This is a genomic window from Pedobacter suwonensis, assembly GCF_900111825.1.
In the GTDB taxonomy this organism is placed as follows: domain Bacteria; phylum Bacteroidota; class Bacteroidia; order Sphingobacteriales; family Sphingobacteriaceae; genus Pedobacter; species Pedobacter suwonensis.
Genome location: NZ_FOJM01000016.1, coordinates 115343 through 173013 on the forward strand (window position 1 = coordinate 115343; position 57671 = coordinate 173013).

At 39.8% G+C, this 57671-nt stretch carries 45 protein-coding genes (2 of these 45 running past the window's edge); 22 read left to right on the forward strand and 23 right to left on the reverse strand.

Going from position 1 to position 57671, the window contains the following annotated elements; translation table 11 throughout:
* The 5 genes from BM107_RS19455 to BM107_RS19475 form a co-directional block, all read left to right on the forward strand.
* On the forward strand, positions 1–2135 hold the 3' portion of the coding sequence (locus BM107_RS19455) for a helix-turn-helix domain-containing protein (protein ID WP_090986422.1). 136 nt of this gene lie to the left of the window's left edge; the window shows 2135 of its 2271 coding nt (coding positions 137–2271); its start codon lies off the left edge, out of view; its stop codon occupies positions 2133–2135.
* Between the two features lie 63 nt (positions 2136–2198).
* Positions 2199–2576, forward strand: coding sequence for a GxxExxY protein (locus BM107_RS19460; protein WP_090986424.1), 378 nt, complete (start codon positions 2199–2201; stop codon positions 2574–2576).
* A gap of 46 nt (positions 2577–2622) precedes the next feature.
* Positions 2623–3231, forward strand: a complete 609-nt coding sequence (locus BM107_RS19465) for a SprT-like domain-containing protein (RefSeq protein ID WP_090986426.1) — start codon at positions 2623–2625, stop codon at positions 3229–3231.
* A 45-nt stretch (positions 3232–3276) separates the two neighbouring features.
* Positions 3277–3513, forward strand: coding sequence for a DUF433 domain-containing protein (locus tag BM107_RS19470; RefSeq protein ID WP_090986428.1), 237 nt, complete (start codon positions 3277–3279; stop codon positions 3511–3513).
* Complete coding sequence (locus BM107_RS19475) at positions 3514–3861, forward strand: DUF5615 family PIN-like protein (RefSeq protein ID WP_090986430.1); 348 nt, start codon at positions 3514–3516, stop codon at positions 3859–3861. It begins immediately after the preceding gene.
* Here the strand turns inward: BM107_RS19475 and ade are convergent, their stop codons facing one another.
* The 17 genes from ade to pdxA form a co-directional block, all read right to left on the reverse strand.
* Positions 3862–5499 (reverse strand): adenine deaminase, encoded by a 1638-nt coding sequence (ade, locus tag BM107_RS19480; protein ID WP_090986432.1) that lies wholly within the window; start codon positions 5497–5499, stop codon positions 3862–3864.
* A 96-nt stretch (positions 5500–5595) separates the two neighbouring features.
* Positions 5596–7572: an alpha-ketoacid dehydrogenase subunit alpha/beta gene (locus BM107_RS19485; protein WP_090986434.1), complete on the reverse strand. Its 1977-nt coding sequence runs from the start codon at positions 7570–7572 to the stop codon at positions 5596–5598.
* A gap of 30 nt (positions 7573–7602) precedes the next feature.
* Positions 7603–8991 (reverse strand): LutB/LldF family L-lactate oxidation iron-sulfur protein, encoded by a 1389-nt coding sequence (locus BM107_RS19490; protein WP_208864422.1) that lies wholly within the window; start codon positions 8989–8991, stop codon positions 7603–7605.
* Between the two features lie 148 nt (positions 8992–9139).
* Positions 9140–10774, reverse strand: a complete 1635-nt coding sequence (locus BM107_RS19495) for a M28 family peptidase (RefSeq protein ID WP_090986522.1) — start codon at positions 10772–10774, stop codon at positions 9140–9142.
* 25 nt (positions 10775–10799) lie between these two features.
* Positions 10800–11237, reverse strand: coding sequence for a ribose 5-phosphate isomerase B (gene rpiB, locus BM107_RS19500; RefSeq protein WP_090986440.1), 438 nt, complete (start codon positions 11235–11237; stop codon positions 10800–10802).
* Positions 11238–11282: 45 nt separating this feature from the next.
* Complete coding sequence (tatC, locus tag BM107_RS19505; protein ID WP_090986442.1) at positions 11283–12164, reverse strand: twin-arginine translocase subunit TatC; 882 nt, start codon at positions 12162–12164, stop codon at positions 11283–11285.
* A gap of 121 nt (positions 12165–12285) precedes the next feature.
* Positions 12286–13482, reverse strand: coding sequence for an LVIVD repeat-containing protein (locus BM107_RS19510; protein WP_090986444.1), 1197 nt, complete (start codon positions 13480–13482; stop codon positions 12286–12288).
* A 274-nt stretch (positions 13483–13756) separates the two neighbouring features.
* Entirely contained in the window at positions 13757–13897 is a 141-nt protein-coding gene (locus BM107_RS19515) for a Txe/YoeB family addiction module toxin (RefSeq protein ID WP_090986524.1), read from the reverse strand.
* A gap of 103 nt (positions 13898–14000) precedes the next feature.
* Positions 14001–14198 (reverse strand): DUF2683 family protein, encoded by a 198-nt coding sequence (locus tag BM107_RS19520; RefSeq protein ID WP_090986445.1) that lies wholly within the window; start codon positions 14196–14198, stop codon positions 14001–14003.
* Between the two features lie 95 nt (positions 14199–14293).
* Positions 14294–15634: an acetyl-CoA carboxylase biotin carboxylase subunit gene (accC, locus tag BM107_RS19525; RefSeq protein WP_090986447.1), complete on the reverse strand. Its 1341-nt coding sequence runs from the start codon at positions 15632–15634 to the stop codon at positions 14294–14296.
* 115 nt (positions 15635–15749) lie between these two features.
* On the reverse strand, positions 15750–16229 hold the full coding sequence (accB, locus tag BM107_RS19530) for an acetyl-CoA carboxylase biotin carboxyl carrier protein (RefSeq protein ID WP_090986449.1): 480 nt from the start codon (positions 16227–16229) through the stop codon (positions 15750–15752).
* 120 nt (positions 16230–16349) lie between these two features.
* On the reverse strand, positions 16350–17348 hold the full coding sequence (locus tag BM107_RS19535; protein ID WP_090986451.1) for a beta-ketoacyl-ACP synthase III: 999 nt from the start codon (positions 17346–17348) through the stop codon (positions 16350–16352).
* Between the two features lie 18 nt (positions 17349–17366).
* Positions 17367–18305: a phosphate acyltransferase PlsX gene (gene plsX, locus BM107_RS19540; protein ID WP_090986454.1), complete on the reverse strand. Its 939-nt coding sequence runs from the start codon at positions 18303–18305 to the stop codon at positions 17367–17369.
* Positions 18306–18406: 101 nt separating this feature from the next.
* Positions 18407–18598 carry a 50S ribosomal protein L32 gene (rpmF, locus tag BM107_RS19545; protein ID WP_025143959.1) on the reverse strand — a complete coding sequence of 64 codons (192 nt, stop codon included), beginning with the start codon at positions 18596–18598 and terminating at the stop codon, positions 18407–18409.
* A 15-nt stretch (positions 18599–18613) separates the two neighbouring features.
* Entirely contained in the window at positions 18614–19144 is a 531-nt protein-coding gene (locus BM107_RS19550) for a YceD family protein (RefSeq protein WP_090986456.1), read from the reverse strand.
* Between the two features lie 130 nt (positions 19145–19274).
* On the reverse strand, positions 19275–20114 hold the full coding sequence (locus BM107_RS19555; RefSeq protein WP_090986458.1) for a sulfurtransferase: 840 nt from the start codon (positions 20112–20114) through the stop codon (positions 19275–19277).
* Positions 20115–20239: 125 nt separating this feature from the next.
* Positions 20240–21319: a 4-hydroxythreonine-4-phosphate dehydrogenase PdxA gene (gene pdxA / locus BM107_RS19560; RefSeq protein WP_090986460.1), complete on the reverse strand. Its 1080-nt coding sequence runs from the start codon at positions 21317–21319 to the stop codon at positions 20240–20242.
* Between the two features lie 154 nt (positions 21320–21473).
* On the opposite strand from pdxA, the gene rsmA reads away from it, so the two are divergent.
* Positions 21474–22259 carry a 16S rRNA (adenine(1518)-N(6)/adenine(1519)-N(6))-dimethyltransferase RsmA gene (rsmA, locus tag BM107_RS19565; RefSeq protein ID WP_090986462.1) on the forward strand — a complete coding sequence of 262 codons (786 nt, stop codon included), beginning with the start codon at positions 21474–21476 and terminating at the stop codon, positions 22257–22259.
* Positions 22260–22514: 255 nt separating this feature from the next.
* On the opposite strand, the gene dinB is transcribed toward rsmA, so the two are convergent.
* A complete protein-coding gene (dinB, locus tag BM107_RS19575) occupies positions 22515–23567 on the reverse strand; it encodes a DNA polymerase IV (protein WP_244278865.1) in 1053 nt (350 codons plus the stop codon).
* A 113-nt stretch (positions 23568–23680) separates the two neighbouring features.
* On the opposite strand from dinB, the gene BM107_RS19580 reads away from it, so the two are divergent.
* Positions 23681–24034: a DUF6717 family protein gene (locus BM107_RS19580; RefSeq protein WP_090986468.1), complete on the forward strand. Its 354-nt coding sequence runs from the start codon at positions 23681–23683 to the stop codon at positions 24032–24034.
* A gap of 87 nt (positions 24035–24121) precedes the next feature.
* Here the strand turns inward: BM107_RS19580 and BM107_RS19585 are convergent, their stop codons facing one another.
* Positions 24122–24481 carry a response regulator gene (locus BM107_RS19585; protein WP_090986470.1) on the reverse strand — a complete coding sequence of 120 codons (360 nt, stop codon included), beginning with the start codon at positions 24479–24481 and terminating at the stop codon, positions 24122–24124.
* Between the two features lie 355 nt (positions 24482–24836).
* Positions 24837–25250, reverse strand: coding sequence for a LytR/AlgR family response regulator transcription factor (locus BM107_RS19595; protein ID WP_090986474.1), 414 nt, complete (start codon positions 25248–25250; stop codon positions 24837–24839).
* A 147-nt stretch (positions 25251–25397) separates the two neighbouring features.
* Between BM107_RS19595 and BM107_RS19600 the strand changes: the two genes are divergently transcribed.
* From BM107_RS19600 to BM107_RS19665, 13 genes are all read left to right on the forward strand, one after another.
* On the forward strand, positions 25398–27443 hold the full coding sequence (locus tag BM107_RS19600; RefSeq protein ID WP_090986476.1) for a sensor histidine kinase: 2046 nt from the start codon (positions 25398–25400) through the stop codon (positions 27441–27443).
* A 198-nt stretch (positions 27444–27641) separates the two neighbouring features.
* Positions 27642–28652, forward strand: coding sequence for a LacI family DNA-binding transcriptional regulator (locus BM107_RS19605; RefSeq protein WP_090986479.1), 1011 nt, complete (start codon positions 27642–27644; stop codon positions 28650–28652).
* A 436-nt stretch (positions 28653–29088) separates the two neighbouring features.
* Positions 29089–32055: a SusC/RagA family TonB-linked outer membrane protein gene (locus tag BM107_RS19610; protein ID WP_090986481.1), complete on the forward strand. Its 2967-nt coding sequence runs from the start codon at positions 29089–29091 to the stop codon at positions 32053–32055.
* A 22-nt stretch (positions 32056–32077) separates the two neighbouring features.
* Positions 32078–33667, forward strand: a complete 1590-nt coding sequence (locus BM107_RS19615; protein WP_090986526.1) for a RagB/SusD family nutrient uptake outer membrane protein — start codon at positions 32078–32080, stop codon at positions 33665–33667.
* Positions 33668–33685: 18 nt separating this feature from the next.
* Positions 33686–34702: a SusE domain-containing protein gene (locus BM107_RS19620; protein ID WP_090986483.1), complete on the forward strand. Its 1017-nt coding sequence runs from the start codon at positions 33686–33688 to the stop codon at positions 34700–34702.
* Between the two features lie 58 nt (positions 34703–34760).
* Positions 34761–36674, forward strand: a complete 1914-nt coding sequence (locus BM107_RS19625) for a glycoside hydrolase family 13 protein (RefSeq protein ID WP_090986529.1) — start codon at positions 34761–34763, stop codon at positions 36672–36674.
* Positions 36675–36771: 97 nt separating this feature from the next.
* Positions 36772–37470 (forward strand): beta-phosphoglucomutase, encoded by a 699-nt coding sequence (gene pgmB, locus BM107_RS19630; RefSeq protein WP_090986485.1) that lies wholly within the window; start codon positions 36772–36774, stop codon positions 37468–37470.
* Positions 37471–37570: 100 nt separating this feature from the next.
* Entirely contained in the window at positions 37571–39889 is a 2319-nt protein-coding gene (locus BM107_RS19635) for a glycoside hydrolase family 65 protein (RefSeq protein ID WP_090986487.1), read from the forward strand.
* 182 nt (positions 39890–40071) lie between these two features.
* Positions 40072–41751: an alpha-amylase family glycosyl hydrolase gene (locus BM107_RS19640; RefSeq protein ID WP_166672339.1), complete on the forward strand. Its 1680-nt coding sequence runs from the start codon at positions 40072–40074 to the stop codon at positions 41749–41751.
* 10 nt (positions 41752–41761) lie between these two features.
* Positions 41762–43102, forward strand: a complete 1341-nt coding sequence (locus BM107_RS19645; RefSeq protein ID WP_090986491.1) for an MFS transporter — start codon at positions 41762–41764, stop codon at positions 43100–43102.
* 297 nt (positions 43103–43399) lie between these two features.
* Positions 43400–45331 carry an alpha-amylase family glycosyl hydrolase gene (locus tag BM107_RS19655; protein WP_090986495.1) on the forward strand — a complete coding sequence of 644 codons (1932 nt, stop codon included), beginning with the start codon at positions 43400–43402 and terminating at the stop codon, positions 45329–45331.
* Between the two features lie 336 nt (positions 45332–45667).
* A complete protein-coding gene (locus tag BM107_RS19660; RefSeq protein ID WP_090986497.1) occupies positions 45668–47227 on the forward strand; it encodes a S10 family peptidase in 1560 nt (519 codons plus the stop codon).
* Positions 47228–48017: 790 nt separating this feature from the next.
* Positions 48018–48980 carry an acetyl-CoA carboxylase carboxyltransferase subunit alpha gene (locus tag BM107_RS19665; protein WP_090986499.1) on the forward strand — a complete coding sequence of 321 codons (963 nt, stop codon included), beginning with the start codon at positions 48018–48020 and terminating at the stop codon, positions 48978–48980.
* A 199-nt stretch (positions 48981–49179) separates the two neighbouring features.
* Here the strand turns inward: BM107_RS19665 and BM107_RS19670 are convergent, their stop codons facing one another.
* From BM107_RS19670 to BM107_RS19680, 3 genes are all read right to left on the reverse strand, one after another.
* Positions 49180–49734, reverse strand: coding sequence for an REP-associated tyrosine transposase (locus tag BM107_RS19670; RefSeq protein WP_090986501.1), 555 nt, complete (start codon positions 49732–49734; stop codon positions 49180–49182).
* Positions 49735–49960: 226 nt separating this feature from the next.
* Positions 49961–53002, reverse strand: a complete 3042-nt coding sequence (locus tag BM107_RS19675) for a glycosyltransferase family 117 protein (protein WP_090986504.1) — start codon at positions 53000–53002, stop codon at positions 49961–49963.
* 214 nt (positions 53003–53216) lie between these two features.
* Positions 53217–56243, reverse strand: a complete 3027-nt coding sequence (locus tag BM107_RS19680) for a glycosyltransferase family 117 protein (RefSeq protein ID WP_090986506.1) — start codon at positions 56241–56243, stop codon at positions 53217–53219.
* 368 nt (positions 56244–56611) lie between these two features.
* On the opposite strand from BM107_RS19680, the gene BM107_RS19690 reads away from it, so the two are divergent.
* Both BM107_RS19690 and BM107_RS19695 read left to right on the forward strand, forming a co-directional pair.
* Positions 56612–57553, forward strand: a complete 942-nt coding sequence (locus tag BM107_RS19690) for a ribose-phosphate pyrophosphokinase (RefSeq protein ID WP_090986508.1) — start codon at positions 56612–56614, stop codon at positions 57551–57553.
* A gap of 86 nt (positions 57554–57639) precedes the next feature.
* On the forward strand, positions 57640–57671 hold the 5' portion of the coding sequence (locus BM107_RS19695; RefSeq protein WP_090986510.1) for a 50S ribosomal protein L25/general stress protein Ctc. Its footprint extends 553 nt past the window's final position; 32 of the gene's 585 nt are visible here — the first part of the coding sequence; it begins with the start codon at positions 57640–57642; its stop codon lies off the right edge, out of view.

Consider the following 57671-nt stretch of genomic DNA (forward strand, 5'->3'; position numbering starts at 1 on the left):
CGCATAAAAAAGCGATTATTTGTGCGCCAACAGGTATAGCGGCGATTAATGCTGCCGGGGTTACGATCCATTCTCTTTTTCAGCTGCCTTTTGGTGCTTTTTTCCCTGATGCAGCCGGAAATATTATCAATCAGCAGATTAGCTTCAACTTTAATACACCACGTACCCTGGCCAAGCATTTAAATATGCAGGGCAATAAAAGGCGCCTGATTCAGGAACTGGAACTGTTGGTAATTGATGAGGTAAGTATGCTGAGGGCGGATATGCTTGATGCCATTGATTTTGCCCTGCGCTACATCAGGAGGAGTAAAAATGTACCGTTTGGGGGCGTACAGCTTTTATTTATTGGTGATTTACACCAGTTGCCGCCTGTGGTTAAACATGACGAATGGCGGGTAATGGCCGGATTTTATAAGAGTATTTATTTTTTTGATGCGCTGGCATTGCAAGATAATCCACCGGTATATATCGAGCTGGATAAAATTTACCGCCAGGATGATGCTGTTTTTATTGACCTGTTGAATAACTTGCGGAATAACCAGATTACCCCGCAGGACACGGCATTATTGCAACAGCATTTTATCCGTGATTTTAAGCCGGCAGCAGATGACAATTACATCACCTTAACGACGCATAATCATAAGGCTGATGGCATTAACCGCGAAAGGTTAACTCAACTGAAAACGAAATCGTATTTTTTTGAAGCCAGGATAACAGGCGAATTTAATGAACATGCTTATCCTAATGATAGGAGCCTGGAACTGAAAGTTGGTGCGCAGATTATGTTTATCAAAAACGATATGACCGCCGAAAAACGCTATTACAATGGGAAAATAGGAGTGGTGCACCACATTGAAAAAGATCTGGTAGAAATTGAATTGCAAGAAGATAAAACGGTAATCCAGATTTCGCCTTATACCTGGGAAAACGTAAAATATAAACTGAACGAGGCCACGAATGAAATTGAAGAAAATGTAGCAGGTTCCTTTGTGCAATATCCAATTAAACTGGCCTGGGCCATTACGGTGCATAAAAGTCAGGGTTTAACCTTTGATAAAGCCATTATTGATATTGGTGACGCTTTTGCCCCGGGGCAGGCTTATGTGGCGCTTTCACGCCTTCGCTCGCTTAAGGGGTTGGTGTTAACGTCGCACCTGCGCGAAAGCGGTTTGCAGCAAGACCAGAACATCCATTATTTTTCTAAAACCAAACAGCCTACAGAAGTACTCGACCAGCAGATCAGTGCTGAGAGCTATGATTTTATCAGGACTTATCTGTTATCAGCTTTCGATCTGAATATGGCACGCTATTATTTTAAGGAACACATGCAAACTTTTGATAAGAGTGAGGCTAAATCGACCAAACAGCGCTATGATGATTGGACGATGGATCTGTATAAAGATTTCCAGAAAATCACTGCAACGGCTGATACTTTTGTAAACCAGCTTAAAAACTTGTTTGCCCAACAAACCGAGCATACATTGTTCAATGTGTCCAAGCGGGTACAGGCCGCGGTAAAATATTTCAGTCCGCTGATTAAGGAGGTGTCAGATAAATTCCTAGCCCAAATTGAAGCCATAAAAGAAGAAAAACAGATTAAAACTTACCTGACTGAACTGCTTGAACTGGAAATTGTGATTTATGAACAGCTGAAGAAAATTCATAAAAGCAAAGCATTGCTGGAAGCCATTATTGATGGAAAAGAGTTTAGTAAGGCCGATACCGATGCACTTTTAAATGCGGTAGAAAGAGAGGCGCAATTAAAAAAGGCGATTACGCTTAAAGGCATGGCGCTAAAAGTAAGAACTGCTACAGAGAAAAAAAAGAAAGAGCCGAAGCCCGATACCAAGCTGATTAGTTTTGAATTATACAATGCGGGCAAAACGTTAGATGAAATTGCAAAGGAGCGGGGCTTATCGGTTGGTACTATTGAAGGCCATTTGGCATATTATGTTTCTACACAGCAACTGGATGTAACGAAGTTGGTTAAGGCCAATAAAATCCGCAATATTACAGATGCCGTTGAAAGCCAGAAAACAAAATCGATGGCTACCATCAGGGAGTTTTTAGGCAAAGATTACTCTTTCGGCGAGATAAAAATGGTACTGGCGTCGCTGTTCCCAACAGAAGAATAATCTATTGACCGCAAAGAACGCGAAGAAAAGAAACGCGAAGTTTGCAAAGTTAATTTGAAGATTATGAATGAGAATGAATTATCAAGAATTGTAATCGGATTGGCAATAGATGTACATAACGCTTTGGGACCAGGATTATTGGAAAGTGCTTATAAAGAATGCTTGTTTTATAAAATTGCTAAAACTGGTTTATTCGTTGAAAAGGAAAAGAAAATGCCTTTGGTTTTTGAGGATGTTAGATTAGAGTGTGGTTATAGAATAGATATACTGGTAGAAAATAAGTTAGTATTAGAGTTGAAAAGTGTCGAGATGCTAAATGATGTTCATCTTGCCCAAACTTTGACCTATATGAAATTGGGAAATTATAAGTTAGGCTTATTAATGAATTTCAATGTTTCCCGCTTAAAAGATGGATTAAAGAGAATTGTTAATGGCTTATAACTTTTCTTTATTTCTTTGCGAAAAACTTTGCGAACTTTGCGGTTAAATGGAGAAAGTTAAAGTTTTAGCGCAATACATGCCTGCAGAGGCCGCCCCGCTAATTGCCAGGTGGATTGATTATTTTCAATGCGAATTCAAAATCGCTAAAACACGTTCTACCAAATTAGGCGATTATCGCCATCCATTCCGTGGCAAAGGCCATCGTATTTCAGTTAATTTTAACCTCAACCATTATGCGTTTCTAGTGACCACAGTGCACGAATTCGCCCATTTGCTAACCTGGAATGATTTTAAGAATAAAGTAAAGCCACACGGAACCGAATGGAAGAAAAACTTTCAGCGGATGATGGTTCCTTTCTTTGATATGAATATTTTTCCGCAGGATATCCATCAGGCGATAGACAATTATATGTCGAATCCTGCGGCCTCAAGCTGTTCTGATTTACATTTATCGCGGGCCTTAAAAAAATACGACAGCAATAAAAGCGAAACTTTACATGTAGAGCAACTGCCAATTAATACCAACTTTAAAATCAAAGATGGCCGTCGCTTTACCAAAGGCGAACAGATTAGAAAGCGATATCGCTGTATTTGTTTAGATGATAAGCGGATTTACCTGTTTAATCCGCTTGCTGAAGTGTTTTTGTTGGATTAACTTTCCAAATTATCAAAAGATAAACTAATTGGTTAACTTTACATTATGGAACAGATTTTCGATCGTATTTATATTGATAGTGATATTTGTAATGGAAAGCCAATTATAAGGGGAAAGAGAATTACGGTACAGACTGTAATGGAATTTTTATCTGCAGGTGAAACAGCCGAGGAAATTTTAAATCAGTATCCTTCACTTGAACCTGAAGATATTACCGCCTGTATGCGCTATGCGACAGAATTAATGAATCATAGTTTCATTATTAAACGGGCGGTGGCTTAAATGGAGGAATGTAGATTTTTAGTAGACGTTAACCTTCCTCGTTTTTTCTCACTTTGGAACAATGCTCAATACATTCATCAGGCCGATTTAGGTGATGAATGGTCTGATACGATGATTTGGCAATATGCTAAGGCTAAAAATTTGACCATTATAACGAAAGACAGCGATTTTTCTTCCAGAATACTTTTACATACTCCGCCACCTAAAGTGATTCATATTAGATTAGGTAATATGAAAATGTCTCAATTTCACGATGCAATTAATATTTTATGGCCCGAGGTTATCTCTTTGAACAAAAATTATAAGTTAGTTAATGTTTTTGCTGATAGGATAGAAGGTGTTATGTAGTTACATCAACCTAAACTCATCACCATCAAATAAACCTTTATCACTCAGTTTCAAATGCGGAATAACCAAAAGTGCCATAAAAGAAAGTGTCATAAAAGGAGCAAGCAGGGTTGACCCCAGGTCTTTTGCAAACTGATCGATAGCAGTATAACGTGCAGCAACCTCGTAACCATTGTGGTTACTCATTAAGCCAGCAACAGGTAGCGGTAGAACCTCTTCCTTTCCGTTTCCTAAAGCGACAACTCCACCAGTTTCCTGAATCACCATATTTACCGCCGCACAAATGCTTTTGTCATCAACACCCACGGCAATAATATTATGACTATCATGCGCTACACTGGAGGCAATTGCGCCCTTTTTTAGACCAAAGTTCTTAACAAAGGAAATGGCAATGGGCGCATCGTGATAGCGGTTAACCACCACCATTTTTAGCATATCATTTTCTACATCGCTCACCATGTTTCCGTTTTCAACTTTTGGTTTTATATGCAGTTTATTGGTGATCAACTGACCATCCAGGGCTTCAATAACCGGAATCTCCTGTTCGTTTTGATAGGGTAAGATAAAATCTTCTTCGTTTTTCAAGCTGCAATCAAAATGGTTAATTGATTCTTTACTAGCTGAATGATTGATCCAGTTGCCTACCATTTTACCGTTTTCTGCTAGTAAAAGCCCATTAATATAGGTTTGTTTTACCTTAAAATTAATCAGGTTTTCAATCACAATAAAATCAGCATCATCGTTTACCTGTAACGCACCAACTTCAAGCTTATAATGTAAGATGGGGTTAATGCAAGCCGCGCGAAGCACTTTAAAAACATCGATTCCTTTGGCCACTGCCCTGGCACAAATTTCGTTAATGTGGCTTTCAACTAAACTATCAGGATGTTTGTCGTCACTACAGAACATCATCATTTCGGGCCAATCCTGGAGTAAATGGATTAAAGCCTCAAAATTTTTGGCTGCGCTACCTTCCCGGATCAGGATCTTCATGCCACGCTGTAGTTTATCCAGTGCTTCTTCGGCAGTAAAACATTCATGGTCGGTAGAAATACCGGCATCTATGTATTTTTGGACGGTATCTCCACGTAGGCCCGGCGCGTGTCCGTCAACAGGTTTACCGAGCTCGTGGGCAGCAGCAATCTTTTTTAAAACTTCTTCATCTTTATACAGCACGCCCGGAAAATTCATCATTTCGCTGAGGTATTTAATCTCCGGGCGTTCTAAAAGTGCCTCAACATCATCATGATTTAACTCAGCGCCTGCAGTTTCGAAGGTAGTAGCCGGTACGCAGCTTGGTGCACCGAAATTGAATTTAAAGGGTACGGTGTTGCCGTTTTCAATCATAAATTCAACCCCTTCCATCCCGCATACGTTTGCAATTTCGTGCGGATCACTAATGGTCGCCACTGTACCGTGCACCACCGCTAACCTGGCAAATTCGCTCGGAATGAGCATGCTGCTTTCGATATGTACATGGCTATCAATAAAGCCCGGCGTAATGAATGTGCTGCCTGGGCGTTCATCCGAAATTTGGGTAATCGATTTTATCTTTCCGGCTTCAACCGTTATTTCGCCAAAGAAAATATGACGTGCTACGATATTAACTATATTTCCACTGACCTTGAAAGTGCCCATGTTGCTTGAATGTTTAACTGGTTAATCGTTTAAACCGGTTAATTGTTTAGGACACACAGTTAACCAATTTAAACAGTTTATACAATTAACCTCTGTTTAATATTTTAATAATTTATCAATTATTTCTGCTAATCTGGCTTTAGCCAGAAAATCATCTTCCAGCACCTTGCTCATCGGAATGGCAGTATCTAAACTTGCACAACGCATTACAGGTGCATCCAGGTATTGGAAAAGATGCTCGCCAATCCAGGCAGAAATTTCAGCACCGAAACCATTGGTCAAGGTATCCTCATGTAAAACCAGCACCCTTCCGGTTGCTTTTACAGCTTCCTTCACTGTTTCCTGATCCCATGGCTGTAACGTACGCAGATCAACCAGGGTGGCTGCTTGTTCAGGATGGCTGCTTAAATGTTCTAAAGCCCAATGTACACCTAAACCATAGGTGATAATCGTAAACTGATCTCCTGTTTTTAAAGTAGCGGCTTTTCCTATTTCGGTAGTATAATAGCCATCGGGTACCAACCCGGTTAGGCTTCTATAAAGGTATTTATGTTCAAAGTAGATTACGGGATTGGGATCGGCTATGGCAGACAAAAGCAAACCCTTGGCATCTTCAGGAAATGCGGGGTACATAATTTTCAATCCCGGTGTTTTAGTAAACCAGGCCTCATTACTTTGCGAATGGAACGGGCCAGCTCCTGTTCCAGCGCCGGTAGGCATACGTACAACTACATCTGCCTTTTCGCCCCAGCGGTAATGCGTTTTGGCCAAATTGTTTACAATCTGGTTAAAGCCAGCGCTTACAAAATCGGCAAACTGCATTTCTACAACAGCTTTGTAACCGTTTATAGAAAGCCCTAAACCTGCGCCCAAGATGGCCGATTCGCAAATAGGTGTATTGCGCACCCGGCTCTTGCCATATTTAGCTATGAAGCCATCTGTAATTTTAAATGCCCCGCCATAACCGGCAATATCCTGCCCCATTAAAACCAGGTTAGGATATTTTTCCATTGCGAGATCGAGTGTATCACTAATTGCATCCAGATACCTTTTTTCAGTAGCAGATTCGCCTGGTTGAATAATTTCGGACTGGTAAGGGAAGTACATGTCCCTTTCTTCTCTCGCTTGATCTGCAATGGGTTCTGGCTCTTCAAAAGCTTCTTCTACTGCTAACTCAATATCTAGCTTGAACTGAATCTTAATATCCGTAATGGTATCTGTTGTTAAAATACCTTGCTCAATTAAATAGGCCTCATAATTGTTTAAAGGGTCTTTCTTTTCCCACTGGTCAAAAAGTTCCTGCGGAACATATTTCGTACCTGATGCTTCTTCATGGCCACGCATCCTGAAAGTCATGCACTCAACCAAAACAGGTCTTGGATCTTTTCGGATTTCCATGGCCAGCTGGTTAATGGTATCATAAACTTCTAAAATATTATTTCCGTCGATCTGAACACCCTCTATTCCATAACCAATGGCTTTATCAACCAGGTTTTTGCATCTGTATTGTTCTGCTGTTGGGGTTGACAGTCCATAGCCGTTGTTTTCGATCAGAAAGATAACAGGAAGGCCCCAAACTGCTGCCACGTTTACGGCTTCGTGGAAATCGCCCTCACTGGTGGCGCCTTCGCCGGTATAAACCAGTGTAGCCTGTTGTTTATTAGCCAAAAGATCGGCCAGGGCGATGCCATCGGCTAGAGCCATTTGTGGCCCTAAATGGGAGATCATGCCCACAATTTTATAATCTTGGGTCCCAAAATGAAAGGAGCGGTCGCGGCCTTTGGTAAAGCCGGTTAACTTGCCCTGCCATTGGGCCATTAATTTCTTTAGCGGAATACTACGTGAGGTAAAAACACCTAAATTGCGATGCATGGGTAAAATGTACTCACCTTTCTGCATGGCCATGGTACTGCCCACAGCAATGGCTTCCTGACCAATACCCGAAAACCATTTCCCTATACGTCCCTGCCGCAATAATTTAAGCATTTTATCCTCTACCATTCTGGGATAAAGTAGTTTTTTATATAAATTCAATAAGAATTCATCGTCTTTATCTCTTCGGTTGAAATGCATATCTGGTTGGTTTGACTAATGATTCTGGACTCAGGACTCCCGGCTCTTCTTTAATTCCTCAAACTGTTTGGCGAATGATTTATCAGCAACCTTTGGCATTTCACGGTATTTGCCCCAACTCTTTTTAAAGAAGGTTTTGAGCATAAAGTTTTTAAATTTTCCGCCGAAGAAATCCATCCATTTGCGTTTTTGCATCATCTTGCTGAACATGCTCCAGCCGATTTCTTCCTGTTTGCCGTTCTCATGACCAGCTGCAGCATCTCTTCTGTTAAGCAGCAGCATTTTATGGATATCGATTTTTACCGGACATACTTCTGAGCATTTTCCGCAGAGACTGGAAGCATAGCTCAAATGCTTAAACTCTTCCATACCTTTTAAATGTGGCGTAATTACCGAGCCAATTGGACCGCTATAGGTGGTATTATAAGTGTGTCCACCGATATTTTTATATACCGGGCAGGCATTTAAACAGGCACCACAACGAATGCAGTACAAACCTTGTCGCTGATCCTTTTGAGCCAGTAAATTGGTGCGGCCATTATCCAGCAGGATCACATACATTTCTTCGGGTCCATCCGTTTCATTTGGCTGCCGCGGTCCGCTCAGGATACTATTGTAAACCGTTAGGTTTTGTCCGGTACCATGCGAAGCCAACAAAGGCCAGAACAGGTCAAGGTCGGCCATAGAAGGGATAACCTTTTCAATACCAACAATGGCAATATGTATTTTAGGAAAAGTAGTGCTTAACCTGGCATTGCCTTCATTTTCGGTAATGGCAATACTGCCGGTATCGGCAATCAGGAAATTCCCTCCGCTTATACCAATATCGGCATTCAAATATTTGTCTCGGAGTAGTTCCCTAGCTTTTTGCACCAGCTGCGGTGGTGTAGCATCAATTGGAGTTCCAAATTTATCGTGGAATAACTGCGCAATATCAGTAGCACTTAAGTGCATGGCAGGGGTAACAATATGGTAGGGCGCCTGGCCCAATAATTGCACGATATATTCTCCCAGATCGCTTTCCAGCGATTCAATATTATTCTGCTCCAGGAAATCGTTCAGGTGAATTTCTTCGGTCGTCATCGATTTAGATTTGATGACCGTTTTTCCATTGTTTCTTTTAATGATATTGAGGATTTCTGCCTGGGCTTCTGCAGCATCATTTGCCCAGATCACCTTACCGCCGCGACGCTGAAAATTTGATTCGAATTCTGGTAAGAACTTGTCGAGATTTTCCATTACACGCCATTTAATTACATGGGCTTTTTTCTTAGAAGCCTCGAGGTTTTCGAATTTCGATAAGCCCCGTTCAACCGCCGCATTGTATTTACCAATATTATAATTTATGGTTTTACGGTGCGGCAAATCGAAAGCTTTCTCATCTGACTTTTCTAAAAATTCCTCGGCAGTTTTCATCAATAGCAATTTATTATAGGGGTAACGAAGAATAACCGCTTTTAGTTTGGTGTTACTTCGTCAAAAACCAAAGATAGGAATTTATGCAGGTGCCAAAAGTAATGTGTAGAAAAAAGCCCCAACATTTCGTTGAGGCTGAGTATTTTGAACATTATTTCTTTGGATTCCCTTTTCCGTCCATGTCTACAACCGGACGCTTGGCTCTGTTGGCAAGTTCCCATGCAGTAAAGTAGGTGAGTTTTGCTCTTTTTGACAATAAAGGGAAGTTGATTTTGCTTACTTCATCACCTGGTTTATGGTAATCCTGCTGTAACATTCCATCATAATAAAAGATAATCGGAATGCCTAATTTAGCAAAGTTATAGTGGTCTGAGCGATAATAAATTTGCTCAGGGTCTTTAGGGTCATCATATTTATAATCCAGTTTCATTTTAGTATAGGTAGCGTTTACCTGCTCACTTAAATTGGCGAGGTCGCTACTTAACATCCTCGAACCTACTGAATAAATGTAGTTTGCCGAATCAGGTTTGCCCAAATACTCTTCACCTATACGGCCAATCATATCGGTATTTAAATCAGCAATGGTATTGGCAACAGGGAAAACAGGATGCTCAGAATACCACTCAGATCCCCACAGTCCTTTTTCTTCTCCAACAACAGTCATAAATAAGATACTGCGTTTAGGACCTTTACCTGCTTTTTTGGCATCAGTAAAAGCTTTTGCCATTAGTAAAACACCGGTAGTACCCGATCCATCGTCGTCGGCACCGTTGTTTACTTTATCTTTCGCGTTAGGGTCAGTTTCTAAACCAATATGATCGTAGTGACCGGTTAAGATTAATACTTCTTTTTTAAGTACGGGATCTGATCCTTCTAAGTAACCCAAAACGTTTTCGCACCTAACCGATGCTTCGTTTTTGGCAGCACTTGCCGAAAAAGGAACATTTATTACCTGCGAAGCAGGTGTAAGACTTTCTGTAATTTTCTTTTGTAAGTCGGCTGCTGTAGTATTTGCTGATTTTAACAGATCGTTGGCTAAGGCCACAGAGATAGAGATGCGTGGGATCTCATTCTGTTTCTGGGCCTCAATAGCCGCATTTGTTTTGACCATTACACGGCCGTTGTTTTGAGCCTGTTTGGTATTTTCTGTAATTCTATCCACACTTGGATCGATCAGGATAATAGCTTTTACATTATTTTCAGCAAAATATTTTGCCCGGCTTTCTAACATGGCGCGGTAAGCAGCCCTATCAATGCGGGTACCAGGTTTAATGGTTGGGTCGCCACCGTTAAACATCATCACCACTTTGCCTTTAATATCTGTTCCTGCAAAATCGTTATAGCTGTCTTTTTTTATTCCGTAGCCGACAAATACAATCTGATCGGTAGAGAAGGTAAAACCGTTATCACTGATTAGGCTCGGAGAAACCACATAATCTTTCTGATACTCTTTCGGCTGACCGTTAACAGTTACATGGCTTTCTTTCAAGGTAACATTTACGAGGTTGATTTTCTGGAAATAGCCTCCATCAACCGGGCCTTTTAAGCCAATTGATTTAAAATAATCGCGGATATAGTCTGCAGCCATCCAGGCGCCTTTTGTTCCTGTCTCGCGTCCTTCATATTCGTCGGATGCTAAAATGGAAAGGTGTTTATATGCATTATCAGGATTAATGGCCCTGCTAAATTTAATAGCGTCTTTATTGGCAGGCAGTGGTTTAATCTGGCTAAAACAACTTGCTGTAACAAGTGTAGCCAAACCAAGGGTTAAAAACTTTTTGTTCATGATGATAATTTTAGTTGAGGTTGGGTTAGCAAGAAATCTTTTCAATCCGATTTTGGTGTCGGCCACCTTCAAACGGCGTAGTTAAAAAGGTTTCGGTAATTTGTTTGGCTTCATCTACAGATACAAAACGAGCCGGTATACAAAGTACATTAGCATTATTATGGAGGCGTACCAGCGAGGCCACTTCGTTTTCCCAGCACAAGCCTGCTCTTATGCCCTGGTGTTTGTTAGCTGTTATGGCCACGCCGTTAGCCGAGCCGCATAGTAAAATACCGTAGGTAAATTCTCCTTTTTCAACAGCACTGGCCACAGGATGTGCAAAATCAGGATAGTCAACTGAATCTGCTGAGAAAGGTCCAAAATCCTTTACTTCGTAATCTTTTAAAAAATCTTTTAATATTTCTTTATAATCGAATCCGGCATGATCCGCGCCAATAGCAATTTTTATTTTTGTATCAGACATTGTCAAATGTATAGAGAATTATGAATTCTGTTCGTAATGTTTTTGTTAGTTTGCATAGAATGCAGCTTCAGCTTTTTTCTTCTTTCTTTCAATATAGGCCGAAACAAAAATACTCAGCTCATACAATAAGAATAAAGGAGTAGCTACTATCAACATCGTCATGATATCTGGTGTAGGGGTTACAATGGCAGCGATAATTAAAATAATTACAGTGGCATACCTTCTGCTGGCACGCATCAGTTTTGGCGTCATTAAACCAAGTTTGGATAGAATAAAAATGATAACCGGGAGCTCGAAGATAATCCCGGTACCCAAAGTAAGGGTTGCAACCGATGACAGGTAAGAATCAACTGTAAAAGTATTTTTAATTTCAGTACTAACTGTATAACCAGTTAAAAAATTAACCGATAAGGGACAAACTATAAAATAGCCAAAAAAGATACCAACAACGAACAATAAGGAGGCGAAAAAAACAAAACCACTGGCCGATTTGCGCTCATTATCGTGCAACGCTGGTTTAACGAAACGCCAGATCTCCCACAAGAGGTAAGGGAAGCCCACAACGATACCGCACATCACACAAACATTTAACTGAAGGTTAAACTGGCCGGCCATCTCGGTATTGATGATTTCCCCATTAATTTTGGTGATACACATATCCTTACCTAAGGATGGGAAATGCTCTACCAGTTTACACATCATCCGATAAGTCCAAAAATCAGGTTTTTTGGGGCCAAAAATTATTTTATCCAGAATCTCCTCGTTGAAGTAAAAAGCGATACCCGTAAAAACGGCAATAGCAATTACGGCTCTGATTAAATGTTTACGGAGAACATCCAGATGATCGAAAAAAGACATTTCTGCCTCTAAATTGGTGCTCTTTTGACCGATAGCTTTTGTAAGTAAAGTTTTTTTAATGTCGCTCATGTTGAAAACAAAAATACCATTCTATTTGAATAGAATGGTATTTACGTGTTAAATATAGAAATAGTTTAGATTATTATGAGAAATGGCTGTAAAAATAACAAACTATGCTCTCATAGTGGTTTTAGAATTGGTTTTTAATTAAACTCAACTGCCTTAAATTTGCGGCGTTACTATAATTAAGTTGATATACACCATCTTCTCCTGTAACGATCAAAGATTTGGGGCCGGCAATGACATCAAAACTTTTAATATTGTTTAGATGCTGTAACATGTTATCGCTGATTTTCGTGTTATCTCTGATATTAAAACTCTTTATTCCATAGCTACCTTCGCAGAGAAAGAGATAATCACCAGAGGTGCTTAAGCCATGTGGGTTTTGCATTGGGTAAACCGCTATCTGTTTCGGCTTGGTCGGATCTTCAATATCCACAACTTCCAACTGATTACTGGCCTGCCTGCATAAATTGCCGGTGCGTAAAGTAACATAAGCATATTTGCCTTGTACAACCACCGGGTCGCAAGCGAAAATATGGCTGTAGGTAGATAGTTGGACAGGATTGGCCGGATCGCTGGCACTAAAGATGCGCATGCCTCTGTTGGTGCCTATGAATAACTTGTTATCATAAGGGAAGATAGTTTCTACTCCCCAACCCAAACTGATTGTCTTTAAAAATGTTGGGTCTGATGCGGTTTTAACATTAAAAAGATTTAAATTACTTGTACCAACGGTATATAAATAATCGTTCATCAGGGTGAACCTGGCCATCGAACCGCCCTGGCCCGAACTAGCTTGAGAAGAAGAAGTACTGAAAGCAACATATTGCATTTCACGCTTATAAGTTTGTTTTTTTACTACTGTATCTTTATAAGTGTAAATATATTTTTCAATGCCTGGATTATTGAACTGACTAAAAACATCAGTTACCCTTTTAACCAATGTAATATTATTTATATTCGATAGATCGAAAGCCAGCAAATCGATAAAATTATCGGCATAAAGAATATTATTGTGGATTGCTAAATCTACATTGCCCGGAATTTTCAGAAAAGCCATATTCACAGGAGCACTCGGATTGGTATTATTGTAGATATGAATGCCTTCATTGGGCTCATTAATGAAAAGATAATCTTTGTAGATGTATATTTTTCCAGTCTTTTTTGCGGGAGTAGCCCTAGTAAGTCCTGTAGGCATAGCCCTCATTTCCTTAGCGGAAATCATTTTGACAATCTGTATGGTTTCATACTCATCTTTTTTGCACGAAGTAAATACTGCAAAAGCAAGTAGGATAAGGAATGCGTTAGTTAGATTTTTTTTCATGTTTTGAATGTTTGTAATTAAACGTAACACATTAATTAAACGCTACAGCTTATAGGTAAAATATTAGTAGTCAACTATCAAGTAAAATAAATCCAGGAGAAATAAAAAGGCTGTTGAAAATATTTTGAACAGCCTTTTCCGTATACGTAAAATGTTAAAATCGTTATTACCCTTCCGAAAACTAGAAGGTCTCCATAAATTTCTTGTTGCAATTTTCTGTCCTATTTATTGTATTGAGAGCAGGATGATATTTAGATAAATTCGAGCTTTTAAGTTAATTATAGTGGCCTCTTAGCGAATAGATTTTAATAATCTGTTCAGTTTCTGAAACTGAATAAATAATTCTATGCTCTGAGTTTATTCTTCTAGACCACTTACCTGTAAGATTATATTTCAGCGCCTCTGGTTTTCCAATACCTTCAAATGGAGAATTGTTTTGCTATGAATATTCTTTTGGATAATTGTATTTCCAGATTTCTTCCAAAAATCTAAATCTTCATTAGCTTTTGGAAGAAAAACTATTTCCATAAGTTATCGAGATCAACTTTTGTGAATTTCCTTTCGCTGAAGTCTTGATCGCCTTTCAAAATTTTTTCAACAAATTCTGGGTTATAAGGCTTCTCTTCTTTTTCAAAAGAAATCTTCATTGCTTTTAAAACCTGCTTCATAGCATTTAGCTGCGCTTTATTTTCCGGATGTACAATTAATGTTTCCATAAATTAAATTTACTGAAATAAATTTAATTCTTTGACAAAGAAAAATCCCATTTTGGTAAAACAAAATGGGATTTAAATTTCTATAACACTTTATGTTATTCCGAAAACTCAAAGGTTTCCATAAACTTGGTAGTGAAATTTCCTGCTCTGAAATTAGGGTCTTTCATCAATTGTAAATGGAAAGGAATGGTGGTTTTGATGCCTTCAATTACAAACTCGCTTAAAGCTCGCTCCATGGTACAAATGGCTTCTTCGCGGGTTTGAGCCACGCAGATTAATTTTGCAATCATTGAATCGTAATTCGCAGGGATAGAATATCCGGCATAAACGTGTGTATCTACACGAACACCATGACCACCTGGTGAGTGAAAATTCGTAATTTTCCCCGGTGACGGACGGAAATTATTTGCCGGGTCTTCGGCATTGATGCGGCACTCAATTGCGTGCATTTCCGGCGTATAGTTTTTACCTGAGATCGGAATGCCGGCAGCAACTTTTATCTGTTCTTTAATTAAATCGAAGTTGATTACTTCCTCGGTAACCGGATGCTCTACCTGGATACGGGTATTCATTTCCATGAAATAGAAGTTACGATGTTTATCAACCAAGAACTCAATAGTACCTGCACCTTCGTAATTTACGGCCATGGCACCTTTAATAGCTGCTTCACCCATTCTTAAACGCAGTTCTTCTGTCATAAACGGCGAAGGAGATTCTTCTACCAGTTTTTGGTGGCGGCGTTGAATCGAACAATCGCGTTCTGATAAGTGACAGGCTTTGCCAAACTGGTCGCCAATAACCTGAATTTCAATGTGGCGTGGATCTTCGATGTATTTTTCTAAATATAAACCATCATTACCGAAGGCTGCGCCAGATTCCTGACGGGCGCTATCCCATGCATTTTCGAAATCTTCATCTTTCCAAACCACACGCATGCCCCGGCCACCACCACCGGCAGTTGCTTTAAGGATAACCGGATAACCCATTTCGTTGGCAATTGCAATACCCTCTTTAACGCTGGTAAGCAAACCTTCTGAACCTGGAATGGTTGGAACACCGGCATTTTTCATGGTTGCTTTAGCCGAAGCTTTGTCGCCCATATCGTTAATCTGCTCAGGCGTGGCACCAATAAATTTGATATTATACTCGCGGCAGATGTTAGAGAACTTTGCGTTTTCTGACAAGAAACCGTAACCTGGATGTATGGCATCGGCATTGGTTAGTTCTGCAGCAGAAATGATATTCGGAATATTTAAATAAGAATCTTTACTAGGTGGAGGGCCAATACAAACAGCCTCATCAGCAAAACGTACGTGCAAACTTTCGCGATCAGCGGTAGAATAAACAGCAACCGTTTTGATGCCCATTTCCTTACAGGTACGGATAATACGCAAAGCGATTTCACCCCTGTTGGCAATTAGTATTTTTTTAAACATAATTTTACCTTTTCTGATTACACCGATGTTAATGATTACCCCGATTTATTCGGTAATAACCACCACTCTGATCAATTGTAATCGGTGTTATCTAATTAATCTGTGTAATCAATAACTAAATAGGTTCTACTAAAAATAACGGTTGGTCGTATTCTACAGGCGATGCATTATCAACCAATATTTTAACGATACGGCCTGAAACTTCACTTTCAATCTCGTTGAAAAGTTTCATAGCCTCTATGATACAAACTACTTTACCCGCGCTAATTTCGTCACCAACATTCACAAACATTGGTTTTTCAGGGCTAGCCGAACGGTAAAAAGTACCGATCATTGGTGATTTGATCGTAATGTATTTTGAAGTGTCTTCTGCAACAGGTGGTACAGCTGGTGTTGCTGCCGTAGGAGCAGTAGGAGCTGTGGCAACAGGAGCAGCAGCCTGTACAAGCGGAGCTTGTGGTACGGTAGCATGCACAACTGTTGGTGCCTGGTTTGTTTTGATCGTGATTTTGAAGTTTTCCTGCTCAATAGCAACTTCATTTACTCCAGAACGAGAAACAAATTTAATCAGTTCCTGTATTTGTTTAATATCCATTTTTTAGGCTAGTTATGTAAAAAATAGTGTTTATTGAATTAACTAAGTTATACTTTTTTTTGTTTTATTTTTTTATCCGGGCAGTACCTTTACTTCGGACTCCGGACTAAAGACTTCCGACTATTTTGTATCGTAAGCCCATTTAAGATATACCGAACCCCAGGTAAAGCCACCACCGAAAGCAGCTAAAACGATGTTATCGCCTTTTTTCAACTTGCTTTCCCACTCCCATAAACATAAAGGAATTGTTCCATTGGTTGTATTGCCATAACGTTCGATGTTGATCATCACTTTATCAGTAGTAACGCCCATGCGGTTAGCAGTAGCATCAATGATGCGTTTGTTGGCTTGGTGCGGTACTAACCAGGCCACATCATCAGCAGTTAAACTGTTACGTTCCATAATTTCAGCAGCAACATCGGCCATATTGGTTACGGCAAATTTGAATACTGTTGGTCCTTCCTGATGCGCAAAATGCTCTTTGGCATCAATGGTCTCGTGGGAGGCTGGTTTAACAGAACCACCGGCTTTCATCCCCAGGAAATCTCTTCCGGAACCATCTGTTCTTAAAATAGAATCCTGAATGCCCAAGCCTTCTTCATTTGGTTCCAGTAAAGCACAGCCACAGCCATCGCCAAAAATGATACAGGTGGTGCGGTCTTCATAATTGATAATCGACGACATCTTGTCGCCTCCAACTACCAAAACTTTTTTATGTCTACCTGATTCAACAAATGATGCACCTGTAGAAAGACCAAATAAAAAGCCGGAACAAGCGGCCTGTAAATCATAACCCCAGGCATTGGTGGCACCAACTTTATCTGCTAAAACGTTTGCTGTTGCAGGGAAAGTAAAATCTGGAGTAGTGGTGCAAAAGATGATCAGTTCAATCTCTTTTGCATCAATTCCTCTCTTTTTAAGTAAACCGTTTACCGCATGAACGGCCATGTCGGAAGTACCTAAACCCTCACCTTTTAAAATTCTACGTTCTTTAATTCCCGTTCTACTGGTAATCCATTCATCGGAAGTGTCAACAATGGTTTCTAACTCTGCGTTTGTAAGCACATAGTCGGGGACATAACCATTTACTGCTGTAATAGCAGCGTGAATTTTACTCATTTTAAGAATTTTAATAAATTATTTAAATGCCATTCTAATTTTTTCTACCAATCCGGTGGTAATCATTTCTCTGGATTGCAGAATCATATTTTTAACAGCCAGCGGACTGGAAATTCCATGTCCGATAACAACGGGAGCATTAACACCTAGAACCGGGCTTCCGCCGTATTGTTCATAATTAAAACGATCGAAAAACTCATCTTTTAATCCCTTTTTAATGGTAAGCACGTAAAACGATTCGGCTAATTTTAGCATCACATTTCCGGTAAAACCATCGCACACAATTACATCGGCTTTTTCGTTAAATAAATCTCTGCCTTCTACATTTCCAACGAAGTTGAAGAGGCTGGTTTCTTTCATTAACGGAAAAGTAGCCATGCTTAGCATATTTCCTTTTTCATCTTCTTCACCAATATTCATCAAGGCCACTTTAGGGTCATTAATCTGCAAAAGGTTTTCTGCATATAAGCTGCCCAAAACGCCAAATTGTAATAAAATATCAGGTTTACAGTCGGCATTTGCACCTACATCTAACAGCAGGCCTGTGCCGCCTTTAATTTTCGGAAGAATTGTACATAAACAAGGGCGGATAATGCCCGGAATGGTTTTTACGCTAAAAACAGCGCCAACCAACATGGCTCCAGAATTACCGGCACTTGCGAAAGAGTCGATTTTACCTTCCTTTAAAAGATTAAAACCAACCGCTATGCTAGAATTAGGTTTCTGAACAATTGCTTTGGTGGGGTGTTCGCCCATACCGATTACTTCATCAGTATGAACGTATTCAAAATGATCCGGATTAAAGCCCTCTTCTGCAAGAATGGGTTTAATCTGTTCGGTATCGCCAATAAGAACTAAATGCTCTCCAGCGTTAAGCGATTGATGAGCAGCTATTGCTCCCAAAACAATTGCTTTGGGAGCATAGTCTCCGCCCATTATGTCGAGGCCTATTTTCATAGAAAAAATCTGTTTGTGTTAAGTCAGGTGTAATCCTGAATTTTTCAGTTGACTAAGGTATGACTAAAGCCGCTGAAAACACAAACAATTTTTTAAGAAAATTACCCTATCTGAGTATTTTCGATAACCAGTTTGCCGTTGTAGTATAAGTTACCATCAACGTTGTAAGCACGGTGAGGTACGTGGATAGCACCTGTTGCCGAGCATGTTGCTAAAGAAGGGGTGACAGCTTTATAGTGTGTTCTTCTTTTATTTTTTCTCTGTTTCGAGATTTTCCGTTTTGGATGTGCCATTGGTGTATAATCTAATTATTTTTTTAACTTATTAAGGGCTTCCCAACGTGGGTCGCTTGTTTGTTCATTTTCTTCAGCCTGATTTTCAATAGATAATTGATTTAAACGATCAATCATCTCCTGATCACAATCTTTACCAGCCCGTTCGCAGTTTTTGATATAAGGTACTGCAACATTAATCATTTCGTATAAAGGACCGGAAATGTCAATTTCGGTTTCTTTACGGCTTAGCGAAATAATTTCCTCATCATCACTCTCCAGTTCATCTTCAGCAAACTTTACAATCTGCCTTTCATAAAGATTTATCGGTAACGGAAATTCAGATAAACATTTATCGCAATCTAAATTAACTGTACCCATAACTTTAAATTTTAGTAGCAGCATGGTCTCTTGTTTCTCAAGTTCCAGGTCTACTCTTAAATTTCCACTTTTAATTAACGAATACTCAAATGCGTTAAAAAAGCGGTCATCAAGCTCATAATCAAACTGATGAGATCCCAATTTTAAGCCGGTAAACGGTAATGAAAATTGTTTTAGTGGGTTCAAAGTACTGTAAAATTTTAGCCTGCAAATGTAGGGATAAATTATTAGATTAAAAATGTTTTTTTAAAAATTGTTGATGTTATCTCTTGATTTTTAGGCCTTATCCATTTTTAAGCGATAAGTTATAACGGCACTAACCGGCTAAAATCATTTCTTTATTGTTTCTGCTCCATTCACTCCATGAGCCTACGTAAAGTTTAGGGATCCGTAAACCCGCATAATCCATAGCTAAAAGGGTATGGCAAGCGGTAATGCCCGAGCCACAATGTACAATCACATTTTCGGGTTTAACATGCGCTAAAGCTTCTTCGTATTTTTCTTTTAATATTTCAGGGGACAGGAAAGCGCCAGATGCGTCCAGATTCTCAGTATAAGGGATATTGGCTGCGCCCGGAATATGGCCGGCAATTAAATCGATAGTCTCGGTGAGACCAGCAAAACGATTGGCGTCCCGTACATCAATCACCATATAATCATCTGTTTTAGCTACTTTTTCCACTTCATTGATATCAGATAGCGGTAAACTCCATGTTTTTACTGCGTAAGGAGCAACAGATTTTGGGATTTCGACTTTATCAGTAGTTGGGAAACCTGCTTTTACGGCCGCCTGAAAACCTCCGTCAATTACCTGCACCTTTTCGTGACCGATAGCTTTTAACATCCACCATAGCCTCGCTGCTGCGTTGCCGCCATTTTTATCATCATAAACAATGACATGGCTGTGTGCTGTAATCCCGAGTTTTTTTAATACAGATGAAAACTGTTCAGGTGTTGGTAAAGGATGACGTCCGCCAATGGCAAAATCGCCAATATTAGCTAAATCTTCATTTACATCGGCAAAAAGTGCTCCAGCCAAATGTTGTTCATCATATCTGGCTTTTGATCCTGCACTGGCATCAATAATGACGATTTCATCGTCCTGGTTTAGCCAGGTTAGCTCTTCTGGTTTAATAATGGGTAATAGCGTTTTCATTTGATTATATTAATACTTTTCCAGTCATCGTAATCGCAATTTCATTTCAGGTTTGATCTTTGTACCCTATGCCTCTGAATTTTGGTCCCCCCGACTTTGGCCTGTCTAACCCTCAGTCTTCTAGCTTAAGACGCATCATCTTTAATATCAAACTGTGTTTCAACAACTTTTCCCCCGGTGCGCAATTGGTTACTCAACATCTCCTCCTGCTCGCGACGGTTTTTTACAATGTGAATGGCTGAAAACAAAGCTTCGGTAAAGGAAGTCGAATCAGCTAAGTTTTTACCCGCAATATCGTAACCTGTTCCATGGTCGGGAGAGGTGCGGACAAAGTTTAGACCAGCAGTATAGTTTACACCATTATGAAATGCCAGCGTTTTAAAAGGAATTAAACCCTGATCGTGGTACATAGCCAAAACGGCATCAAACTGTTTGTAGCTACCATTACCAAAAAAACCGTCAGCGGGGTACGGACCAAAACAAATAATGCCCTTATCGTAGGCTTCCTGAATGGCTGGCGAAATGATCTCAGCTTCTTCGGTGCCCAATAAACCATTATCGCTGGCGTGTGGATTTAATCCCAGCACAGCAATTTTTGGTTTTTCGATCCAGAAGTCTTTTTTTAAACTTTCGTTAATCAGTTTTAACTTATTTACAATTTTATCTTTTGTAATGGCCACTGGCACGTCTTTTACCGGAATGTGGCCTGTTACCACACCAACACGTAAATTTTCGCTGATCAAAAACATCAGCACATCTTTGCTGCCACTTTTTTCCTGCAGATATTCGGTATGGCCCGGGAATGCAAAAGTTTCGGATTGAATATTGTGTTTATTAATTGGGGCGGTAACCAAAGCATCGATATCACCGTTTACCAGGTCGGCTGTTGCACGTTCTAATGATAAAAGTGCATATTTTCCGCCTGTTGCCGTAACCTGACCCAGTTCAATTTTTACATCTTCTTCCCAGCAATTGATCATGTTAGCCTTTTTTGGCATGGCCTGGCTAGCCTGGCTAACTACATTAAAACTGAAATCGCCCAGGTTATTCGCTTTTCTATGAAAAGAGGAAATCTTGGTATGTCCATAAACAACTGGAATGCAGTAATTTAAAATTGCCGGATTAGATAAAGTTTTGATGATTACTTCTAAACCTATGCCGTTTACGTCGCCTATACTGATGCCAATTTTAAGTTTATTGCTCATAATTACTGGAAATTTTTAGCGCAAATTACTGATTTTCGCTTAAACCCTTTAAAAAAAATGAAACCGCAGCGCCTGCAGATTGATCTGCATAGAAATATTAAGCCTATCTTTGCTAACAATTTTAATTTTAAAATCCCGTTCAGGGCCGTGGGGTATGAGTTTAGTCAAAGCAAAAAAACATTTAGGACAACATTTTTTAACCGACAAGGGCATTGCTAACCGCATTGTTGAGGCTTTGGCGAATACCGACAAATATCATCAGGTGTTAGAAGTTGGGCCGGGGATGGGAATCTTATCTGATTTTTTGCTGCAACGTAAAGATTTAAGCACCTATCTAATTGATATTGATACGGAATCTTTCCATTTTTTGAACGAAAAATATCCGCAGCTTGGCGATCGGTTGATTAACGGTGATTTTTTAAAGCTTGATTTTGATGTGATGTTTCCCGAAAAATTTGCCATTATTGGTAATTTTCCTTACAACATTTCATCGCAGATTTTATTTAAGATTTTAGATAACCGCCATAAGGTGATAGAAATGGTGGGGATGTTTCAAAAAGAGGTGGCCCATCGTTGCGCAGCACCGGCGGGAAGTAAAGAATATGGTATTTTAAGTGTGTTTCTGCAGGCTTATTATAAGATTGAATACCTGTTTACGGTTAAACCAGGTACATTTAATCCACCACCGAAAGTGCATTCAGCCGTGATCCGTTTAACCAGAAATGAAGTAGAAGTGCTTGATTGCGATGAAAAATTATTCTGGCGGGTAGTTAAGGCAGGCTTTAACCAGCGGAGAAAAACCTTGCGCAATGCCGTTTCTGCAGTAATACCTAAAGATAAAATGGACGATCATATCTATTTCGAAAAACGTGCCGAGCAGTTAACCGTGGCCGATTTTGTAGTCTTAACACGTCATGTGAGTGAATTGATGCAAGCTTAGCCATATCTATTCCTTGTTGTAAGCAATTACTATAGATATGGAGCGCAGCTTTTTCATTGGTTTCTGTGGTACAGCTGTCCACCCAAAGCCTACATACCTGTTACGGGTTTACATTTATCGGATAGTCGTCGGATCAGGTTTAGGTGCAAAGGTTTGCGCACCTTACCAGCCCCGGCAGCTCAAAGGTTGTTTTGCTGGTTCAGTCCCGGTTGCAACATTGCTATGCAGCAACGAAGCAAAAATCAGCAAGCCGAATTAAAACTCAAACTCCAGCTGGTTGCTCTCTGGTTTTTCTATCTCCACATCATCATAAAACCGCGATAAGGTAATGCCCAACAACCTCACCTGCGTTGTGCCAATTGCCGCCTCTTCCAAAAGTTTAATGGCTTCGGCATAAATGACAGCGGCCTTACTAATCGGTGTAGCGAAGGAGCGGCTGCGCGTAATGAGTTTAAAATCTGCAAATTTGATTTTAAGAGTCACTGTTTTTCCACTCAATTGATGTTTCTCTAAACGTTTGGCTACGGTTTCGCTGATCTGTTTCAGCAGATCGTGCATTACTGCATCTTCATTGGTATCTTCTGATAAGGTATCTTCTGCACCTACTGATTTTGCTTCACGATTTGCACGAACGGGCCGATCGTCTATTCCACGAACAATTTGGTAATAAAATCTTCCCGATTTCCCGAATTGGGCAATAAGCTGGGCTTCTGTCAGCTTTTTTAAATCTGCACCAATATTAATCTGCATAGCCTTCATTTTGGCACTCGTAACTTTGCCTACTCCAAAAAATTTTTCAACAGGGAGTTTTTCCATAAAAGCTTCAATTTTGGAAGGGCCAATAAAAGTTAAGCCATCGGGTTTATTCATGTCTGAAGCTACTTTTGCCACAAATTTATTAATCGATACGCCTGCCGAGGCCGTTAAATTCAGTTCGTTTTTAATTGCGTCCTTAATCGATTGTGCAATATCAAGGGCTGATCCGATGCCGAGCTTGTCTTCCGTTACATCAAGGTAGGCTTCATCCAGCGAAAGCGGTTCAATAAGGTCGGTGTAGCGGCTAAAAATTTCCCTGAGCGATTTTGAAACTGCAGTATAGGCGTCAAAACGCGGGTATACGAAAATGGCTGTAGGGCACAGCTGATAAGCTTTACTTGATGGCATTGCCGAGCGGATACCATACTGCCGGGCTTCATAACTGGCTGTAGAAACCACTCCACGGCTATCCGGTTTACCGCCAACCACCAGAGGTTTTCCCCGATATTCAGGAAAATCGCGTTGCTCTACAGATGCATAAAAAGCATCCATATCGATATGAATTATTTTTCGTAAAACCGGCGGATTCAAATCAGACATGCAATGACCTAAATCTCGTGTTTTTTATCAGGATTATTGGACTGGATTTTTTTTCTTTACAAAATATGGAGAGAACTATTCGTTTTTATAAAAATGCAAGACATGAATGGTATGCTGACATTCCCGAGTGGGGTGGGGCTATTGAAGATTTGCAAATGGTAGAAGGTGCTGATGAGTTGTTAAACTGGATAGCCGCTTCTGAAAATGAATGTAAGTTATTAATGGCTGACCAGTTCATACAAAATGCCGAAATTTTAGCGCTTGTTTATGCGCGTGAAGAGAACTTGGGCGGTGGTGGGGACTACCTGTTAGAACAGTTTCGTGGAGAATTTAAAAACCATAAAATTTGGCTTTGTGGTGTAACAGAATTTGTTTTTAAACACCTGCCCGAAAGGATTTATTTTAAGGAACTCCAGTAACTACCCGCTAGATCGAAGTTCCCACTTCACCTGGTTTTCCTCCGGATGAAGATCACCAGGCGAGCTTTATAATACAAATCTATTCATCTAATTCAATAAAATTTCAACTCTATTCAACAAAGAGTCCATCTCAAATGGTTTTTCCATAAAATCATTTGCGCCGGCATCCAGTGCAGATTGCCTGATATCTCTGCTGGCTGAAATCATTAAAATAGGAATTTCCTTGAATTGAGGATTATTTTTAAGCTGCTTGCAGATGTCTCTGCCATCATAACCGCTCATCCATATATCCAGCATAATTAAATCTGGTTTGTTTTTTACAGCGTCAATAACTGCCCCACCATCATAAGTAAATTCAACATCATAGCCCATCACTTCCAAAATCATTGTGATTGCATCCACAATTCCTTCGTCGTCATCGGCAATCAGTATTTTTTTGTTCGCCATTTTGTAATGTTATTTCATATCTTTTGTTTTTCAACCGGTAATTGAGAAGATGATTGATTGCGTATAGGTTATTAATGCAGCAAATATGCTTTTTGTTTTAAAAAAAAAGAATATTTGTGTAAAGAATTTTAATGGTAAGCTGATCAGCTTTTTTGGCTGCTGGATTCCTGACCAAATCCAGGCGAATAATTTAGAAACTTTTCCGCTCAAATTACTTAAACCTCATTGCAACTTCCTTGACCAGGCGTGGATTTTGTCAGATCATGAAGAATTTAGGATATATTCTTTAACGCGTTCCTATTTTAAGTGAAGAAAAACTATCTGTCAGAGATGGCCATGAAAAACCGGGTAATTATCAGGATAACCGTTGTTGTCTGTTATTCTTTTCTAAAAGCCCATTAAGGCAGGAGATAAATTTGCTATAGCTAACCGGTTTAAGCAGGTATTGGTCTGCATTTACCTGATGGGCATCCATGGCATATTGGCTATAGGCTGTAATAAATATCAGGTATTTCACCGTATCTCTCAGCTTTATCGCAGCTTCAATGCCCGAAATCCCATTCATTTTGATATCCAAAAACAAAAAATCGATTTTTTGTTCGTGACTTAATATTTGTATAGCTTCTGAAGCATTATTAAAACTGCCTACTAAGGTAAGTTCGGGCGTATCGTTAATATAAGCCTCAAGGAGTTCAACGAGCAACGGATCGTCGTCAACAATCACGCAGCGGTGTTTTCTTTTCTCGTTAATTTTTGTCTCTGTTGTCATACGCCCCCATATTTTCGATAAAGTTAGGGATTTGTTGAATTGAAATCCTTAAAAAATATCTTTCAGAACCAACAGGGTAATGGCCACTTTTGGTAAATTATATTTTTTACTAGATTAGTCCGTCGTCATAACTATTAATCTCGCTCAATGCACACTAAAATAACTTTCTCCGATACCAGCTACAAAAAGCTTCCATACTTGTTAATTTTGATTGTGTTTTTTCTTAATTCCAATAGGGAAGTAACTGCAAAACTTTCGACAGATTTACTAGTCGATACAAACAGGGTAAACAGTTTATTAGATAGTATTTCGAAATATCGGTACCAGCCCGATTTGGTAATAAAGTATGCCGACTTAGGGATACAATATGCAAAATCTATAACATTTGATAAAGGGCTATCTAAGCTGTTGTTTAGAAAAGGGATTGCATTAATGAACAAAGGACTAAAAAATGAAAGTTTAGCATCGCTTGACGAAGCAGAGCAACTGGCCGATAAAAACGGGCAGTTGCTTGTATTAGCCAATGTAAATAGAATAAGAGGTGTACTTTATTATAAAAATGCAGATTACGAACACGCCACAGCTAGTATTTTAAGAGCCATTAGATTTTACGAACGAAACAAAGTGTACGTTGAATTACCAATATGCTATTCGATACTTGCTTCCATTAATGTTGCCACAGGTAATACTGCTGAGAGTTATCGGTATTATTTTAAATCCTTTAACCTGATCCGATCGCTGCTAAACAAACCAGAATCATCCTTTTCAAAAGAAGATTGGGATAAGTTGCATACCAATTACATCGACCTTTGTGTTAACATTGGTAATTATTTCGAGCAATCGGATAAACTTGACATGGCATTGAAGTATTATGAACTAGGACTATCCAAACCTTTTGCCACTCCAAATTATAATGCCTATCTGATCCTGATGACCAATGCTTCCAAAATCTATTACGCCAAAGGGAATGTTGCCAAAGCCAGGAAAATGGCCTATCGCGCATTTAGTTTGGCAAAGGAAGCCCATTTATATCGTGAACAGTCGAACGCGCTTGATCACCTCGGAAGCTTTGCGGATCATTTTACTCAGGCAAATCAATATTATATAGAGGCGGTTGAACTTGCCAAAAAGGCACAGGACAAAGATTTGTTGTATAAGGTTCTAGAGCATCGGGCTAATTCAGCGAAGAAGTTTGGTCGCTATAAATTCGCTTTTGAGGCTTATAAAGAATCAAGAGCCATCCGCGACAGTATCGTTACGCAGGAAAATAGTGTGGCAATTGATAACCTGATATCCAATCATAAGCTGCAGGATTCGACCCAAAAACTTAAGCACGTAGGATTTGAGCGCTACAAAGCGAACCAGCGCAGTAATTTTTATCGGCTTTTATTTGCGGCAACAGGCGCAATATTGTTGATCACGTTTCTTTTTATCCTGCGTAACAGAAAACTAAATAAAGCTTTAAACCTACGCACAAACCAGCTGAGTGCGCTTAATACGCATAAAGATAGAATTCTTTCGATAATGGGACACGACCTTAAAGGCGCGTTGGCAGATCTGCATGCCTTAGCCTTTCTCCTTAAGCGGCATATGGGTACGCCAAGACAGGAGGAACTCATTGAACAGCTATCTAATGTGCAGCAATCTGCAAATGAAATATTAGATAAACTGTTGTTATGGGGTGCCTTAGATATGCATTATGATCATCTTATCGCACCTTTTTATCCTGCAATTGCATTAAGCAGTACCATTAATTCTACCAGAGGCATTGCCACTGCCAGAAACATTACTTTAACGACAGATATAGCCGCCGATGTTGAAATATTAGGGAACGAACATCATATAACCTTTATTCTGCGAAACCTGTTAAGCAATGCGGTAAAGTATTCAGATGCAGATCAACCTGTTCACATCAGGCTGATCAAAACAGATATAGCTGCCATATTTGAAGTTGAAAATTATAACAAGTTAGCTAAGGTTGCCACAGTAAATGATTTTTATGCGAATCGCCAGAGCGTTTCAGAAGAAACCAAAGGGCATGGTATCGGATTGTTATTGTGCAAAATCCTGTCCGATCTGGATAATTATCAGTTAAATGCAAGCAAAGAAGGGGATATCATCCGCACCAGACTTATCATTCCGACAAATCCGGCGGTGTTGAAAAATCAGGTCAATGATTCTGCTACAGCTTAAAGGGGTTTAAACATTATCCGGGAGAAAAATGACTTGCATTTTTTTTTATCAATGGACTACAAAAGATGCGATAATACCAGGACATACACAGGGTGGTATAAACTATTTATAGGATAATATTCAAAAAAGAAGGTTATTTTAAATGCGAGACATTATATTTACAGCGTTTATTCAAACGAGAAGGTTTAACGGCCAAAAATGGACAGCATTAATATTAAGAAGTTAGCAGAAGCATTAAATTTATCTACTTCTACAATTTCGAGGGCTTTTAGGGATAATAGTGACATCAATAGTGCTACCAAGGAACGTATATTGGCAAAGGCAAAGGAATTAAACTACCAGCCCAATCATTACGCCAGTAATTTAAGAGAGCAAAAAAGCAAAACCATAGCGGTTATTGTGCCAGAACTGGCCAATAATTATTTCTCACAGGCCATCCACGGCATTGAACGCATAGCAAGGGAAAATGGTTACCACATCCTCATTTATGTAACTGATGATGATTACCAAAAAGAAGTAACTTTCATCCAGCATTTGCACAACGGTAGGGCTGATGGGATTATCATGTCGGTTTCAGGAGAGGCTAACGACCATAATTACCTTAATAAATTTGGCAGTAAAAGATTGCCTCTGGTGTTTTTTGACAGGGTTTACGAAGACATTAATACGCCCAGGGTAATTACCAATGATTATGACAGCAGTTTTTTGGCCACCGAACATTTAGTAGAGCAGGGTTGCAGGAGAATTGCTTATCTGGTGGTGAATAAAAGTTTATCAATAGGTAAAACCCGTATGCAGGGTTATATTGATGCCCTGGCCAAACATCAGGTTCCATTTGATGAAAACCTGATTGTAGACTGCAGTAACAGCTATGAGGAAAATAGCATGATCATTAAAGAAGCTTTAATACAATTAAAACCCGATGGTATTTTTACCTCGGTTGAGCGTTTGGCTTTTGCCACGTATTATGCCTGTTACGATCTTCGTATTAATATTCCCGGTGATTTAAAAGTAATCAGTTTCTCCAGTTTGGAAATTGCTCCTTTGTTAAATCCTTCACTGACCACCATTACCCAGCCCGCTACCGAAATCGGAGAAGAAGCAGCAAAATTATTGTTCACGGTATTGGATAATCATGCCAATAAAAACCGACTAAATGAGGTGGTTTTAACCTCCAAAATAATCAAGCGGAATTCGACCAATAAGTAGGTAAAAGTACGTCTGAAAACAAGGCCTTTTTTGGTCTGAAATTTTCAAAAAATTTCTTCACTTAGTGTAAAATACGCAGAATTCTGATTGATTTTCGGGAACGTTCCCGAAAGATGACAGAATTTTGATCTATTTTTTTCGGGAACGTTCCCGAAAAAAGGCATAAAAACAACTTAGTGTATTTTTTACACTTTAAATCGAAAATTTAATTTTTTAAGCACCTAAATATCAATTATTTGTAATTTTAATAATTATTTAATATGAGTTTCGACTTGCTTTCAAAATCGAATTTTTCAACGAATTTTTTAATTGATATTTTAACCCGAAATATATTTTTTAAATAAATTTTGAAATCTCAATAACAGCTGTAAATTAGGCCTATGTGTAAATCACTATAATATTTAACCAAATTTTTATACTTAAACGAGCTTCAAATATGAGAGTATTTTACCTGTTAAAACAGGGGCTTTTGGTGCTGTTGGTTTTTTCAGCATTAATGGTAAAAGCACAAACCGGATCGGTATCCGGAAAGGTGCTTGATGAAAGTGGCCTGCCATTGCCCGGTGCCTCTGTAATTGTTAAAGGTACAACCAGAAGTACATCAACCGATGTTGATGGTAATTTTAAACTTGCCGGTTTATCTAATGGTCAGATAACGTTATCTGCAAGTTTTATCGGTTATCAAACACTTGATAAAGCGGTAAGCGTTTCGGCAAATGCGACGGTTAGTTTTCAATTGGTACCCGATGCGCAAAAACTGAATGAAGTGGTGGTAATCGGTTATGGTACCGCTGAAAAGAAAAACCTAACTGGTTCAATCACTACGGTCAACTCCAAAGATTTCCAAAAAGGCACCATCACCACGCCTGAGCAATTGATTCAGGGTAAAGTAGCTGGTGTAAACATCGTTTCGGGTGGTGGCGCACCAGGTGGCGGTAGTACCATCCGTATCCGTGGCGGTGCATCCCTCAATGCCAGTAATGATCCTTTGATCGTGGTTGACGGGGTGCCTTTCAGCGGTAACAGCATTGGTAACGCACCAAGTCCGCTGTCATTGATCAACCCTAACGATATCGAAACCTTTACGGTTTTGAAAGATGCCAACGCAACAGCTATTTATGGTTCAAGGGCATCTAACGGGGTAATTCTAATCACCACTAAAAAAGGGGCATCAGGAGAACCTGTAATCAATTTCAGTACAAATAACTCCATTGCCAGCGTTGCCAAAAAAGTAAATGTGCTTACTGCCGATCAGGTTCGGGCTTTTGTAAACGCAAACGGTACCGCTGCGCAAAAAGCATTATTGGGTACAGCGAATACCGATTGGCAGAATGAAATCTATCAGAACGCATTCTCTACCGATAATAATTTAAGTATTGCAGGGTCTTTAAAAGGAGTGCCTTACCGCGTATCGGCAGGCTATCTTGATCAGGATGGTGTGGTAATTACCAGTAAACTGAAAAGGGCTACAGGTGCCATATCTGTTGCACCTAAATTTTTCACTGATCACCTGAAAGCCGAACTGAACTTGAAAGGATCCCTGAGCCAATCACAATATCCAAATGACGGTGCCATAGGCGCGGCAATTCAGTTCGATCCTACACAACCTGTTTATGCCAATAATAACTATGGTGGTTATTTCGAATGGTTAAGTACTAATGGTGTGCCTAACCCGAATGCGCCGCGCAATCCGGTAGCGCTGATCAGGCAACAAGATAACCGTGGAAATGCCGCAAGAAGCTTTGGTAACCTTAAATTGGATTATTCTTTCCACTTTCTGCCTGAATTACATGCAGTTGTAAACCTGGGTTATGATTACTCAAAAGGTTATGGACGCACCATCGTGCCGATCTATGCAGCACAAAGTGCATCAACCAGTGGATCTTATTCAAACAGGTTAAATACTGAGATGAATAAATTTTCTGAAGCATACTTGAGTTATGCTAAAACTATCGAAAGCATTAAAAGCAGGTTTGATGTAACTGCCGGTTATGGTTATTACGATGATGCGGTTACCAATTACAACTTCGCTACCTACAAAGGTACAGGCGAACTGTTGACTACACCTGTTTTCCCTTTTTCCGTTGAGCAGAATAAACTGCTTTCTTACTACGGACGTTTCAACTATACCTTGAACGATAAATATATCTTATCCGGTACGATGAGGGCTGATGCTTCTTCTAAATTTGCCCAGAATAACCGTTGGGGTTATTTCCCGTCGGTAGGTTTTACCTGGAGAATTATCGGAGAAAATTTCCTGAAAAACAGCGAAACTTTATCTGACTTGAAATTACGCTTAAGCTATGGTGAAACGGGTAACAAAGATGGTATTGGTAACTACGATTACCTTTCTAAATACTATGCCAGCACAAACAATGGTCAGTACCAGGTAGGTAATAATTTTTACAACTACTATAGTCCGGCAGGTTACGATCCTGACTTGAAATGGGAAACCACAACTACTTACAATGCTGGTTTGGATTACGGTTTCCTAAAAGGAAGGTTATATGGAAGTATTGATGTTTACTATAAAAAAACCAAGGACCTGTTAAGTACCGTAACTATTCCGGTGGGAACCAACTTTACCAATGTATTAACTACTAACGTGGGTAATATGGATGTAAGAGGTGCTGAAGCAAGTTTAAATTTTGTGGCCATTAAAACACAGAATACCAGTTGGGAACTGGGCATCAATGCCGCATATAATAAAAGAGAGGTTACCAACTTAACCTTAAATCCGAACTCTGGTTTCAAAATTGATGCAGGCGATATTACCGGAGGTACAGGCATCCATCTTAAATATAATGCGGTTAACCAGTTACCAGGTTCATTCTTTGTATATAAACAGGTATACAATGCCGATGGTAAACCGTTAGAAGGTGTTTATCAGGACCTGAATGGTGATGGCAGCATTTCTGCAGCCGACCAGTATTTCTATAAATCACCTGATCCTAAAGTAATCTTAGGGTTTAATACCTCGTTTACCTATAAAAAATGGACCGCGAGCACAGTATTAAGGGCCAATATCGGTAACTACGTTTACGACAATATCTCGTCAAACTTTGGTATCAGGAACAATGTATTGAGTACCCAGGGAATTCTGAACAACTCTACTTCAGATTTATATGTAACCAATTTCTCGGGAAGTTCTGGTGTACAGTACCTGAGCGACTATTTTATCAAAAATGCTTCTTTCCTGAAGATGGATAACCTTGGTTTATCCTACAATGTTGGTAAACTGTCTAAAACCGGAAATGCAAACATGCGCATCTCTGCAAACTGCCAGAATGTGTTTGTGGTTTCCAAATACAAGGGTATAGATCCGGAACTGGTTTCGGGTATCGATTATAACCTTTATCCTCGTCCACGTACCTATACTTTGGGCTTAAATGTTGGTTTCTAATACTGAAAAAAGAAATAGAAAAATGAAAAATTCATTTAAAACAATATTGGCATTGGGTTTCCTGGCAATCAGTTTAAATGCTTGTAAAAAAGAAGATTTAAACCTGAGGCCTACCAATGACGTTACCGCCGAGAACGTTTATGCAACGCCGGCAGGTTACAAAAACAGCTTGGTAAAGCTATACGCAACCTATGCACTTACCAGTCCATCCGGATCAGATAACAGCGATGTTGGCGGTTTGAATGCAGGTTTTGCCGATTTTTTAAGGTTATTCTGGACCTCGCAGGAACTGGTAACCGATGAGGCCATCTGTGCCTGGGGTGATGTGGGGATTCCCGAACTGGATTATGGTACACCAAGTCCGGATAACCAGTTTCTGCGCGGTTTATATTCAAGGAGTATTCTGCAGATCACTTTCTGCAATGAGTTTCTTCGCGAAAGCACACCTGAAAAATTGGCGAGCAGAAACATTACAGGAGCCGATGTTAGTGCAATTAACCGTTACCGTGCCGAGGCACGTTTCTTACGCGCCTATCAGTACTGGGTATTGATGGATGCTTTCGGAAACCCGCCGTTTATTACCGAGGATGATGCCATTGGTAAAGTCAACCCTAAACAGATCCAAAGGGCTGCTTTGTTTACCTATATAGAATCAGAATTAAAAGCCATTGAAGGCGATCTGGCAGATGCCCGTACCAATGAGTATGGTCGTGCAGATAAAGGCGCCGATTGGGCTTTACTGGCAAGATTATATCTTAATGCTCAGGTGTATACCGGAACAGCTAAATATACCGAGGCTATTACCTACTCAAGCAAGGTAATCAATGCAGGTTACAGCCTAAAAGCAAACTATATGAACTTGTTCAAAGCAGATAATGAAGTGAACAATACCGAGAATATACTAACCATCAACTATGACGGCATCAACGGTACCAACTATGGCGGTACAACGTTTTTAATTAATGCGGCCATCAATGGAGATATGAACCCAACGACTTACGGCGTGCCAAATGGTGGTTGGGGAGGCAACAGGACCAGGCAAAACCTGCCGGCACTTTTTCCTGATGCTAATGGAAGCCAGGATAAACGTGGTGTATTTTTTGGTACAAAAAGAAATGTTGATGCTGTAGGCGAATTTACTGATGGTTTACGCGTAACCAAATTCAAAAATGTAACTTCTACAGGTGCAATGGGTCGCTCATTGAACGGAACTTTCAGCTCGCTTGACTTCGCATTATTCCGTTTGGCAGAGCAATACCTGATTTATGGTGAAGCTGTTGCCCGTGGAGGTTCAGGCGGTAGTGTATCGCAAGCCAGAATATATGTAAACTTGTTGCGCGGAAGGGCTTATGGCAATACCTCCGGAGATGTTTCTGAGGCGGCGTTAACTACAGACTTTTACCTGGATGAACGTGCCAGAGAACTTTATTGGGAAGGTCATCGCCGTACGGACTTGGTTCGCTATGGTAAATTTACAGGTTCAACTTATTTGTGGCCATTCAAAGGTGGTGTACAGGCCGGGGCATCATTACCTGCGTACCGTAATTTGTATCCGCTTCCTTTAGCAGATCTGATTGCAAACCCGAATTTGGTTCAAAATACTGGTTATTAATATTTAATCTTAAGAGAGATGAAATCGATATTTTTCAAAACCCTGGCAGTTGGCCTTATCGCGGTTTCGCTGTGGTCGTGTAAGAAAGACGAAACGCAGACCGTTTCAAATATTAGCCCTGCAGGAACATTAACCACATCAGCAACTACGCTTAACCTGGTACAATCTAATGCCTCGCAGGTGGCATTTACCTTAAGTTACCCGCTTGCTACTTCAACCGGATACGTGGTGCCGGTAAATACCAGCTTACAGTTTGGCTTAAAAGGCACTAATTTTTCTCCGGTTAGAGAGGTGGCTGTAACTGCTAAGACTTATGCACCAACCGTTACCGAGGTAAATAATATGATTTTGGCCCTTGGCGGAAAGGTAGGAACTGCAGCACAGATTGAGGTTAGACTAAAATCGGGTGCGGCAGCAAACGATTTAACTTATTCAAACGTGATTACTTTAACCGCTACGCCTTATCTTGCCTCTGCATGGGTATACGTTCCGGGAGCGTATCAGGGCTGGAATCCTTCAACTGCCGATAGTTTGATCTCTGTTTCAAGCAATGGCATTTATACAGGAATGATCGCATTCACACCAGGCAACCTTGAGTTTAAAGTTACCCCGGCAAAAAAATGGGATGTAGCTTATGGTGACGCAGGAAGTGGTAAAATCAGCAGCAGTGCAGGCGATAACCTTAAATCACCTGATGCAGTAGTGAAACAGGTAACTGTTGACCTGAATGCGGGTACTTACACCATCGGCGTTCCGAAAGAATGGTCGATTATTGGCGACGCAACCGCAGGTGGCTGGGGCAATGATACCGATATGAAGGTGACAAATGATGGCAAAGCAAACATTTATACCATTAAAACAACTTTAACTACCGGTGCATTTAAATTCAGGTTTGCCCACGATTGGGGAACCAACCTTGGTGGTAGTTTAAGCACCCTTACAAACGGTGGTGATAATATTGCGGTTACCACTGCTGGAACCTATACCATCACTTTAGATGTGGCTGCTAAAAAAGCCACAATGGTTAAAAACTAATTTGTTATACATACCGCCCTGCAGCATTTCTTGCTGCGGGGCATTTTTAAGTTTTAGCATGATCATAATCAATCCCCTTAAAAAATTCACTTTGCTATTTAATGCTCATACTAACACTTTTTTAAATAAAGTAAGCAGCGCCATTGTGCTTTTACTTATCTTATCTTTCAATAGTCTTTTTGCCCAAAAACTCGAGCGTATCGAACCGATGTTTTGGTTTGCCGGCATGCACAACCCTAAACTGCAATTGCTGGTTCACGGCGAAAATATTGCTTCTAGTTCAGTTTCTTTAACTTATCCTGGGGTAAAACTGCTAAAAGTAAACAAAGTAGAAAACCCAAATTATTTATTCCTTGATTTAACCATTGCACCAGCTGCTAAGGCCGGAAAATTTCCGATCAACTTTACAGCTAAGGGCAAAAAGATATTCAGTTATACCTATGAATTAAAAAACCGCGATAAAAGCGCAGGCAGGATTCAGGGGGTAACCAACAAAGATTTTATTTATCTGCTGATGCCCGATCGTTTTTCGAACGGCGATAAAAGCAACGATGTGGTTCAGGGTTTAACTGAAACGGCATTAAACCGCGATAGTATGTACTACCGCCATGGTGGCGATATCCAGGGCGTAATTAATCACCTTGATTACCTGAAAGATTTAGGCGTAACCACAGTTTGGATGACTCCGGAGGTAGAAAATGACATGCCACAGGCTTCTTATCATGGCTACGCGGTAACCGATCATTATAAAATAGATCCGCGTTTTGGTACCAATGCACTTTACAAAAAATACGTAGAGATTGCACATGCCAAAGGATTAAAAGTAATTAAAGACGTTGTACACAACCACATTGGTACCCAACACTGGTTTTACAAAGATTTGCCAATGAAAAGCTGGCTAAACCAATGGCCAAAATATACACAAACCAGTTATCGTGATCAAACCGTAATGGATATTCATGCTTCTGCTGCAGATCGCAAACAGATGCTGGATGGATGGTTTGTACCTACAATGCCCGATTTAAATCAGCGTAATCCATATGTACAGAATTACCTAACCCAAAACCATATCTGGTGGATCGAATATGCCGGTATAGATGGTTTACGTTTGGATACCTATGGATACAACGATCCGGTTTATATGGCCGATTGGGCTTTAAAAGTTCAGGCTGAATTTCCGCATCTTTCGGTTTTCGGTGAAACATTGGTGACTGCAGTAGCAAACCAGGCCTTTTTTACAGGGGGCAATACAGTTAACCGCGGTTTTGATACCCATTTGCAGGGTATTACAGATGCAACGTTAAAGGATGCCATTTATGAAGGAATAAACGGTAAAAATGGTTGGGTAGACGGTATTAACCGTTTGTATGCCACCTTAGCTCACGATTTTCTGTATAAAAACCCAAATACCAACTGCATCTTTTTGGATAACCACGATATGAGCCGCTTTTATTCGATGGTTGGCGAAGATTTTGATAAATACAAAATGGGAATGAGTATCCTGTTAACTATGCGTGGCATTCCGCAGATGTATTATGGAACTGAAATTTTAATGAAAAACTTTTCCAATCCGGATGGGCTGATCCGTTCTGATTTTCCTGGCGGCTGGGAGGGCGATAAAAAAGATAAATTTGTGGCTGATGGACGTACCAAAAAAGAAAACGAAGCTTTCGATTTTGTTAAAAAGCTGGCCAATTTCCGTAAAAGTAGTCCGGCTTTACAAACGGGCAAATTAATGCAGTTTGTTCCTCAGGATGATGTGTATGTGTACTTCCGATACAATGCAGAATCAAAAGGCACGGTAATGGTTATTGTAAACAATACAGAAAACGAAAAAGCATTAAGTACAGATCGTTTTGCCGAAAGAACAGCTGGAATTACAAGCGCAAAAAATGTGATCACTGGCGAAACTGTCGAATTTAAAAATATTAAAGTACCCGCAAAGACCACTTTGGTGCTTGAATTAAGGTAGAAAGGTAAAAGGTAGAGGGTTTAAGGTGTCGGACTTACATCTTGATACTCACTACTCACTACCCGATACTTACTACTTGATACAAAAGATAAAGAACATGCAAGATAATAATCATTCAGAACCTTCCGCCTTACACCTTTCACCTTCCTCCCTAATAAAGGCTTGTTTATTCGATTTAGATGGCGTACTGGTAGATACCGCGGTTTACCATTATAAAGCCTGGAAACGGTTGGCCAATACCATGGGCTTCGATTTTACAGAAGAGCAGAATGAGCAATTAAAAGGTGTAAGCAGGGTAGAAAGTCTGAATAAGATTTTGGCCTGGGGTGGTGTACAAAAAAACGACGCAGAGAAAGAAGAGCTTGCTAGCTTGAAAAACGGCTGGTACGTAGATATGATCACCAAGATGACGCCAGCAGAAGTTCTGCCTGGAACAGTAAATTTTCTAACGGCGATTCACAAAGCTGGTTACAAACTGGCCTTGGGTTCGGCAAGCAAAAACTCGGGAATTATTTTAGAAAGAACAGGCCTTGCCCATTTTTTCGATGAAATCGTCGATGGAAATATGGTGACCAAATCAAAACCTGATCCTGAGGTATTTTTAAAGGGGGCCGAACTTTTAGGCTTTACACCCGAAGAATGTGTGGTTTTTGAAGATGCTGTTGCTGGGGTAGAAGCGGCAAAAAGAGGTGGAATGAAAGCCATCGGTATCGGCGAAAAAAATGTGCTTAGCCAGGCTGATCTGGTAGTAAGCGGATTAGACAAATTAACAGTTAAAGACTTAGAAGAGTTGTAAAGGAGTAACAAGTACTAAGTAGCGAGTATCAAGTAGTAAAAATTTATCTTGATACCTGATACTAATTACTTGATACCGGTTACGCTACTTGATACTAAATATGAAAAACTACATTAAAGCAGATGAGTGGAATATTATCGAAGAAGGCTTTGATCCACATTTAAATAAAATTTCCGAGAGTATTTTCAGCTTGGGGAATGGACGGATGGGCCAGCGCGCCAATTTTGAGGAGACTTATACAGGAGAAACCTTATTGGGAAATTATGTTGCTGGTGTTTATTATCCGGATAAAACCCGTGTGGGATGGTGGAAAAACGGATACCCTGAATATTTCGCCAAAGTTTTAAACGCCGCAAACTGGGTAGGAATAGAGGTGAAAGTAGATGATGAAATTCTTGATCTGGCAACAGCGGAGGTAAGCGATTTTAAAAGGGTGCTGAATATGCATGCCGGTTACCTGGAACGTACTTTCACGGCAAAACTGAAAAGTGGTAAAACACTAAAAGTTAAATCAACCCGTTTTTGCAGTATTGCTGATGATGAAGTTGGTGCCATCTGTTATAGCATTACGCCATTAAATTTTGATGGCAGATTAACATTAACACCTTTTATTGATGGGGATGTCAAAAATCAGGACAGTAACTACGATGAAAAATTCTGGGATAAAGTTGTTGATGAAATCTCCGGAACGGAAGCTTATATCAAACTAAGAACAAAGAAAACTGAATTTGAAGTTTGTACTGGCAGTAACGTCGAACTGTATAAGAATGCAGAGCGGTTGGCGATCAGTCCGGAGGCTGTGCGTAAAGAGAAATTCGTCGGGCAAACTTTTTCTGTAGATGTTAAAGCAAACGAAGAGGTTACGCTGGTAAAAATTGCCGCGAATTTATCTTCAGAAAATTATCCGGAAGAGTCACTTCTGAAAGAAACCAAATCTGTAATAGCCGGAGCATCTGCCAAGGGCTTTGATACTTTACTAAAAGAACAAAGCGAAGCCTGGGCAGCGAAGTGGAAAGAAAGTGATATTATTATCGAAGGTGATGTTTCTGCACAACAGGCAATCCGTTTTAATATTTTTCAGCTTTTTCAAACGTATACTGGTAAAGATGACCGCTTAAATATCGGTCCGAAAGGCTTTACAGGCGAAAAATATGGTGGCTCTACTTATTGGGATACAGAGGCCTATTGCGTGCCTTTTTACCTGGCAACTGCTCCGCAGGAAGTAAGTAGAAACCTCTTAGTTTATCGCTATAAACAATTGGGTAAAGCTATAGAAAATGCGGCTAAATTGGGTTTTAAAGACGGGGCTGCCTTGTATCCGATGGTTACCATGAATGGTGAAGAATGCCATAATGAATGGGAAATTACCTTTGAGGAAATCCACCGCAACGGAGCCATTGCTTTTGCTATTTTTAATTACATCCGTTATACAGGAGATGAAAGTTATCTTTCTGATTATGGTTTAGAAGTATTGATCGGTATTGCCCGTTTCTGGAAGCAACGTGTAAACTGGAGCAACGATAAACAACAATATGTAATGCTTGGTGTAACCGGACCAAATGAGTACGAAAATAACGTAAACAACAATTGGTACACCAATATTTTGGCTACATGGTGTATGAGATATGCAACAGAAGCTGCCGAAGTTGTAAAAGCGCAACAACCTGAAAAATATGACAGGCTGTTGAAAGCCTTGGATTTCGATCAAAAAGAATTTGCTGATTGGGCCGATATCATCGAGAAAATGTATTATCCACAAGATGAAAAATCAGGGATTTTCTTACAACAGGATGGATATTTAGATAAAGAGCAGATTTTGGTGAAAGATCTTCCGGCAAGTGAACGCCCGATTAACCAAAAATGGAGCTGGGACAGGATTTTACGTTCATGCTTTATTAAACAGGCCGATGTTTTGCAGGGATTGTATTTCTTTGAAGATGATTATGATTTGGAAACCATCAGAAGAAACTTTGATTTTTATGAGCCACGTACCGTACACGAAAGTTCGTTATCGCCTTGCGTACACAGTATTTTAGCCGCGAAATTAAACGACGAGGCACGGGCCTATGAATTTTACCTACGTACTGCACGTTTAGACCTGGATGATTATAACAACGATACAGAGGACGGCCTGCACATCACCTCTATGGCAGGAACCTGGATGAGTGTGGTGGAAGGTTTTGCCGGTATGCGTGTAAGCGATGGTAAATTGCATTTTAGTCCTTTCTTGCCGGGTAAATGGAAATCTTTTTCTTTCACTATCGGCTTCAGGGGAGCTACCTTAAAGGTGAATATTGACGGAAACAGCATCAATATCAAAAACAATACAGGTGTTGATGTAGAAATTGGCATCAGAAATCAGTTTTATCAACTGGCGGGAAATACGGAGATCGAAGTAAATAATGCTTCGCTGGTATGAGAAAGGTAAAGGGTATAAAGGCGGATGGTAGAGGGTTAAAATCTAAAACTTTATCTGATAGAAGATGTTATTTTGCTCAAAGCTTATTCGCATTCGAAAGCAATAAAAGCTGGCTATTGATACTTTTTTTTTATTTCATCATCATCCCCATATCATCCTTTGCACAAAAAAAGCGCACAAAAATGAATGATAAACAGATCATTATTTATCAGTTACTGCCCCGTTTGTTCGGAAACAAAAATACCGCCAATATCCCATACGGAACCATCCAACAAAATGGTTCCGGTAAGTTTAACGATATTACCGATAAAGCATTAGATGGGATAAAAGAACTTCACGTGAACTATGTCTGGTATACAGGGGTATTGGCCCATGCCAGTTTAACCGACTATAGTGCCTATGGAATTAAACCTGATGATGCCGATGTGGTAAAAGGCAGGGCAGGTTCGCCTTATGCCATCCGCGATTATTACGACGTAGATCCTGATCTGGCTGTTGAGGTTAAGAACAGGATGAAAGAGTTTGAAGCACTGGTAAAAAGAACACATGCTAAAAACTTAAAAGTGCTGATCGATTTTATACCCAATCATGTAGCCAGAAGTTACCATTCTGATACAAAGCCAAAAAATGTAATCGACTTTGGTGCAAATGATGATGTAACTGTAGCTTTTAGTCCTAGGAATGATTTTTATTATATCCCAGGTCAGCCCTTAGTGGTTCCAACAAATGGGCAAAAAACGCCACTTTCGGTACTTCAGGACGGGAAGTTTGATGAAAATCCGGCAAAAGCAACCGGTAATAACGTATTTTCAGCACAACCAAAATATGACGATTGGTACGAAACCATTAAGTTGAATTACGGTGTTGATTATCAGAACAGCGAGAAACAATACTTTGATCCCATTCCACCCGTTTGGTTGAAAATGCGCGATATTTTGATCTTTTGGACCCATAAAGGAGTAGATGGTTTCAGATGTGATATGGCCGAAATGGTGCCCATTGCATTTTGGAACTGGGTAATTCCGCAGGTTAAAAAAGTAAATCCGGATTTAATTTTTATCGGAGAAGCTTATAATCCAAAAGTTTACAAACAATATCTGGATGAAGGGAAATTCGATTACCTATATGATAAAGTTGGTTTATATGATGGTTTAAAAAGGTTGATCAGAAATGAACCAAATGCAGATGTAAAAGATATCCGTTTCATTTGGCAGCAAGAAAGTGCCGGTTTTGGCCATCACATGCTTCGCTTTCTAGAGAACCATGACGAGGAGCGTATTGCTTCAGCTGCATTTGCGGGCAAGGCAGAACTCGCGTTACCCGCAATGGTCGTTTCCGCAACTTTAGGCGGAGGTCCCGTAATGCTTTATTTTGGTCAGGAAGTTGGCGAACCGGGAAAAGGGCAGGAAGGTTTTGGCGGGGATGATAACCGGACCACCATTTTTGATTATTGGGGCGTTCCGAACCACCAGAAATGGATGAACGGGGGCTTATTTGATGGCCATAAACTAAATGCTGCACAGCAAAATTTGAGGGCTTTCTACAGGCAGTTATTAAAAGTAACGTCAACAAGCGATGCCGTATTGAATGGAAAAATTTATGAAGTTCCTGTTACCGGCAATATGAATAACCGGATGTATGCTTTTATCCGCTACTCAGGCAAGCAGCGTTTACTGGTAGTAGCCAATTTTGATCGAAACCAAAGATTAACCGCCAATATAGAAATCCCTGATCAGGTTTTAAAGGGGAAATCTTCCGTTCCGGTTACAGAACTGCTAACAGATAAAAAATTAAATATTCCGGCAGGAACAGCTATACCAATAAAGCTTGGGCCGGTTTCGGCACAGATAATTGAATTTTAAGATTGACTTAATGGGACAAGTAAAATTAAAACCGAGGTTATCAAACCTTCAGATCATTAATATGAGTGTTGGTTTTTTTGGAATACAGTTCGGTTTTGCTTTGCAAAATGGTAATGCAAGCCGTATTCTCCAAACCTTTGGTGCTGATGTTGAGCACCTATCCCTCTTTTGGTTAGCTGCACCGATAACCGGAATGATTGTGCAACCGATTATCGGGCATTACAGCGATAAGACCTGGAATCGATTAGGAAGGCGGCGGCCCTATTTTTTTGTTGGCGCAATTCTCACCGCACTGGCTTTAATTTTAATGCCGAATTCAGCTTTAATGGCAAGTTTACTTCCTCCTATTATAATCGGTGCGGGTATGCTGATGATTATGGATGCTTCAATTAATGTTGCTATGGAGCCTTTCAGGGCTTTGGTAGCTGATAAATTACCCGACGAGCAACGTAGTTTCGGCTTTTCTGTACAAACATTTCTGATTGGGGCTGGCGCTATTGCTGGTTCCTGGCTCCCCTATATCTTATCTGAATATTTTGGTGTAGGGAAAGTGGCGCCAGCCGGGCAGGTACCTGCTAACGTGATTTATTCATTTTATTTTGGCGCAGCTATTCTTTTGGGAACAATTCTGTATACCATTTTCACCACGAAGGAATACAGCCCGGAAGAAATGGCCGATTATTATGAACATACCCAGGAAGTGGAGGAAAGTAATGGCTTAAAAGATATCCTTAAAGATTTTTCTAAAATGCCACCAACCATGAGGCAATTGGGTTTAGTGCAATTTTTCTCTTGGTTTGCACTATTCTCGATGTGGGTTTTTACTACTCCAGCCATTGCTCAACATATTTACAAGGTAGCACCGGGAGATACCTCATCAATTAAATTTGCCGATGCAGGAAATTGGGTGGGGGTTTTGTTTGGTATTTATAATGGGGTTTCTGCTATTTACGCTTTAATCCTGCCTGCTATTGCAAAAGCAACCAGTAAAAAAGTTGCACACGCCATCTCTTTAACTGCAGGAGGTATTGGGCTACTTTCCATCTATTTTATTTCCGATCCGCATTATTTAATCTATTCGATGATTGGGATAGGCCTGGCCTGGGGAAGTATTTTGGCAATGCCATATGCTATTTTATCGGGTTCCATTCCTTCAAAAAAAATGGGTGTTTACATGGGGATTTTTAATTTCTTTATTACAATGCCCCAAATAGTAAATGGTTTTTTCGGTGGTTTAATTGTAAAACACCTCTATCATGATCAGGCCATATATGCAATCGTTTTGGCTGGGATATTTATGGTATTAGGGGCTATTTCTGTCATGTATATCCAAACAAAAAAGGAATCTTAACCTGGGCAAATTTTTTAAGCCTGCAATAAAAATTTATATGAAAAAAGTGTTTTATCTCTTGCTGTTAATAACAGCAATGCATACCGCCTGTAAAAAAGGGCCGGATGGCGGTTTAGAATCTATACCAACTAATCAGAAAGCTGATCTGCATACCATACCCATGGTCTGTGTCTCACAGACCATTAGTCATATTTCGGTCTGTGAGGACACAGACCGAGGAGATAAAATATTTATTTGAGTACACTCTGTGAAAAACTCAGTGTTCTCTGTGGTAAAAACCAAAAATAACCTAACCAAATGAAAAAAAATATTAACCGCCTTGGTTCGTATCTGCTCGAAATAAAAAGAGCAAAAACGATTGTTTACTTTTTACTATTATTAACCGCATTTAGTACCGCCTGTAAAAAAGCGTCAGATGGCGGCTTAGAGCCTACACCAACCGATCAGAAAGCTGATCTGCCTGCGGGGGCCAAAGATGGCGTAGTGTTCATCAATAACGGAACATCTGCAATTATCACTTTGTACGCGCCAAATAAAAAATCAGTTACACTGATAGGCGAATTTAACGATTGGTCTACCACCAGCTTACCCATGAAAAATACACCAGATGGAAATTATTGGTGGACTCAGGTAGATAATTTAAATCCATCTACAGAGTATGCCTATCAGTTTTATGTAGATGGAAACTTAAAAGTTGCCGACCCTTATTGCGAGAAAATACTCGATCCTGATAATGATAAATACATTTCAGCAGCAACCTATCCTAATTTAAAAGCCTATCCAACAGGTAAAACAACAGGAATTGTAGGTGTAATGCAGGCTAACCAACCCGTTTATAACTGGAAAAATACCGGTTTTACCCGTCCTGAAAAAAATAACCTGGTGATTTACGAATTATTGGTACGCGATTTTACTGCTGATCATAACTATGCCTCAACTTTGGCAAAACTCGATTATTTAACCGGTTTAGGTATTAATGCAATCGAATTAATGCCGGTAAACGAATTTGAAGGAAATTTAAGCTGGGGCTACAATCCATCATTTTATTTTGCGCCCGATAAATATTATGGCACCAAAACCGCATTACAGAATTTTATTGATGAGTGCCATGGACGTGGCATTGCTGTGATTTTGGATATGGTGTTAAACCACTCTTTTGGTCAGTCGCCGATGGTGCAGTTGTATTTTGATGGCTCGAAACCTACAGCAAATAGTCCATGGTTTAATGTGGATGCGAAACATCCGTTTAATGTTGGTTATGATTTTAACCATGAAAGTGCGGCGACCAAAAAATTCTCGAAAGACGTGATGAAGTTCTGGATGCAACAATATAAAATTGATGGTTTCCGTTTCGATCTTTCAAAGGGATTTACACAGAAACAATCAACGGATGATGCACAGTTCAGGTTGTACGATGCTGGCCGTGTTGCCATTTGGAAAGATTACAATGGCTATATCAAAAGTTTAGACCCTAATTTTTATGTGATTTTGGAACATTTCGCAGAGGAATCTGAAGAGAAGGTACTGGCTGATGAGGGCATGATGCTCTGGAACAATATGAATTATAACATGAATGAGGCTACGATGGGCTGGTTGGATAATTCTAATTTTCAATGGGGTTTTTATGCCAACCATGGCTTCGCTAAATCGGAAAACTTAGTTGGCTATGGCGAAAGTCATGACGAGGAGCGCCTAAATTTTAAGAATATTACCTACGGCAATGCTTCCGGAAGTTATGTAATTAAAGGAAACCTGGCTATTTCGTTAAAAAGAGAAGAACTCATAGCAGCCTTTTTGTTCAGCATCCCAGGACCTAAAATGGTATGGCAGTTTGGTGAATTGGGTTATGATATCAGTATCGATTTTAACGGGCGGACAGGTGAAAAACCTATTAAATGGGATTATTACAGCGATCCGAACCGTAAGGCATTATACGATGCTTATGCCAGGTTTATCAGGTTGAAAAAAAATAACAGTATTTTTAATTCAAGCAATTCGACATATAACCTTGCCGGCGGCGTCAAATATATCAAGTTAACTGAAGGAGCTAACACTGTTGTGGTGGTTGGTAATTTTGATGTAGTGAGCCAGGCAGCCAATATTGATTTCGGGTCTTCTGGAACCTGGATCGATGCAGTTGGTGGTAGTGTTAATTTAAGCACCAGCAGCTACACGCAAACTTTAACACCTGGGGAATACCATATTTTTAGTAAAACAGCATTAAAGTAAATTTTCTTGTACCCAAAAGGCTGAATCATAAATATAAAATTATCCTCCTGAAGAGTAATTCGCTTATGTGATCCTTCTTTCGGGCGGAGTAACGCAGTGGAGAAATCTTTTGGTAGATCGATCCACTTTGTGTTGCTGCGTTCGAGATGATAAACGTTCTATTGGAAGCTCAACGTGTCAAGTTTGAAGTAAATTACAAACCAGCCTATTGCTATTATTTATAAAAGCTTCAATCCATTATCTTTTCTCATCAATGCTTTTTTATGGTAACAATTCTAATGTGCTTTTTTGATTAATACGATAATAGTTTGATATTTAGGGACCAAACCAAACTTCATGAAACTCAGATTTATACTTGCTGCCTTGTTAAGTATCGGTATTTGCGCATACGCACAACAAAGTCCCAGAAAAAACCAATCTAAAGAAACCGTAAACACTACGCCGGTAACCATTAAAGATGAACCTAAATCTTCAGCGAATGAAAGGAACATTAAAGTGGAGAGTACAGTGGTTACCAATCACTCGGTGAACATTGATGGAAAGTCCGTTCCGTATAAGGCTACTACCGGTACCTTACCGGTTTGGGATGAAGATGGAAAACCGATTGCCGGTTTATTCTATACCTATTACGAACGGAGTGATGTGCAAAGCCGGGATAAACGTCCTTTGGTGATCTCTTTTAATGGTGGTCCGGGCTCTGCTTCTGTATGGATGCATATTGCTTATACTGGTCCGGTGGTTTTGAATATTGATGATGAAGGTTATCCTGTCCAACCTTATGGTTATAAGGAAAATCCATATTCTATTTTAGATGTGGCAGATATCGTATATATCGATCCCGTTAACACAGGCTATTCGAGAGCGGTGAGCAAAGATATTCCAACCAATAAATTCTTCGGTGTACGTGCCGACATTAAATACCTGGCCGAGTGGATCAATACTTTCGTAACCCGCAATAACCGATGGGCCTCACCAAAATTTTTAATTGGCGAAAGTTATGGCACTACCCGCGTTTCAGGATTGGCTTTAGAACTGCAGAACAGTCAATGGATGTATTTGAACGGTGTGGTATTGGTTTCGCCAACCGAATTGGGTATTGAACGTAGCGGCCCGGTTGACGCCGCTTTGCGTTTACCATATTTTGCAGCTACCGCCTGGTACCATAAAGCTTTGGCAGCCGATTTACAAGGCAAAGATTTAACAGCCATGCTTCCTGAAGTAGAAACTTTTACCATTAACGAACTCATCCCGGCCATTTCGCAGGGAGGAATGTTAAGTGCAGATAAAAAGAAAGCCATTGCCCTAAAAATGGCGCGTTACTCCGGCCTTTCCGAAAAAGTAATTTTAGATTATAACCTTAACGTACCAACGGATTTCTTTTGGAAAGAGTTATTGAGGGACAAAGGTTTTACTGTTGGTCGCTTAGATTCGCGCTATCGGGGGATCGATAAAATGAGCGCTGGCGAAGCACCAGATTATAATGCTGAACTTACCTCCTGGTTGCATTCTTTTACGCCAGCCATTAATATGTACATCCGCAACGAGCTGAATTATAAAACCGATTTGAAATACAATATGTTTGGTTCCGTTTACCCATGGGACAAATCCGGAGACCAGACCGGCGATAACCTCCGCCAGGCCATGGCACAAAACCCATACTTACATCTATTGGTGCAATCGGGTTATTATGACGGCGCCTGCGATTATTTTAATGCGAAATACAGCATGTGGCAGTTAGATGCTGCAGGTAAACTGCAAGACCGCATGACTTGGGAAGGTTACCGCAGTGGACACATGATGTACCTGCGTAAAGATGATCTGAAAATGGCGAATAACCACATCCGTGAATTTATTAAAAAAGCATTACCAAAAGCAGGCGAGGCCGCTAAGTTCTAAAAATTTAGCGTTGATAAATTCCTATACACCTGGCTATTAATTTGTCAGCATTTTTGGGTTATAGGAGCGCACTTGTATTGCAATAATTATCGTTAGTCCTGCTTTGCGCTCCGATCTTTTTTGCCCTTCGACTTCGCTCAGGGTGACAAAAAAAGATCTTCACTTCAATCAGGGCTAGGTAGGTTAGGGCGGTGGCACGGAAACCCGGCATAGTTGCGAGAACAGGAGTAATCTAAACCTGACCGGAGTGAGATGCCGATTTTTTTCAATCGGCAGAAACGGGGCGGGACTGCTTTAACCAACGGGCTACAGGTATTGCTTTCCAAATAATATGTCTTTCAGTGGTGACGAATTCCTACGCACGTTGCTAATTATTTGTCAACGCTTTTAGGCTTATTGGAGCGCAGGTACAGTGTATTAATTAATGTTCGTCCTGCTTTGCATTACAAGTCCGCACTCGTGCCTCGCTTGCGTGCTTTCCATTTCATCCGATGGCGATCGGATCAGGGCTAGATAGGTTAGGGCGGTGGCACGGAAACCCGGCATAGTTGCGAGAACAGGAGTAATCTAAACCCGACCGGAGTGAGATGCCGATTTTTTCAATCGGCAGAAACGGGGGCGGGACGGAACCAAACCAAAGCACTACTGCAATTGCTTTCCAAACCATGATGATTAAAAAATAGTAAAAAGCTATTTTTCTTTAGGCGGACACGATTTTTCTACCTAAACACTTAAACAAAAAACTGTTGGCTGCAAACCAAAAATAATTACTTATTTTTGTGGTTCAATTATGCAGCAAATAAAAACATCATTCGATTTTGAGAAACCTATTGCCGATTTAGTTCAGCAGATAGAAAAGGTTAAGCAAGTTGCCGAAAAAACCAAGGTAGATATGTCTGCCACTTTGGACGAACTTGATGGTAAATTAGATGAAACTACCAATAATTTATATAAAAATTTAACCGGTTGGAACAAGGTTCAGATGAGCCGTCATCCAGATCGCCCGCAAACCCTTGATTATATCAATATGATCTGTGATGATTTTATTGAAATGCATGGCGACAGAACGGTTAAAGATGATAAAGCTATTGTTGGCGGTTTTGCTTCTATAAATGGTCAAACGGTAATGATTATTGGTCATCAGAAAGGTAAAAATACCAAAGAGCGCCAGTTCCGCAATTTTGGTATGGCCAATCCGGAAGGTTACCGCAAAGCGTTGCGTTTAATGCGTTTGGCTGAAAAATTTAACAAGCCAGTGATCTCTTTTATCGATACAATGGGTGCTTACCCTGGTTTAGAGGCCGAAGAGCGTGGACAAGGTGAAGCTATTGCCAGAAATTTATTGGAAATGTCGGTTCTGCGTGTGCCGATTATTTGCATTGTAGTAGGTGAAGGTGCTTCCGGAGGTGCTTTGGGTATAGGAATAGGCGATAAGGTATATATGTTAGAACACACCTGGTATTCAGTAATTTCTCCTGAATCATGTTCTTCTATTTTATGGAGAAGCTGGGATTTTAAAGAAAAAGCTGCTGAGTGCTTAAAACTAACCTCTGATGATATGTTTGGCAACAAACTAATCGATGGCATTATTCCTGAGCCGCTTGGTGGTGCGCATCAGGATCCGGAGTTAATGGGTAAAACATTAAAAGAATATATCGTGAAGGATTTGGCCGCTTTGGGCAAATTGAAAACAGATAAGATGATTGAGCAAAGGATTGAGAAATTCTGTGAAATGGGTGTAGTAAACGAATAATCATTAACTAAAATAAATTTGAATCCTGTTTGGCCTTGCTGAACGGGATTTTTTTGTGCTCACGCTCGTTTCTAACGAGCGTGTAAATAGGGTACCGTATTTTACGGTGTTAATTATCAATACCTTTAGCTTGCTATACAATATTATCTTAAGGCTATTGCTGCACTCATTATAGACGAGCGCAAGCATTCAATAAATATTAATCAATGTCTAGTAATTCAATTTCTATTAGTCCTCTAAGCCCATGATAATTAGTCGCGGAACTATAAATATAATTCTCCGGCTCTGATACAATCCCTGCAGTAACCGGATTTTGATGGATGTAATTTAACTTTTGAAATGTAAACTCCGGACTGATTAATTCAACAGCATGATAACCATCTTGCCATACTTTATAATTCTCAATTCTTGTAAAATATCTTCCTGCGAATTCAAATTTATTCAACAGCCACTTTTTCCTGCTTTCATTTCCAGAGTTAATTTCTGTGATGATTGCCTTATTCGTAAACTTTTTAAAATCTCTTATAATTTCAAAAAGCTTTATACCACTACTTGCTGAGGCGATGAGGTGTATATGATTCGTCATTAAGCAATAGGCGTAAAGTTTTAGTCCTTTGTTAGATTGGCAATATTTTAGCGAGTTGATTATGATTTCTTTATAAGAAATACGTGTAAAAATATCGACCCAATCTACAATTGTAAAAGTTAAAAAGTAGGTGCCTTCTGGATCTCTTGCTTGGTATTGATCTGACATTTAATAAAAATATTTATTTATTCAGAAAAATCATAATTACTAACGCTTGTCCTAAAGAGCATTTAGATAGTTAATCATATTTATGACTTACATCCTAATTTAAATTTATATCATCTTTACGATGAAATCGTAAGGCTATTACTGCACTCGTTAGAAACGAACGCAATCAAACAAAAAAGCAGCTACAAATGAATGCAGCTGCTTGGTAAACTATTTTCAGATCCCTTTATTGTTGCGGACCTTGTTGTGGGAAAAACATGGATAAACGGCCTTCCAGGTTATTAAAAATCTTTTGCAATTTATCGCTCAACTTATCCTGTCCAGCAGCTTTGCTCGTTTTAATCATGCGGTCCAGATAGTATAAGCCGGTTTGGATATTCTGTGAGCCGGTTAAACCTTTTGATTGTGAAATATCGGCCAGGTAATTCAATTCCTTATTGATGTAATCGCCTGATTTGTCTAAAATATCATTGGCTCTGGCAGTTTCACCTAATTTATACAGGTTTTCAGCCATATAGAATTTTACGACAACTGTACGGATGCCGAAGAATTTATCCGGCATTACCGCATAATATTTATCCACCACTTTTTTGGCTTCATCCATTTTACCTTCTTTAATTAAGCTGTTGGTTAAGCTGCTGAAGATATTGGTGAAAATAAATGTATCATCTGATGACTGTGGATCTAAATATTTAGCTGTTTTCATATTTCCCCACTTAAACTTATTCATCACATTATTATATAAAACAGGCGTGTTCAATTGCTCCGGTCTATCCTCAGATGCGGTTGTGTCGGCTTTAAGCGGCAATAAACGCAAAGCTAAACCTTCGCTGTATAAATACTTATCCAAACCGTTATATTGCTCAGAAGGAACAGTGGAAGCGAAATAAATCGGGCGTTTCCAGTTGTTATGTGCCAGGATGTCGAACATGGCCAAAGTTCCTTTGGTCACGTAACCTTTATTAAATTTCCAATCCATTGTGGTGGTAATTTTTGAAGCATCTGCTGCAGGCACCGTTCCGGTACTGATTACTTGCTGTGGATCTACCGTAATTTTAAGATTTTTAGTAGGCAGGAAGTTAGATTTTGTTCCATCCTGCATCGGTACTTTATCGCTCTCATCGTTTGATAACAATAAATCAACTACGTTTTTAAGTTCAACGCTACCCGCAATTTTATAATCATCATATGGCATCACGTCTCTTTCTCCCTGTACATATTGCTCAGGCTTCATGGTAATTGGCAATGGGGCAGATTCGTTTTGTTTTTGCCTTAAACCGTTGATGTACCAATCTGTATCAAATAAACTTAAGTTTACAATACGTACGTCGGGGCGAACATTTTCTACTTCCTGGATATACCAAAGCGGGTAGGTATCATTATCACCATAAGTAAATAAGATGGCATTTGGCGCACATGATTGCAAGTAATCATAAGCAATATCATGTGGAACCAGTTTGGTAGAACGGTCGTGGTCATCCCATCCCTGCTCGGCCATGATAACCGGTGCGGCCAGTAAACCAATTACTGTGGCGCCAATAGCTCCGGCAGTTGGGGTTAATTTTTTAAACAGCCATTCTTTAATTCCAAGGGCTCCTAACCCAATCCATATGGCAAAGGCATAAAAAGAACCTACATAAGCGTAATCCCGTTCACGAGGCTCTAAAGGCTTTTGATTTAAATATAATACAATCGCAATACCTGTAAAAAAGAACAACAAAGCCACTACGCCAGCATCTTTCTGGTTGCGTTTAAAATGCCATAATGCGCCGATTATGCCCATAATCAACGGTAAAAAGAAGAAACGGTTGTAAGCTTTATTATCAACAGTTGATGGTGGCAAATGACTTTGATCACCACGTAACCAGCTATCAAATGGTTTAATACCACTAATCCATTCACCTTCAAATCCGCTGCCCTGGCCTTGCTCATCGTTTTGGCGACCAACGAAATTCCAGAAGAAGTAACGCATATACATATAGCCGATCTGGTAGCTGGCCAAAAAGCCAACATTGTCAACTACATTCGGATGTTTGCTGTCATCTAAGTGCATCCATTCTTTATAAAAACTGGCATGTCTAGGGTCGTCACTATACATGCGTGGCAATAAGGTGTTGTTGTTGTATTCGTAGTCGGTTTTTTTACCTGCTACTTCATATTTATCCTTACCTTTTCTCCAGATGGTTTTACCTTCAGTTACACCTGTTCTTTCAGAATTGTAGTTTGGTCCATAGGCCAATGGTCTATCGCCATATTGCTCACGGTTTAGGTAACTTAAGAAAGAGAAAGCATCTTTCGGCGCACTGTTATTCAAGTTTGGATCAGCCTTTGCCCTGATGATGATCATTGCGAAAGAGGCATAACCGAAAATGATTAAAACTGTAGAGATTAAACCTAAATTTAATAATTTCTTTTGATGCTTGATCGAATAACGGATTCCCCAAACCAGGGCGCCGATCAATAATATAGCGAAGAACAATACACCTGTTCCGAAGCCCATACCCAATGTGTTCACAAAGAACAGATCGAAATAAGCACCGAATGATACAAGATATTGGATAATACCATACTGAATTACTGCCAAGATCAGGATACCTACCAGTAGTGTTTTGATGATTCCGGATGTGGTTGCTTTATCGGTTCTTTTAAAATAGTAAACGAAAGCAAGTGCTGGGATGGTTAACAGGTTTAGTAAGTGGATACCGATTGATAAACCCATAATATAGGCAATAAACAGTAACCAGCGGTCGGCTCTTGGCTCATCGGCATGCGCCTCCCATTTTAGTATAGCCCAGAATACAATGGCGGTAAACAATGATGACTGTGCATACACCTCAGATTCTACCGCCGAAAACCAGAAACTATCAGAGAAAGTATAAGCTAAAGCACCAACGGCACCTGCACCCATAATACTGATTAACTTGCCTGTAGTTAATTCTTCACCAGCTTTTAATATGGTTTTTTTAGCCAATGCGGTGATTGTCCAAAATAAAAATAAGATAGTTGCCCCACTCGAAACAGCCGAACCCACGTTCATCCAGTAAGCAATTTTGGTTAAATCACCCGCTGCAAAAATAGAAAAGAAACGTTGGATCATTAAGAATAAAGGCGCACCAGGCTGGTGAACAACCTGCATTCTAAATGCCGATGCGATAAATTCACCACAGTCCCAAAAACTGGCAGAAGGCTCTAAGGTTAAAACGTAAGTTAGTGTAGCAATTAGAAAGCAGATCCAGCCTACTATATTATTAACTTTTGAATAATTCATTGGTTTGTTTAATGATATTAAAAAATGTTTTCACATAAAAATGCTGCCGAAATTAACTATTCTAGTCGATAAAACAGGTAAATTTTTGCATTGATTTAACAATTTTTAACGGCTTAAGGGCTTTAACATAAAGGATTTTAATTTATTGGAAAGTAAAAACCCATAAGCAGAAAGGTGAAATCTGCTTATGGGTTACATTTAGCATGTTTTTTGCCTATCCTGCAGCAAAAGGAGTAAATCTTACAATCAGATCATTATATTGTTTTTCGAGGTTTTTACTCAGGCTTGCCTGTTTAAATGCATTGGTCAGTTTGACCATCTGGCCTAAATAACCAAGGTATAAACGCACATCCTGTTCTGATGATAACTGGTTTTTGCTTTCCGAAACATCAGCAAGATGGGTGAGTTCTTTTCCGACATAATCGGCCGTTTTTTTGATCATAGCATTCGCACGGTTTAAATCATTTAACCGATACAGGTTTTCGGTAAAATAATACGTGCTCATTACCTGGCGCCTGCTGTAAAATTTAGCCGGAATTACTTCAAAGTATTTATTTACCGCTTTTTTGCTTTCGACAATTTTACCCTCATTAATTAGTCCGGTTAATAAACCATTAAACATGTTAGATATCATGGCTACATCATCGGCAGATTGTCTGTCTAAATGATTGGCATATTTAATGTTGCCGAAGCCATACACATTCATCAGGTTGTTGTACATCGGTTTCAGGTTTACGCGATCAAAATCCTGTGTAATGGCCGTATCAGGTTTTAACGGAAGTAATCTTTTGTTTAAACCTTCGGAATAAAGGTACTTGTTAAGCCCTAAATATTGCTCGTCTGGCATGGCGCCGCTAAAATAAATCGGCCGTTCCCAGTTATTGTGCGTTAAAATATCAAACAGAGCTAAAGTACCTTTGGTTACAAAATTCGAATTATAAGTCCATTCCATACTGCTTGCTATTTTTCCGGCATCTTCTTTTGGAACGGTTCCGGTATCGAGTACCTGTTGTGGGCTTACTGCCAGTTTTAGGTTCTTTGTAGGTAATACATTGTATTTAGAGCCATCTGTCATGGTTACCTTATCCTCGTCATGATCGGACAGCAACACATCTAAAATTTCCTGTAACTCAATGTGCTGTGCAATTTTATAATCCTGGAAATACATGATATCCCTCGTGCCTTCAACGTATTGCTCATGTTTAAGGGTGATCGGTAAAGGGGCAGATTCATTTTGTTTTTTTCGCATACCGTCAATATACCAGTCGGCAGTAAATAAGCTTAAATTCACCACCCGCACATCCGGACGGATATTTTCTACTTCCTGTGCATACCAAACCGGATAGGTGTCATTATCGCCATAGGTAAACAAGATGGCATTAGGTGCGCAGGATTTTAGGTAGTTGATAGACATGTCTCTAGCCATGTGACTGTCAGAACGGTCGTGGTCGTCCCAGCCCTGGTTGGCCATAATGATCGGGGCGCCAAATAAAGCTATAACCGTAGCAAAAATACTGGCACGCAAGGGCGTTAGTTTTTGTGAAAACAAATCCTTTAATCCCAGTACCCCTAAACCGATCCAGATGGCAAAAGCATAAAACGAACCTACGTAAGCATAATCTCTTTCGCGGGGCTCAACAGGAACAGAATTTAAGTAAACCACTATGGCCACCCCGGTAAATACAAAAAGTAAACCGATAACACCTGCATCTTTTTGGTTGCGCTTAAAATGCCAAACGGCGCCAATTAAGCCGATAATTAAGGGCAGAAAGAAAAATCTATTATATGCTTTGTTCTCTACAATGGATGGTGGAAGGTTTTTTTGATTACCCAGCCTGATCGCATCCAAAGGTTTTACACCACTGAGCCAATTACCGTCTTTCCCGCCAAGTTGTCCATCTTCATTATCCTGTCTGCCTACAAAATTCCACATGAAATAGCGCATGTACATTTGTCCGGTCTGGAAAGAAAACATATACTTCAAATTATCCAATAGAGTAGGTTTATGTTCGTCGTCAAAACCCATGTAACTTTTGTAAAAATTAACATGTTCAGGTTTGTCGCTATACATGCGTGGCAGTAAAGTTTTATCAGCAAAAACATATTCCGATTTTGTGCCTGCTGGTTCGTATTTTTTATCGCCTTTACGGATAATCTTGCCTGTTTCTTTAATTCCGACTTTTTCTGAATTGTAGTTTTCGCCATAAAGCAAGGGTCTGTCGCCGTATTGGTCGCGACTCACATATCTCGAAAACGAGAATACATTATCTACATTATAGTTGTTTAAATTTGGTTTAGCCTGTGCCCTGATGATGAGAAGCGCAAAAGAGCTATATCCAAAAAGTAGCAAGACGGTAAACAACATCACTAGGTTCAAAACCCTTTTATTTTTAAGGATGGAATAGCGAATACCGTAAACCAGTCCCCCGATTAGGAATACCGCAAAAAACAATATCCCTGTTCCAAAGCCTAAACCCAGGGTGTTTACAAAAAAGTAATCGAAGCTTGCGGCAAAAGATATTACATATTGGATGATTCCAAATTGTACCGCCGCCAATACAGCTATTGAAACAAGGAATACCTTTAAAATGCCTTTCCAATTGGGCGATTGGTTCTTTTTGAAATAATAAACAAATATTAATGCGGGAATGGTTAGCAGGTTTAAAATGTGTACACCAATTGATATCCCCATCATGTAAGCTACAAAAAGTAACCAACGGTCTGATTTTGGTTCATCAGCCTGTGATTCCCATTTTAATATGCCCCAGAATACAATGGCGCTACAGAGCGATGAGATGGCATAAACTTCAGCCTCTACAGCTGAAAACCAAAAACTATCAGAAAAAGCATAGGCCAAAGCGCCAACAAAACCTGCACCGATAATCCCGATTATTTTTTGACTACTGATTTCTTCGTCCTTTTTAACTACTGTTTTCCTGGCCAGTGCAGTAATGGTCCAGAACAGAAATAGAATAGTGCCGGCACTTGCAAGCGCAGAAGATATATTAATGAAATAGGCGACCTTGGTTTTATCGTGAAAAGCGAATATCGAAAATAACTTTTGGATCATGGAGACTATTGGAGCGCCTGGCTGGTGAACTACTTCCATCCGGAAGGCAGAAGAAATGAATTCGCCACAGTCCCAGAAACTTACAGATTGATCTAAGGTTAAAATGTACGTGAAAGCGGCAATAACAAAACAGAGCCAGCCTCCAATGGTGTTGATCCTTGAGTAATTCATAGTTTAATTTTAGTCTTTGATAATAAATGATTTAAGTGGTTCGTATTAAAAAAAGTCACATAAAAAAAGAAAATGTTGCATGCTATATGATGATTTTTTTATCTTTGCATCGCAAACAGGAACAGCGGGAAAGAAATTAAAAATATTTTAAAATCTCTCTTGCATATTTAAAATAAGGTTCCTACATTTGCATTCCCTTTCAAAGAGAATATCTTTGATAAAGCTTGTCCGATAGTATAAGGGTAGTACAACGGTTTTTGGTACCGTTTGTCTTGGTTCGAATCCAGGTCGGACAACTAAAATTTAATAACGGATCATGTTTTAAATAGGCATGATCCGATTTTTTTTAACCGTAACTACACGAACCCATGCCATTGCAGTTTAACCCGGTAAAGCTTTTTTCCGGAACAGGTTCTAAAGGATTATCACTTAAAATTGCCGAGCATTACGGCAAGTCACTTGGTAGCGTAACCATTCACAAATTCAGTGATGGAGAATTTCAGCCTTCTTTTGATGAGTCAATCCGGGGTAGTGATGTTTTTCTAATCCAGTCAACTTATCAGCCCAGCGATAATTTAATGGAACTTTTGCTTATGGTTGATGCTGCTAAAAGGGCATCTGCACATTATATTACAGCAGTTGTTCCTTATTATGGTTTAGCCCGTCAGGATAGAAAAGACAAGCCACGTGTAGCAATCGGTGCCAAATTGGTGGCCAACTTATTGAAATCAGCAGGTATTCACCGCATCATGACGATGGATTTACATGCTGCACAGATACAGGGTTTCTTTGATATCCCGGTTGATCACCTCGATGGATCGGTAATCTTTGTACCTTATATCAAAAGCTTAGGTTTAAAAAACTTAACCATTGCATCTCCGGATATGGGCGGTTCATACAGGGCACGTACTTTTGCCAAGTTTTTTAATGCTGAGGTAATTATTTGTGATAAGCGCCGTAAACGTGCCAATGAAATCGAATCGATGTCGATTATTGGGGATGTAACCGGACAGGACGTGGTACTGATTGATGATATCTGTGATACTGCCGGAACTTTATCGAAAGCTGCTGCTTTGATTATGGAAAATGGCGCAGCAAGTGTGAGGGCAGTTTGTACACATGCTGTATTATCTGGCAAAGCCGTTGAAACGGTAGAAAATTCGGTGTTAACTGAACTGATCGTTACAGATACGATCCCGCTGAAAAGGGAAAGTTCGAAAATCAGGGTGCTAAGCACAGCCAGTTTATTTGCAAGGGCAATTGCTAATGTAAACGAACATGGTTCAATTAGTGACCTGTTTAGAGTTTAATTAAGGTTGAAGGTAAAAGGTTGAAGGCTTAAGGTCTGGATACTTGATACTTAATACTTACTACTAATAAATAAATAAATATAAAAATGAAAACAATCGCAATTAGCGGTTCTCCAAG

Coding starts and splice junctions, on each gene's coding strand:
- BM107_RS19600 (WP_090986476.1), top strand. CDS start 25,398: ATGCACACTAAAATAACTTTCTCCGATACCAGCTACAAAAAGCTTCCA.
- BM107_RS19645 (WP_090986491.1), top strand. CDS start 41,762: ATGGGACAAGTAAAATTAAAACCGAGGTTATCAAACCTTCAGATCATT.
- BM107_RS19680 (WP_090986506.1), bottom strand. CDS start 56,243: ATGAATTACTCAAGGATCAACACCATTGGAGGCTGGCTCTGTTTTGTT.
- BM107_RS19495 (WP_090986522.1), bottom strand. CDS start 10,774: ATGAACAAAAAGTTTTTAACCCTTGGTTTGGCTACACTTGTTACAGCA.
- BM107_RS19670 (WP_090986501.1), bottom strand. CDS start 49,734: ATGTCAGATCAATACCAAGCAAGAGATCCAGAAGGCACCTACTTTTTA.
- BM107_RS19690 (WP_090986508.1), top strand. CDS start 56,612: ATGCCATTGCAGTTTAACCCGGTAAAGCTTTTTTCCGGAACAGGTTCT.
- BM107_RS19660 (WP_090986497.1), top strand. CDS start 45,668: ATGAAACTCAGATTTATACTTGCTGCCTTGTTAAGTATCGGTATTTGC.
- BM107_RS19665 (WP_090986499.1), top strand. CDS start 48,018: ATGCAGCAAATAAAAACATCATTCGATTTTGAGAAACCTATTGCCGAT.
- BM107_RS19625 (WP_090986529.1), top strand. CDS start 34,761: ATGATCATAATCAATCCCCTTAAAAAATTCACTTTGCTATTTAATGCT.
- BM107_RS19555 (WP_090986458.1), bottom strand. CDS start 20,114: ATGAAAACGCTATTACCCATTATTAAACCAGAAGAGCTAACCTGGCTA.
- pgmB (WP_090986485.1), top strand. CDS start 36,772: ATGCAAGATAATAATCATTCAGAACCTTCCGCCTTACACCTTTCACCT.
- BM107_RS19475 (WP_090986430.1), top strand. CDS start 3,514: ATGGAGGAATGTAGATTTTTAGTAGACGTTAACCTTCCTCGTTTTTTC.
- plsX (WP_090986454.1), bottom strand. CDS start 18,305: ATGAAAATAGGCCTCGACATAATGGGCGGAGACTATGCTCCCAAAGCA.
- BM107_RS19610 (WP_090986481.1), top strand. CDS start 29,089: ATGAGAGTATTTTACCTGTTAAAACAGGGGCTTTTGGTGCTGTTGGTT.
- BM107_RS19605 (WP_090986479.1), top strand. CDS start 27,642: ATGGACAGCATTAATATTAAGAAGTTAGCAGAAGCATTAAATTTATCT.
- BM107_RS19615 (WP_090986526.1), top strand. CDS start 32,078: ATGAAAAATTCATTTAAAACAATATTGGCATTGGGTTTCCTGGCAATC.
- BM107_RS19485 (WP_090986434.1), bottom strand. CDS start 7,572: ATGCATTTCAACCGAAGAGATAAAGACGATGAATTCTTATTGAATTTA.
- tatC (WP_090986442.1), bottom strand. CDS start 12,164: ATGAGCGACATTAAAAAAACTTTACTTACAAAAGCTATCGGTCAAAAG.
- rpiB (WP_090986440.1), bottom strand. CDS start 11,237: ATGTCTGATACAAAAATAAAAATTGCTATTGGCGCGGATCATGCCGGA.
- dinB (WP_244278865.1), bottom strand. CDS start 23,567: ATGGATGCTTTTTATGCATCTGTAGAGCAACGCGATTTTCCTGAATAT.
- BM107_RS19465 (WP_090986426.1), top strand. CDS start 2,623: ATGGAGAAAGTTAAAGTTTTAGCGCAATACATGCCTGCAGAGGCCGCC.
- BM107_RS19580 (WP_090986468.1), top strand. CDS start 23,681: ATGGAGAGAACTATTCGTTTTTATAAAAATGCAAGACATGAATGGTAT.
- BM107_RS19585 (WP_090986470.1), bottom strand. CDS start 24,481: ATGGCGAACAAAAAAATACTGATTGCCGATGACGACGAAGGAATTGTG.
- rpmF (WP_025143959.1), bottom strand. CDS start 18,598: ATGGCACATCCAAAACGGAAAATCTCGAAACAGAGAAAAAATAAAAGA.
- rsmA (WP_090986462.1), top strand. CDS start 21,474: ATGAGTTTAGTCAAAGCAAAAAAACATTTAGGACAACATTTTTTAACC.
- ade (WP_090986432.1), bottom strand. CDS start 5,499: ATGGGCACTTTCAAGGTCAGTGGAAATATAGTTAATATCGTAGCACGT.
- pdxA (WP_090986460.1), bottom strand. CDS start 21,319: ATGAGCAATAAACTTAAAATTGGCATCAGTATAGGCGACGTAAACGGC.
- BM107_RS19535 (WP_090986451.1), bottom strand. CDS start 17,348: ATGAGTAAAATTCACGCTGCTATTACAGCAGTAAATGGTTATGTCCCC.
- BM107_RS19460 (WP_090986424.1), top strand. CDS start 2,199: ATGAATGAGAATGAATTATCAAGAATTGTAATCGGATTGGCAATAGAT.
- BM107_RS19520 (WP_090986445.1), bottom strand. CDS start 14,198: ATGGAAACATTAATTGTACATCCGGAAAATAAAGCGCAGCTAAATGCT.
- BM107_RS19595 (WP_090986474.1), bottom strand. CDS start 25,250: ATGACAACAGAGACAAAAATTAACGAGAAAAGAAAACACCGCTGCGTG.
- BM107_RS19470 (WP_090986428.1), top strand. CDS start 3,277: ATGGAACAGATTTTCGATCGTATTTATATTGATAGTGATATTTGTAAT.
- BM107_RS19620 (WP_090986483.1), top strand. CDS start 33,686: ATGAAATCGATATTTTTCAAAACCCTGGCAGTTGGCCTTATCGCGGTT.
- BM107_RS19655 (WP_090986495.1), top strand. CDS start 43,400: ATGAAAAAAAATATTAACCGCCTTGGTTCGTATCTGCTCGAAATAAAA.
- BM107_RS19510 (WP_090986444.1), bottom strand. CDS start 13,482: ATGAAAAAAAATCTAACTAACGCATTCCTTATCCTACTTGCTTTTGCA.
- accB (WP_090986449.1), bottom strand. CDS start 16,229: ATGGATATTAAACAAATACAGGAACTGATTAAATTTGTTTCTCGTTCT.
- accC (WP_090986447.1), bottom strand. CDS start 15,634: ATGTTTAAAAAAATACTAATTGCCAACAGGGGTGAAATCGCTTTGCGT.
- BM107_RS19675 (WP_090986504.1), bottom strand. CDS start 53,002: ATGAATTATTCAAAAGTTAATAATATAGTAGGCTGGATCTGCTTTCTA.
- BM107_RS19635 (WP_090986487.1), top strand. CDS start 37,571: ATGAAAAACTACATTAAAGCAGATGAGTGGAATATTATCGAAGAAGGC.
- BM107_RS19640 (WP_166672339.1), top strand. CDS start 40,072: ATGAATGATAAACAGATCATTATTTATCAGTTACTGCCCCGTTTGTTC.